This is a genomic window from Leclercia sp. CFBP8987, assembly GCF_034044995.2.
GTDB lineage: Bacteria > Pseudomonadota > Gammaproteobacteria > Enterobacterales > Enterobacteriaceae > Enterobacter > Enterobacter tamurae.
The window spans coordinates 4,637,726-4,695,103 of record NZ_CM188255.1; the positions used below are offsets into that span (position 1 = coordinate 4,637,726).

At 57.0% G+C, this 57,378-nt stretch carries 53 protein-coding genes and 4 tRNA genes (1 of these 57 running past the window's edge); 16 read left to right on the forward strand and 41 right to left on the reverse strand.

Going from position 1 to position 57,378, the window contains the following annotated elements:
* Window positions 1–24: 24 nt before the first annotated feature.
* The 8 genes from tatC to udp form a co-directional block, all read right to left on the reverse strand.
* Window positions 25–786 carry a Sec-independent protein translocase subunit TatC gene (tatC, locus tag SOM40_RS22350; protein WP_106995904.1) on the reverse strand — a complete coding sequence of 254 codons (762 nt, stop codon included), beginning with the start codon at window positions 784–786 and terminating at the stop codon, window positions 25–27.
* 2 nt (window positions 787–788) lie between these two features.
* Window positions 789–1,316, reverse strand: coding sequence for a Sec-independent protein translocase protein TatB (gene tatB, locus SOM40_RS22355; RefSeq protein ID WP_225759989.1), 528 nt, complete (start codon window positions 1,314–1,316; stop codon window positions 789–791).
* 3 nt (window positions 1,317–1,319) lie between these two features.
* Window positions 1,320–1,574 (reverse strand): Sec-independent protein translocase subunit TatA, encoded by a 255-nt coding sequence (tatA, locus tag SOM40_RS22360; RefSeq protein ID WP_250586527.1) that lies wholly within the window; start codon window positions 1,572–1,574, stop codon window positions 1,320–1,322.
* Window positions 1,575–1,650: 76 nt separating this feature from the next.
* Window positions 1,651–3,291, reverse strand: coding sequence for a ubiquinone biosynthesis regulatory protein kinase UbiB (gene ubiB, locus SOM40_RS22365; protein ID WP_106995906.1), 1,641 nt, complete (start codon window positions 3,289–3,291; stop codon window positions 1,651–1,653).
* Window positions 3,288–3,893, reverse strand: a complete 606-nt coding sequence (gene ubiJ / locus SOM40_RS22370) for a ubiquinone biosynthesis protein UbiJ (RefSeq protein ID WP_106995907.1) — start codon at window positions 3,891–3,893, stop codon at window positions 3,288–3,290. Before ubiJ ends, ubiB begins: the two co-directional genes overlap by 4 nt.
* 13 nt (window positions 3,894–3,906) lie before the next feature.
* Complete coding sequence (gene ubiE, locus SOM40_RS22375; protein WP_032615102.1) at window positions 3,907–4,662, reverse strand: bifunctional demethylmenaquinone methyltransferase/2-methoxy-6-polyprenyl-1,4-benzoquinol methylase UbiE; 756 nt, start codon at window positions 4,660–4,662, stop codon at window positions 3,907–3,909.
* 66 nt (window positions 4,663–4,728) lie between these two features.
* Window positions 4,729–6,177: a DNA recombination protein RmuC gene (gene rmuC, locus SOM40_RS22380; protein WP_320531139.1), complete on the reverse strand. Its 1,449-nt coding sequence runs from the start codon at window positions 6,175–6,177 to the stop codon at window positions 4,729–4,731.
* A 139-nt stretch (window positions 6,178–6,316) separates the two neighbouring features.
* Complete coding sequence (gene udp, locus SOM40_RS22385) at window positions 6,317–7,078, reverse strand: uridine phosphorylase (RefSeq protein WP_106995909.1); 762 nt, start codon at window positions 7,076–7,078, stop codon at window positions 6,317–6,319.
* Between the two features lie 251 nt (window positions 7,079–7,329).
* Between udp and SOM40_RS22390 the strand changes: the two genes are divergently transcribed.
* The 4 genes from SOM40_RS22390 (at window position 7,330) to SOM40_RS22405 (ending at window position 12,451) form a co-directional block, all read left to right on the forward strand.
* The gene (locus tag SOM40_RS22390) at window positions 7,330–8,136 is read left to right on the forward strand and encodes a dienelactone hydrolase family protein (RefSeq protein ID WP_106995910.1); all 807 of its coding nucleotides are present in this window, start codon (window positions 7,330–7,332) and stop codon (window positions 8,134–8,136) included.
* Window positions 8,137–8,316: 180 nt separating this feature from the next.
* A complete protein-coding gene (locus tag SOM40_RS22395; protein ID WP_320531138.1) occupies window positions 8,317–10,128 on the forward strand; it encodes a beta-glucoside-specific PTS transporter subunit IIABC in 1,812 nt (603 codons plus the stop codon).
* Window positions 10,128–11,591, forward strand: coding sequence for a glycoside hydrolase family 1 protein (locus SOM40_RS22400; RefSeq protein WP_320531137.1), 1,464 nt, complete (start codon window positions 10,128–10,130; stop codon window positions 11,589–11,591). Before SOM40_RS22395 ends, SOM40_RS22400 begins: the two co-directional genes overlap by 1 nt.
* Before the next feature lie 23 nt (window positions 11,592–11,614).
* Window positions 11,615–12,451, forward strand: coding sequence for a PRD domain-containing protein (locus SOM40_RS22405; RefSeq protein WP_320531136.1), 837 nt, complete (start codon window positions 11,615–11,617; stop codon window positions 12,449–12,451).
* A 48-nt stretch (window positions 12,452–12,499) separates the two neighbouring features.
* Here SOM40_RS22405 and metE read toward each other — a convergent pair whose 3' ends face one another.
* Complete coding sequence (gene metE, locus SOM40_RS22410) at window positions 12,500–14,761, reverse strand: 5-methyltetrahydropteroyltriglutamate--homocysteine S-methyltransferase (RefSeq protein WP_320531135.1); 2,262 nt, start codon at window positions 14,759–14,761, stop codon at window positions 12,500–12,502.
* A 117-nt stretch (window positions 14,762–14,878) separates the two neighbouring features.
* Between metE and metR the strand changes: the two genes are divergently transcribed.
* Entirely contained in the window at window positions 14,879–15,832 is a 954-nt protein-coding gene (gene metR / locus SOM40_RS22415; RefSeq protein ID WP_106995915.1) for an HTH-type transcriptional regulator MetR, read from the forward strand.
* On the opposite strand, the gene SOM40_RS22420 is transcribed toward metR, so the two are convergent.
* The 3 genes from SOM40_RS22420 to pldB all read right to left on the reverse strand — a co-directional run bounded on the left by SOM40_RS22420 (window position 15,720) and on the right by pldB (window position 18,523).
* Window positions 15,720–16,619, reverse strand: coding sequence for a carboxylate/amino acid/amine transporter (locus SOM40_RS22420; protein ID WP_106995916.1), 900 nt, complete (start codon window positions 16,617–16,619; stop codon window positions 15,720–15,722). The genes metR and SOM40_RS22420 overlap by 113 nt on opposite strands.
* Before the next feature lie 82 nt (window positions 16,620–16,701).
* Window positions 16,702–17,502, reverse strand: a complete 801-nt coding sequence (gene yigL, locus SOM40_RS22425) for a sugar/pyridoxal phosphate phosphatase YigL (RefSeq protein WP_106995917.1) — start codon at window positions 17,500–17,502, stop codon at window positions 16,702–16,704.
* Between the two features lie 25 nt (window positions 17,503–17,527).
* Window positions 17,528–18,523 (reverse strand): lysophospholipase L2, encoded by a 996-nt coding sequence (pldB, locus tag SOM40_RS22430; protein WP_106995918.1) that lies wholly within the window; start codon window positions 18,521–18,523, stop codon window positions 17,528–17,530.
* A gap of 109 nt (window positions 18,524–18,632) precedes the next feature.
* Between pldB and rhtB the strand changes: the two genes are divergently transcribed.
* On the forward strand, window positions 18,633–19,253 hold the full coding sequence (gene rhtB / locus SOM40_RS22435; protein ID WP_106995919.1) for a homoserine/homoserine lactone efflux protein: 621 nt from the start codon (window positions 18,633–18,635) through the stop codon (window positions 19,251–19,253).
* On the opposite strand, the gene rhtC is transcribed toward rhtB, so the two are convergent.
* From rhtC to pldA, 3 genes are all read right to left on the reverse strand, one after another.
* A complete protein-coding gene (gene rhtC, locus SOM40_RS22440; RefSeq protein ID WP_106995920.1) occupies window positions 19,250–19,870 on the reverse strand; it encodes a threonine export protein RhtC in 621 nt (206 codons plus the stop codon). The genes rhtB and rhtC overlap by 4 nt on opposite strands.
* A 61-nt stretch (window positions 19,871–19,931) precedes the next feature.
* Window positions 19,932–21,761 (reverse strand): ATP-dependent DNA helicase RecQ, encoded by a 1,830-nt coding sequence (recQ, locus tag SOM40_RS22445; RefSeq protein WP_225759982.1) that lies wholly within the window; start codon window positions 21,759–21,761, stop codon window positions 19,932–19,934.
* Between the two features lie 91 nt (window positions 21,762–21,852).
* Window positions 21,853–22,713 (reverse strand): phospholipase A, encoded by an 861-nt coding sequence (gene pldA / locus SOM40_RS22450; protein WP_320531134.1) that lies wholly within the window; start codon window positions 22,711–22,713, stop codon window positions 21,853–21,855.
* Between the two features lie 158 nt (window positions 22,714–22,871).
* On the opposite strand from pldA, the gene yigI reads away from it, so the two are divergent.
* Window positions 22,872–23,339 (forward strand): acyl-CoA thioesterase YigI, encoded by a 468-nt coding sequence (gene yigI / locus SOM40_RS22455; protein WP_106995923.1) that lies wholly within the window; start codon window positions 22,872–22,874, stop codon window positions 23,337–23,339.
* Between the two features lie 51 nt (window positions 23,340–23,390).
* Window positions 23,391–24,287, forward strand: a complete 897-nt coding sequence (rarD, locus tag SOM40_RS22460) for an EamA family transporter RarD (protein ID WP_320531133.1) — start codon at window positions 23,391–23,393, stop codon at window positions 24,285–24,287.
* Window positions 24,288–24,329: 42 nt separating this feature from the next.
* Here rarD and corA read toward each other — a convergent pair whose 3' ends face one another.
* The 8 genes from corA to lptM form a co-directional block, all read right to left on the reverse strand.
* Window positions 24,330–25,280, reverse strand: coding sequence for a magnesium/cobalt transporter CorA (gene corA / locus SOM40_RS22465; protein WP_262660733.1), 951 nt, complete (start codon window positions 25,278–25,280; stop codon window positions 24,330–24,332).
* 148 nt (window positions 25,281–25,428) lie between these two features.
* Complete coding sequence (gene ysgD, locus SOM40_RS22470; RefSeq protein WP_391488956.1) at window positions 25,429–25,536, reverse strand: YsgD/CorL family protein; 108 nt, start codon at window positions 25,534–25,536, stop codon at window positions 25,429–25,431.
* Window positions 25,537–25,634: 98 nt separating this feature from the next.
* Window positions 25,635–27,797 (reverse strand): DNA helicase II, encoded by a 2,163-nt coding sequence (gene uvrD, locus SOM40_RS22475; RefSeq protein ID WP_106995926.1) that lies wholly within the window; start codon window positions 27,795–27,797, stop codon window positions 25,635–25,637.
* A gap of 78 nt (window positions 27,798–27,875) precedes the next feature.
* Complete coding sequence (yigB, locus tag SOM40_RS22480; protein WP_106995927.1) at window positions 27,876–28,592, reverse strand: 5-amino-6-(5-phospho-D-ribitylamino)uracil phosphatase YigB; 717 nt, start codon at window positions 28,590–28,592, stop codon at window positions 27,876–27,878.
* A complete protein-coding gene (gene xerC, locus SOM40_RS22485) occupies window positions 28,592–29,494 on the reverse strand; it encodes a tyrosine recombinase XerC (RefSeq protein ID WP_320531132.1) in 903 nt (300 codons plus the stop codon). Before xerC ends, yigB begins: the two co-directional genes overlap by 1 nt.
* A complete protein-coding gene (locus tag SOM40_RS22490) occupies window positions 29,491–30,198 on the reverse strand; it encodes a DUF484 domain-containing protein (RefSeq protein WP_106995929.1) in 708 nt (235 codons plus the stop codon). The genes xerC and SOM40_RS22490 overlap by 4 nt, the downstream gene beginning before the upstream one ends.
* The gene (gene dapF, locus SOM40_RS22495) at window positions 30,195–31,019 is read right to left on the reverse strand and encodes a diaminopimelate epimerase (protein ID WP_106995930.1); all 825 of its coding nucleotides are present in this window, start codon (window positions 31,017–31,019) and stop codon (window positions 30,195–30,197) included. Before dapF ends, SOM40_RS22490 begins: the two co-directional genes overlap by 4 nt.
* A 32-nt stretch (window positions 31,020–31,051) precedes the next feature.
* Window positions 31,052–31,255, reverse strand: a complete 204-nt coding sequence (lptM, locus tag SOM40_RS22500; RefSeq protein WP_106995931.1) for an LPS translocon maturation chaperone LptM — start codon at window positions 31,253–31,255, stop codon at window positions 31,052–31,054.
* Between the two features lie 139 nt (window positions 31,256–31,394).
* On the opposite strand from lptM, the gene cyaY reads away from it, so the two are divergent.
* Entirely contained in the window at window positions 31,395–31,715 is a 321-nt protein-coding gene (gene cyaY, locus SOM40_RS22505; protein ID WP_320531131.1) for an iron donor protein CyaY, read from the forward strand.
* An 89-nt stretch (window positions 31,716–31,804) separates the two neighbouring features.
* Here cyaY and cyaA read toward each other — a convergent pair whose 3' ends face one another.
* On the reverse strand, window positions 31,805–34,345 hold the full coding sequence (gene cyaA / locus SOM40_RS22510; protein WP_106995933.1) for a class I adenylate cyclase: 2,541 nt from the start codon (window positions 34,343–34,345) through the stop codon (window positions 31,805–31,807).
* A gap of 344 nt (window positions 34,346–34,689) precedes the next feature.
* Here cyaA and hemC point away from each other — a divergent pair, with 344 nt between their 5' ends.
* The 5 genes from hemC to SOM40_RS22535 all read left to right on the forward strand — a co-directional run bounded on the left by hemC (window position 34,690) and on the right by SOM40_RS22535 (window position 40,129).
* Window positions 34,690–35,631, forward strand: a complete 942-nt coding sequence (gene hemC / locus SOM40_RS22515) for a hydroxymethylbilane synthase (protein ID WP_106995934.1) — start codon at window positions 34,690–34,692, stop codon at window positions 35,629–35,631.
* On the forward strand, window positions 35,628–36,368 hold the full coding sequence (gene hemD / locus SOM40_RS22520) for a uroporphyrinogen-III synthase (RefSeq protein WP_320531130.1): 741 nt from the start codon (window positions 35,628–35,630) through the stop codon (window positions 36,366–36,368). Before hemC ends, hemD begins: the two co-directional genes overlap by 4 nt.
* 21 nt (window positions 36,369–36,389) lie before the next feature.
* Window positions 36,390–37,562 carry a uroporphyrinogen-III C-methyltransferase gene (hemX, locus tag SOM40_RS22525; protein WP_312999426.1) on the forward strand — a complete coding sequence of 391 codons (1,173 nt, stop codon included), beginning with the start codon at window positions 36,390–36,392 and terminating at the stop codon, window positions 37,560–37,562.
* A gap of 2 nt (window positions 37,563–37,564) precedes the next feature.
* A complete protein-coding gene (gene hemY / locus SOM40_RS22530) occupies window positions 37,565–38,764 on the forward strand; it encodes a protoheme IX biogenesis protein HemY (RefSeq protein WP_106995937.1) in 1,200 nt (399 codons plus the stop codon).
* A 159-nt stretch (window positions 38,765–38,923) separates the two neighbouring features.
* Window positions 38,924–40,129 (forward strand): MFS transporter, encoded by a 1,206-nt coding sequence (locus tag SOM40_RS22535; protein ID WP_106995938.1) that lies wholly within the window; start codon window positions 38,924–38,926, stop codon window positions 40,127–40,129.
* Window positions 40,130–40,631: 502 nt separating this feature from the next.
* On the opposite strand, the gene SOM40_RS22540 is transcribed toward SOM40_RS22535, so the two are convergent.
* The 17 genes from SOM40_RS22540 to trxA all read right to left on the reverse strand — a co-directional run bounded on the left by SOM40_RS22540 (window position 40,632) and on the right by trxA (window position 55,853).
* Window positions 40,632–40,708 (reverse strand) — tRNA-Pro (locus tag SOM40_RS22540).
* Between the two features lie 44 nt (window positions 40,709–40,752).
* A tRNA-Leu gene (locus tag SOM40_RS22545) sits at window positions 40,753–40,838 on the reverse strand.
* Window positions 40,839–40,859: 21 nt separating this feature from the next.
* Window positions 40,860–40,935 (reverse strand) — tRNA-His (locus SOM40_RS22550).
* A gap of 68 nt (window positions 40,936–41,003) precedes the next feature.
* Window positions 41,004–41,080, reverse strand: a tRNA-Arg gene (locus tag SOM40_RS22555).
* 105 nt (window positions 41,081–41,185) lie between these two features.
* The gene (gene thrP / locus SOM40_RS22560; protein WP_106995939.1) at window positions 41,186–42,568 is read right to left on the reverse strand and encodes a bifunctional threonine/serine APC transporter ThrP; all 1,383 of its coding nucleotides are present in this window, start codon (window positions 42,566–42,568) and stop codon (window positions 41,186–41,188) included.
* A 267-nt stretch (window positions 42,569–42,835) separates the two neighbouring features.
* Window positions 42,836–43,576: a lipopolysaccharide N-acetylmannosaminouronosyltransferase gene (gene wecG, locus SOM40_RS22565; protein ID WP_261645417.1), complete on the reverse strand. Its 741-nt coding sequence runs from the start codon at window positions 43,574–43,576 to the stop codon at window positions 42,836–42,838.
* A 12-nt stretch (window positions 43,577–43,588) separates the two neighbouring features.
* On the reverse strand, window positions 43,589–44,941 hold the full coding sequence (gene wzyE / locus SOM40_RS22570) for an ECA oligosaccharide polymerase (protein ID WP_312191072.1): 1,353 nt from the start codon (window positions 44,939–44,941) through the stop codon (window positions 43,589–43,591).
* Entirely contained in the window at window positions 44,938–46,017 is a 1,080-nt protein-coding gene (locus SOM40_RS22575; RefSeq protein WP_320531129.1) for a TDP-N-acetylfucosamine:lipid II N-acetylfucosaminyltransferase, read from the reverse strand. The genes wzyE and SOM40_RS22575 overlap by 4 nt, the downstream gene beginning before the upstream one ends.
* Complete coding sequence (wzxE, locus tag SOM40_RS22580) at window positions 46,014–47,264, reverse strand: lipid III flippase WzxE (RefSeq protein WP_262671343.1); 1,251 nt, start codon at window positions 47,262–47,264, stop codon at window positions 46,014–46,016. The genes SOM40_RS22575 and wzxE overlap by 4 nt, the downstream gene beginning before the upstream one ends.
* A 1-nt stretch (window position 47,265) precedes the next feature.
* Window positions 47,266–48,396, reverse strand: coding sequence for a dTDP-4-amino-4,6-dideoxygalactose transaminase (gene rffA, locus SOM40_RS22585; RefSeq protein ID WP_166184746.1), 1,131 nt, complete (start codon window positions 48,394–48,396; stop codon window positions 47,266–47,268).
* Window positions 48,397–48,400: 4 nt separating this feature from the next.
* Window positions 48,401–49,075, reverse strand: coding sequence for a dTDP-4-amino-4,6-dideoxy-D-galactose acyltransferase (gene rffC / locus SOM40_RS22590; RefSeq protein ID WP_370635179.1), 675 nt, complete (start codon window positions 49,073–49,075; stop codon window positions 48,401–48,403).
* The gene (gene wecC, locus SOM40_RS22595) at window positions 49,075–50,337 is read right to left on the reverse strand and encodes a UDP-N-acetyl-D-mannosamine dehydrogenase (protein WP_320531128.1); all 1,263 of its coding nucleotides are present in this window, start codon (window positions 50,335–50,337) and stop codon (window positions 49,075–49,077) included. The genes rffC and wecC overlap by 1 nt, the downstream gene beginning before the upstream one ends.
* On the reverse strand, window positions 50,334–51,464 hold the full coding sequence (wecB, locus tag SOM40_RS22600; protein ID WP_225759972.1) for a non-hydrolyzing UDP-N-acetylglucosamine 2-epimerase: 1,131 nt from the start codon (window positions 51,462–51,464) through the stop codon (window positions 50,334–50,336). Before wecB ends, wecC begins: the two co-directional genes overlap by 4 nt.
* A 57-nt stretch (window positions 51,465–51,521) precedes the next feature.
* Window positions 51,522–52,568 carry an ECA polysaccharide chain length modulation protein gene (gene wzzE / locus SOM40_RS22605; protein WP_106995948.1) on the reverse strand — a complete coding sequence of 349 codons (1,047 nt, stop codon included), beginning with the start codon at window positions 52,566–52,568 and terminating at the stop codon, window positions 51,522–51,524.
* A gap of 12 nt (window positions 52,569–52,580) precedes the next feature.
* Entirely contained in the window at window positions 52,581–53,684 is a 1,104-nt protein-coding gene (wecA, locus tag SOM40_RS22610) for a UDP-N-acetylglucosamine--undecaprenyl-phosphate N-acetylglucosaminephosphotransferase (protein WP_106995949.1), read from the reverse strand.
* A 240-nt stretch (window positions 53,685–53,924) separates the two neighbouring features.
* Window positions 53,925–55,184, reverse strand: a complete 1,260-nt coding sequence (gene rho / locus SOM40_RS22615; protein WP_052285527.1) for a transcription termination factor Rho — start codon at window positions 55,182–55,184, stop codon at window positions 53,925–53,927.
* A 339-nt stretch (window positions 55,185–55,523) separates the two neighbouring features.
* Window positions 55,524–55,853 carry a thioredoxin TrxA gene (gene trxA, locus SOM40_RS22620; protein WP_006179218.1) on the reverse strand — a complete coding sequence of 110 codons (330 nt, stop codon included), beginning with the start codon at window positions 55,851–55,853 and terminating at the stop codon, window positions 55,524–55,526.
* 144 nt (window positions 55,854–55,997) lie between these two features.
* Between trxA and rhlB the strand changes: the two genes are divergently transcribed.
* Window positions 55,998–57,263, forward strand: a complete 1,266-nt coding sequence (rhlB, locus tag SOM40_RS22625; RefSeq protein WP_225759971.1) for an ATP-dependent RNA helicase RhlB — start codon at window positions 55,998–56,000, stop codon at window positions 57,261–57,263.
* Window positions 57,264–57,268: 5 nt separating this feature from the next.
* Window positions 57,269–57,378, forward strand: partial view of a guanosine-5'-triphosphate,3'-diphosphate diphosphatase gene (gppA, locus tag SOM40_RS22630; protein ID WP_261645413.1) — the 5' end (the start) only. Its footprint extends 1,375 nt past the window's final position; only the first 110 of its 1,485 coding nucleotides appear in the window; it begins with the start codon at window positions 57,269–57,271; the stop codon falls past the right edge of the window.

Sequence of the window (57,378 nt, forward strand, 5' to 3'; positions counted from 1 at the left end):
AACCGCCCTGGCGGGCGGTTGGGGTTACTCTTCTGTCCCTTCGGACTCTTCGTCGTGATCTTCACGTCGCTTGCCGGTATAGAAGCGCGCAAAGAAGACACCGACTTCAAACAGGCAATACATCGGGATCGCCAGCAGGGTTTGCGAGAAGACATCCGGCGGCGTTAACAGCATGCCCACAACAAACGCGCCCACCAGAATGTATGGCCGTTTTTTGCGTAAGTCATCCGGAGTTGTGATCCCCATCCAGCAGAGCAGCACGATGGCAACCGGTACCTCAAATGCCACGCCGAAGGCCATAAACAGCGCCATCACGAAGCTCAGATAACTGGCAATATCGGTGGAAACCTGCACCCCTACCGGCGCGGTATTTGCCAGGAAGCCAAAGGCCAGCGGGAAGACCACAAAGTAGGCAAAGGCCATGCCGATATAAAATAGCAGCGAGCTGGAAACCAGCAGCGGGATCACCAGGCGACGTTCATGCTTATACAGCGCGGGGGCAATAAAGGCCCAGACCTGGTAAAGGATCACCGGCGCTGAGGCAATCAGCGAGACCCAGAAAGTCAGCTTGATCGGCGTGAAGAAGGGCGATGCCACGTCGGTGGCGATCATGGTTGCCCCGAGCGGCATCTGTTTAATCAGGGGGGCAGAGACCACCTGATAGATGTCGTTGGCAAAATAGACCAGGCATAAAAAAATGAGCAAAACCGCAATAATGCAGTTCAGCAGGCGTTTACGCAGCTCGATCAGGTGCGTAATCAGCGGTTGAGTTTCATCTACTGCCATGTTTACGCTTTATCACTCGACGAGGGGGACGCGGCAGCCGCAGGTGCAGGCTTTTTGTCTGCGGGCGCTGGCGTCGTTTCTTGTTTGGGGATCACCGGCTCGGCTGGCGCCTGTTCGGGCGCGGTAGCCTGATGCTCAGCAGTGGCAGGCGTCACGCCTTCATGCTGCGCTTCGTTATCTTTGACCAGCGGGTTGCGAATGGTATTGGCTTCGTCGCTCGCTTTTTCCGGATCGTTGACGCTGTAGGAGCGCTTCATGGATTCCGCCGCTTCACGCAGTTCGTCCATCGAGGCTTTCAGTTCCGGCGTCAGGTTATCCAGGCTCGCCTTTTCAACTTTTTTCAGGCTGTCCTGAAACTCCTGCAGCTTAAGCTCTTGCGCCAGCTCATTTTGCACCGTTGTCGCCAGCGATCGTAGCGCACGCACCCAGCCAGCAACCGTTTTTACCGCCACAGGCAGACGTTGTGGCCCCAGGACAATGAGGCCAATCACGAAGACCAGCAGCAGTTCACTAAAACCGATATCGAACACGAATTACACCTGCTCGTTATCGTGGCGTTTAGCATTTTCCTTTTTGGCGTCGTCTTGTTTATCAGCGATGGATTTAGCAGTGAAATCCGCATCCTGGCTGGATTTATCCTGCTTCTCGTCATCATCTTTGATCGCTTTCTTGAAGCCTTTGATGGACGCACCGAGATCGGAACCGATAGAACCGAGCTTTTTGGTACCAAACAGCAGCACGACAATGACGGCAATAATCACTAATTGCCAGATACTGATACCACCCATACATCTTCCCCAGTTAGCGATGATTAATTAAACAGGCCGCATTATACGTTATGCGACCCTGCTAGTGCGACGCAATTCAGCGCGTTCTGCGCCATCCGGCTATCCAGACAACCACGCCACCCGCCATCAACCAGGCAGGCATAAGCTCCCACTCAGGACGATTGATCAGCAGCAGCGTGCCGCTTAACAACAGTGTTGCTCCAATGCCAAACAGATACCGGGACTGTCCCTGACGCACATGGTTGGTTTGCAACTCGCGGGCAATTTTATCCACGCTGTGTTGCAAGTTTTTGCTCTGACGCAAACTGTCGTACACCAGTTCCGGAATTTCGGGCATTTTTTCAATCCAGAACGGGGCTTTCTCTTTCAGGGAGCGCACCAGCGCGGGAAGACCCACCTGGTCTTTGATCCACGACTCAAGGAAAGGTTTTGCCGTTTTCCATAAGTCTAACTGAGGATAGAGCTGTCTCCCCACTCCTTCAACGTAAAGTAATGTTTTCTGGAGTAAAACTAACTGAGGCTGCACTTCCATATTGAAGCGACGGGCGGTATTGAACAGGTTCAGCAGCACATGGCCGAACGAGATCTCCGCCAGCGGCTTCTCGAAGATGGGCTCACAGACCGTACGAATGGCGAACTCAAACTCTTCAACGTTGGTATCCAGCGGAACCCAGCCGGAATCAACGTGCAGCTCGGCCACTTTGCGGTAATCGCGGTTAAAAAAGGCGATAAAGTTCTCGGCCAGATAGCGCTTATCTTCTTTGTTCAGCGAGCCGACGATACCGCAGTCGATGCCGATATACTGTGGATCTTCGGGATGCTCGTAGCTGACAAAAATATTGCCCGGGTGCATGTCGGCGTGGAAGAAGCTGTCGCGGAACACCTGGGTGAAGAAGACCTGCACGCCACGCTCGGCCAGCAGCTTCATGTTAGTGCCCTGCTTTTCCAGGGTGGCGACATCCGAGACCGGGATCCCGTAGATGCGCTCCATCACCATCATGTCCTGGCTGCAGTAGTCGGAATAGACTTCCGGCACATACAGCATCGGGCTGTTTTCAAAGTTGCGGCGCAGCTGGATGGCGTTCGCCGATTCACGCAGCAGGTTCAGCTCATCAATCAGCGTTTTTTCATACTCACGCACCACTTCCATCGGACGCAGACGGCGTCCATCCGGCAGCAGACGTGGCACCCAGCGGGCCAGGCGGTAGATGAGTTTCATGTCGGCTCGGATGATCGGCAGAATATCCGGGCGGATCACCTTAATGACCACCTCTTTGCCGTTCTCTTTCAGCCGTGCGGTGTGAACCTGAGCAATGGAGGCCGAGGCCAGCGGCTGGATGTCAAAATCATCGAACCAGGTCTCAACCGGGAGATCGCCCATCGCTTTTTCAATCTGCTGCTTTGCCAGCTTACCGTCGAACGGAGCGACTTTATCCTGCAGCAGTGCCAGCTGATCGGCGATCGCGGGCGGGAACAGGTCACGTCGGGTGGAGAGCATCTGGCCGAACTTGATCCAGACCGGGCCCAGCTCCTGAAGCGCCAAACGCAGTCGCTCACCGAGCAGCTTGTCCTGATGGCGATTAGGCATCCAGAATAGCGTTCGCCGCCAGAGGCGCAGCGGCATAGTGAGGCGCATTCGGGGGATTAGCTCGTCGAGCCCATAGCTCAAAAAGGTGCGGATGATAAAGTAGAGGCGCCGAATTTCACCAGGCGTCATTTGCCCTCCAGTTTTTCAAGCCGTTTTGTCAGTGCATCAACCGCACGCTCAACCGCGGCGGTCTCTTCTGCGAACCATGCTGCTTCCAGTGGACCTGGTGCCATACGCCACTCCTCGGTAAGCACCTCCCCGGCGTAACGCTGCTGGCGCTGAAAACCCTTCTTCAGGAACGAGGCGCCGCCGCGCAGTACTTTACTGATCCCTTCAGCGGCAATATCGCCAGTCCAGGGAGCCAGCAATTCTGCCGGGTCGAACTCGGCCAGATCGGCCAGTGAGACAAAGTTTTGTACCACCTGGATATCGCCTTCGACCTCCAGCTCGCCGCTGCGGATCAGGGCCGTGAGTTGCTGGCGATCGCGCAGTTTGGGCAGCGTGCTCATATGGGTGATGACGGAGCAGTCGGCCTCGCCTTCCCACTCACCGAGCACGTCGAGCTGACGCTCGCTGAATACCAGCACCAGCGGGGTCGAAAACTCTTTTAATACCACCCGCAGCACTTTGCCGTTCAGACGCTGACGCGCCGTTTTCAGCGCAGGAGACCGGTACAGAAAGGTATTGAGTACGTTTTCCACACCGGCTGTGATCAAGGGTTTAAACGGCATTCGCCACCTCCACTCAGAACTTATAACCGCGATGCAGCGCGACAACGCCTGCCGTCATGTTGAAGTAATCAACATTGTCAAAGCCTGCATCCTGCATCATGGCTTTTAAGGTGTCCTGATTCGGGTGCATACGGATCGATTCGGCCAGGTAGCGATAGCTGTCAGCGTCGTTGGCAACCATCTCGCCAATGCGTGGCAGGATGTGGAATGAATAGGCGTCGTAAGCTTTGCTCAGCGGCTCAATAATCGGTTTGGAGAACTCCAGCACCAGCAGACGTCCACCCGGTTTCAGCACACGGTACATGGAACGCAGCGCTTTCTCTTTGTCGGTGACGTTACGCAGACCGAAAGAGATGGTGATGCAGTCAAAAGTGTTATCCGGGAAAGGCAGCGCTTCAGCGTTCGCCTGGACATATTCAACGTTGCCGACCACGCCAATATTGCGCAGTTTTTCACGCCCCATTTTCAGCATGGAGTCGTTGATATCAGCCAGCACAACGCGGCCCGTTTCGCCCACCAGACGCGAGAATTTCGCTGTCAGGTCGCCGGTGCCGCCAGCCAAATCCAGCACGGTTTGTCCACGACGTACGCCGCTACAATCAATAGTGAAGCGCTTCCACAAGCGATGAATGCCGAATGACATCAGGTCATTCATTACATCGTACTTCGCCGCCACGGAATGGAATACGTGGGCCACCATATCAGCTTTCTGCGCTTTAGCGACAGTCTGAAAGCCAAAGTGCGTTGTGTCTTGTGAATCTTCAACCATCTCAGAGCCTGCTTATCAGTCAAATGTTTGAGAAGTGTAACAGATTGGGCGCATTTGCCCTACGATTCAACCACCCCGGGAATAACGCTCCAGGGGGTCTGCCGACGCCTGGGCGCCTGCTAAGGTATTGTTTGTATTTTGAACGGGAACCTCACTGCGCAGCCGATATTCTTCATCTTGCGAGGTGGCCTGCTCGACCAATTCCGGATTAATCTCGCGTTTTACTTCCACGCCAAGGTCGCGGAACGATTCGGCCTGAGCCAGCAGGTTGCCGCGCCCGGAGGCCAGCTTTTTCATCGCCTGGCGGTAGTTATCCTGGGCGCGTTCCAGGCTCTGCCCGACCGAGGTCATATCATCGACGAACAGACGCATTTTGTCGTACAGGCGGCTGGCACGATCGGCAATCTGCTGGGCATTACGGCTCTGATGCTCGTAGCGCCACAAATTCGCAATGGTGCGTAGCGCCACCAGTAGCGTGGTAGGGCTGACCAGCATAATGTTGTTTTTCAGCGCCTCGGAGATCAGCTCCGGCTGGCGATCCAGCGCCAGTAAGAAGGCCGGCTCAACCGGGATAAACATTAGCACATAGTCAAGCGAACGCAGGCCCGGCAGCTGCTGATAATCTTTACGCCCCAGCAGACGAATATGGTTACGCACCGAGGCGATATGCTCCTGCAACGCCGCCTCGCGGGTGTAGTCGTCTTCGGCATTGAAGTAGCGCTCATAGGCCACGAGGGTCATTTTGGCGTCGATGACCACGTCCTTCTCCTGCGGCAGACGGACAATGACGTCGGGCTGCATTCGCGCGCGGTTTTCGGTTTCAATGCTGACCTGGGTTTGATATTCGTGACCCTCGCGCAGGCCAGAGGCCTCCAGCACGCGGGTCAGAACCACTTCGCCCCAGTTGCCCTGGGTTTTATTGTCGCCTTTCAGCGCTTTAGTGAGGTTGATGGCCTCCTGCGCCATCTGGGCATTCAGCTGCTGGAGGTTACGGATTTCATGGGCCAGCGTATGGCGTTCCCGCGCCTCCTGACCAAAGCTGTCCTGCACCTGGCGGCGAAAGCCGTCCAGCTGTTCACGCAGGGGCGACAGCAGGCCGCTCAGGCTCTGGCGGTTTTGTTCATCGACCCGGCGGTTGCTCTGCTCAAAGATGCGGTTGGCGAGGTTTTCGAACTGCTCACTCAGGCGCTGTTCGCTGTTCATCATCTGGCGGATTTTGTCTTCCGCATGCAGTTGGGTGGATTCCAGCCGGGTGGTCACTTCGCGCAGGTCGGCTTCCAGCGAGGTGTTGATATCCCGCAGATTGCGCAGCTCGTTGTTGAGCAGCTCGCATTCGTCACGCCAGTGCCTGCTCTGGGCGATGTTCTGTCTTAATGCACTGAGATCGGCCACCATCTCTTCACGTTCGGCAAGCTGATCGGCTTTTTGCTGCGCATGCTGATAGCTGGCGAACAACCAGCCCACACCTACGCTGACCAGCGCAATAACGACATAAAAAAGGATGGAAATATCCACGACGCCCCCTGCATCAAGGTATGACCCGCACAAAATAGAATTGTGCTGTATAAACGTCCAGTTTGAAAAGGGTTTTCTGCGAGGCGCTACGCAAAGAAAAAGGCCGAACAGGTCGGCCTTTGGCATAGAAAAGGGGAAATTACAGCAGGCGGCGGGCCGCTTCTACCACGATTTTCACCGCGTGGCTTTCGGTCTGCTTCATGGTCTCGGCGTTCGGGATCTCTTGCTGGGTACGGTTAACGATCACACCCGCAACCATACCGGCACGCAGACCCTGGCTTGCGCACATGGTCAGCAGCGTGGCGGATTCCATTTCATAGTTCATCACGCCCATAGACTGCCACTCTTCCATCGAGCCTTTGAAACGGTTCACTACGCGACCAGAGAAGGTGTCGTAGCGCTCCTGGCCCGGGTAGAAGGTATCAGAGGAGGCGGTCACGCCAACGTGAGTCGTCGCGCCAACGGATTTCGCGGCTTCCACCAGCGCGGTGGTGCATTCGAAATCGGCTACTGCCGGGAACTCCATTGGGGCAAAGTGCAGGCTCGCACCGTCCAGACGAACGGACGCGGTGGTGACCAGTACGTCGCCAACGTTGATATGCGGCTGGATCGCACCGGTAGTCCCGATACGCAGGAAAGTACGGATGCCCAGCTGCGCCAGCTCTTCAACGGCAATCGAGGTAGACGGGCCACCGATACCGGTAGAGCACACGATCACCGCTTTGCCATCCAGCTCTGCCCGCCAGGTCGTGAATTCGCGATGGGCTGCCAGCTTAACCGGCTTATCCATCAGCGCGGCGATCTTTTCCACACGCTCAGGGTCGCCAGGGACGATAGCGAGCGTAGCCCCTTGTAAATCGTTTTTAGTGAGGCCGAGATGAAAAACATCAGACTTAGACATAGAAAACTCCTCTGTGGGTCAGTTTGTCAGCAGAAGCAAAGCGGTACTTTACCGAAGGAACCGGCTTTTTTTCGTGACGGGCATCACCATGAATAAAATTGATTGCAGTTAATTACCATGAAATAGTGATTAACATCACATTAACGAGTTATATCGTTATCTGTTGCACAAAAGATAGCCTGTTTCGGGCACTGTGGATTGTTAACCTGCGGACTATATTTACTTTTGCGCTAATTGGTACGGAGAATGCCATGACTGGAAAATCTGGATTTGCACCTGCTGCTGACCTGCAAGCCTCAACCGTTGTCACTACCCCCGACGAAGCCATTACTGCCGGGGAGACCTCCATTCCGACCCAGGGCGATAACATGCCCGCCTGGCATGCCCGGCCCAAAAATGCGCAAGGGGCATTGCCGATCGTCATTGTGATTCAGGAAATTTTCGGCGTGCATGAGCACATTCGCGATATCTGCCGCCGTCTGGCGCTGGAAGGCTATCTGGCCGTGGCACCTGAGCTCTACTTCCGTCAGGGCGATCCGAACGATTACAACGATATTCCTACTCTGTTCAGCAATCTGGTGAGTAAAGTGCCGGACGCGCAGGTGCTGGCAGATCTCGACCACGTCGCCAACTGGGCGGCGCGTAATGGCGGCGATCCCCACCGTCTGCTGGCGACCGGCTTCTGCTGGGGCGGGCGTATCAGCTGGCTGTATGCCGCGCACAACCCGCAGCTGAAAGCCGCCGTGGCATGGTATGGCAAGCTGGTGGGTGAAAAGACGCTGAATTCACCGAAGCATCCGGTCGATATTGCGACCGATTTGAGTGCGCCGGTCCTGGGGCTGTATGGCGCCGAGGATACCGGGATCCCGCTGGATACGGTAGAGACCATGCGCCATGCCCTACGCGCGGCAAACGCAACGGCAGAGATTGTGGTTTACCCGGGAGCCGGGCACGCCTTCAATGCCGATTATCGCCCGAGCTATCACGCGGAATCAGCCAAAGATGGCTGGCAGCGGATGCTGACGTGGTTCCAGCAGTACGGCGCTAAAAAAGGTTAAGCGGCTCACATTTCGCTACGCAAAGTGACATGACTGTTTGACTTTTAAACACAATCTGGACGATATAAAACCCACAGGCGTGTAACTACGATCCGTAGGCAAGACCTGAACCCCCTCTCCGTTTTCGAGCGGAGAGGGGGTTCAGGTCTTTTTTTTTGCTCTGGAGACAGGGGCCAGAACATGAACCACTTGCAAACAGCGCTGGAGATCATCGCCCTGGTCGGCGGTGCTGAGAATATCGAACATATCGAACACTGCTCCACCCGCTTGCGGCTGAGCCTGTATGACAACGGTAAGGTCAACGAAGCGGCGCTGGCAAAGGTCGACGGCGTACTGGGCGTGCGCGTGAACGTGCAGTGCCAGGTGATTATTGGTCACGACGTGGTGCAGGTCTTTGAGGCGGTGCGCTCGCTGGTGGGTTCACCTCAGGCGGACAGACAACATGCGCCTGCCAGAATCAGCCGTGGCGCGCAGATTGTTGATTTCGTGATCAGCGTTTTTCAGCCGCTGGTACCTGCTATTGCCGGTGGCGGCGTTCTGAAATCGTTGCTGCTGTTGCTGGACGTCATGGGCTGGCTCAGCCGCGACAGCTCGACATACAAAGTCCTGGATAATATCGGTTCTGCGCCGCTCTACTTTCTGCCCATCCTGGTGGCAATCACCACGGCGATGAAGCTCAAGGTGAACGTGCTGGTTGCCGTCTCGGCAGTTTCCGTGATGGTGCTGCCAGCGATGACCAAACAGCTGGCCGACGGGACGGTGTTTATGTCGTTCGATCTGCGCAACGTGGCCTACGCCTCGCAGGTCTTCCCCGCCATTCTGTGCGTGCTCTTTTACGCCCAGACGGAGAAGCTGTTCAACCGCTATTCCCCTGGCGCGCTACGCATTTTCCTCTCGCCGATGCTCTCTCTGCTGGTGACGGTCCCCGTCACGCTGCTGATCCTGGGGCCGCTGGGTTACGAGCTGGGTGCCGGCCTGGCAACGGTGATTTTGTGGCTCTACGGCAAGCTGGGTTTTGTCGCCACCGCGCTGCTGGCCGCCGCCCTGCCCTTTATGGTCGCCGCCGGGATGCACAAGCCGATGCTGCCTTACGCCGTGGCCTCCATGAGCCAGTTTGGGCGAGAAATGCTCTATCTGCCCGCGTCGCTGGCGCACAATATTGCCGAGTCCGGCGCCTGTCTGGCGATTGCGCTTAAAAGCAAAGATAAAGTACTGAAATCCACCGCCTTCTCCGCCGGGATCTCGGCTCTGTTCGGCATTACCGAACCGGCGTTGTATGGCGTCACCCTGCTGAACAAAAAAGCGCTCTACAGCGTGATCCTCGGCAGTATTGTCGGCGGGGCCTTTATCGGCTGGATGGCGATTCAGGCCTTTGCCCTCGTCGGCCCTGGCCTGGCCAGCATCTCAATGTTTGTCTCTCCGGATAACTCCATGAATATCGTCTGGGCCTTCGCCGGGGCGGGGTTATCCTTTGCCGTGGCCTTTATCAGTGCCTTCGTGCTGTGGCGCGATAAAGCGGTTGAAAGCACCGACGCGCTGAGCTTTACCCGCCCGGTTGAGGGACAGATCATCCCGCTTGAAAAGGTTAACGATGACGTCTTCTCCCGCAAAATCATGGGCGACGGGATTGCGATTATTCCTTCCCAGGGCGTGCTGCGAGCCCCGGCGGATGGAACCATTGTGAACGTGTTTGACAGCGGCCATGCGCTGAGCCTGCTCACCGACGCGGGCGTCGAGCTGATTTTCCATATCGGCATCGACACCATCAGGCTGCAGGGCGAAGGCTTCTCCCCACGGGTAGTAGAGGGCCAGCACGTGAAGAGCGGCGACACGCTGATTGAATTTTCACTCGATACCATTGCTGCCGCCGGGCTCGATCCGGTGGTGATGATGGTGGTCACTAACGGCGAACGCTTTTCGCTGACACCAGGTAATACCGACGATAAGAATCCAGACCCGCATATCATCATGACGCTTAAGGAGTCCGTGTAATGGAGAAATCCCTCCCGTTTCCGCAAGGTTTTTTATGGGGTGGCGCTATAGCCGCCAATCAGGCCGAAGGGGCATGGAATGTGGATGGCAAAGGGCCGTCCGTTGCTGACGCCATCACCTGGAAGCCCAACCTGTCCCTGAAGGATTACAGCGGCCATATGGCGCTGTCCGACGAGAACATTCGCGACGCGTTTGAAGGTAAAAATGACGCGCTCTACCCGAAACGTCGCGGCATCGATTTTTATCATCACTATAAGGACGATATCGCCCTGTTTGCTGAGATGGGCTATACCGTGCTGCGGGTATCGATCGCCTGGTCACGTATCTTCCCGACCGGTGAAGACGCCGCGCCAAACGAGGCGGGTCTGCAGTTTTATGAAGAGATGTTCCGCGAGCTGCGTCGCCATAACATCGAGCCGCTGGTGACCCTCTCCCACTACGAAATGCCGCTGGCCCTGAGCGAAAAATATAACGGCTGGGTGCACCGCAACGTGGTGGATGCCTTCGTGCGCTTCAGCAACGTCTGTTTCGACCGCTACAAAGATCTGGTCCGCTACTGGCTGACGTTTAATGAGATCGACAGTATCCATCGTCATCCGTTTACCACGGCGGGCATCCGGGAAGAGAAAAGCGCGCCGGGCAAAGCCCAGCAGGATATCTACCAGGGGCTGCATCACCAGTTTGTCGCCTCGGCGCTGGTGACGCGCGACTGCCACACCAAAATCCCGGGCAGCCAGGTCGGGTGCATGCTGACCAAACTCACTACCTACCCCCACAGCTGCCGTCCGGAAGATGTGGAAGCAACGCTGAAGAAGAATCTGGAGAACTACTTCTACGCCGATGTGCAGGTATTTGGCGAATATCCACCGCTGATCCTGCGCGATCTGGCCCGTCGGGACATCCAGATCGCGATGCAGGCCGACGATCAGCGCATTTTAAAGGATCATACTGTCGACTTCGTCTCCTTTAGCTACTACATGTCGATGACCGAATCGACCCAGCCAGACGTCGAGCGCATCCCGGGAAATACGGTTCTCGGCGTGAAAAACCCGTACCTGCCGGCCTCCGAATGGGGCTGGCAGATTGACCCCATCGGGCTGAAAATCTCTCTGCTGGAGCTGTACGACCGCTACCAGAAGCCACTGTTTATCGTGGAGAACGGCCTCGGCGCGAAGGATGTGGTGGAAAACGGCGAGATCCACGACAGCTACCGCATCGACTATTTCCGCGCCCACTTCGAGCAAACTTTGGCAGCTATAAATGAAGGGGTGGATGTGATGGGATTTACCACCTGGGGATGCATCGACATTATCAGTGCGGGCACATCGCAAATGTCCAAGCGCTACGGCTTTATCTATGTCGATCAGGATGATGAAGGCAACGGCACGCTGAAACGCCTGAAAAAAGACTCCTTCTGGTGGTACAAAAAGGTGATTGCCAGCAATGGCGCAGACATGAGCTAACCGGCCATGCCGCAGGAATAACCGTGATAACGATAAAAAAGTCGCTTAATAACAGCATGCTGCTGGTCGACAACGACCAGCGGGAGATGATTCTGTTCGGCAAGGGGATCGGCTTTGGCGCGAAGCCCGGCACTCACATCGACCTGGCGCAGGTGGAGAAGGTCTTCCTGCCCCTGAGCGATCTCAAATCCCGCCATTTTTTATCCCTGACGGACACCATTCCTGCGGCGTTCTTCGATATTAGCCATGAAATTCTTATCCTCGCGCGCAGTCTGTGCGGGGATAAGCTCAATTCCGTATTGCTCTTTACCCTTGCAGAGCATCTGCACTTTGCAGTGGAGCGCAGCCGGAGCGGGCAGACGATCCTCAATAAGCTGAGCTGGGAAGTGAAGCGCTACTACCACCTGGAGTACAGCGTGGGGTTGCAGGCGCGCGCCCGGGTCAATGAGAAGTTTGACGTCGAGCTACCTGAAGACGAGGCGGTAAATATCGCATTTCATCTGATCAACGCCAGCAGCCAGGAGGACGACAGCACCGCCCACCAGCAGGTTGAACTGGTCAACCGCATCGCCGATATCGTGCGCTACAAGCTGGGCAAGACTATCGATACGCAGTCGGTGAACTACATGCGCTTTATCACCCATCTGCGTTATTTTGCCGAGCGGGTACTGGCCGGGAAAATCGCACTCAGTGAGACCGAAGATTTTTATCAGGAGCTGATGCGCCACCGCCCGGACGCAATGACCGTCTCCTGGGCGATCCGCGACTACGTGCAGGATAAATATCAGCTCACCCTACCGAAGGATGAGCTGACGTGGTTGAGCATTCATATTAGTCGATTGATGGACGGGCAGGCGTAAATTGCCCGGTGGCGCTAACGCTTACCGGGCCTACGTTTCGAGTAACAATCAACCCTGTCGCAAATTCTGCGCCGCCTTCACCATATTCGCCAGCGCGGCGCGGGTCTCCGGCCAGCCGCGGGTTTTGAGACCGCAGTCCGGGTTCACCCACAGGCGTTCTGCCGGGATTCGCTGGGCCGCTTTCTGCAGCAGAGCTTCAATCCACTCCACGCTCGGGACGTTCGGGGAGTGAATGTCGTACACCCCCGGCCCGATTTCGTTCGGGTAGTCGAACTCTTCAAACGACTCCAGCAGTTCCATGTCGGAACGTGACGTCTCGATGGTGATCACGTCGGCATCCAGCGCCGCGATGGAATCCATAATGTCGTTAAACTCGCAGTAACACATATGGGTGTGGATCTGGGTATCGTCCTTCGCCACAGCGGCGTTGATACGGAAAGCTTCCACGCCCCACGTCAGGTAGGCATCCCAGTCGCTGCGACGCAGGGGCAGGCCTTCACGCAGGGCTGGTTCGTCGATCTGGATGATGCCAATGCCCGCCGCTTCCAGATCCGCCACTTCATCCCGCAGCGCCAGGGCAATCTGCTTCGCAATGGTTTCACGGGTCACGTCTTCACGTGGGAAGGACCAGCAGAGGATGGTCACCGGACCAGTCAGCATGCCTTTAACCGGCTTGTCAGTCAGGGACTGGGCGTACTTCGCCCACTCCACGGTGATCGCTTCCGGACGGCTGACGTCACCGATCACCACCGGCGGCTTCACGCAGCGGGAGCCGTAGCTCTGCACCCAGCCGTTCTGGGTAAAGACGAACCCGTCCAGGTGCTCGCCGAAGTACTCCACCATGTCGTTACGCTCGGCTTCACCGTGGACCAGCACGTCGAGACCTAAACGCTCCTGCTCCACAATCGCCTGTTTGATATGTTCAGCGATGCCGGTGCGGTAGTTATTTGCGTCCAGGTTGCCCTTTTTGAAGTCCAGACGCAGGCCGCGGATCTCGGTAGTCTGCGGGAAAGAGCCGATAGTGGTGGTCGGCCAGGCAGGCAGGTTAAAGCGCGCACGCTGGGCTTCGGCCCGAACCTCATAGGCGCTTTGACGCTGGCTGTCCCGGGCGGTAATGGCCGCCAGACGTTTTTCCACCGCCGGGTTGTGGACGCGGGCCGAGTGACGACGGGCCTGGATCGGGGTACTCCATTCGGTAATCGCCGCCGTGTCGCCACTATTCAGCGCATCGCGCAGCAGGGCCAGCTCTTCACATTTTTGCAGGGCAAAGGCAAACCAGCTCTTCACTTCCGCATCCAGCCGGGTTTCAACGCTCAGGTCGATGGGGCTGTGCAGCAGGGAGCAGGATGAGGCCACCCACAGCTCGCGTTTTCCGACAATGTCTTTGATCTGTCCATATTTCTCAGTGAGATCGGCGCGCCAGACGTTACGCCCGTTCACCAGCCCGGCAGAGAGCAGCCAGTCGGACGGCAGGTGTTTGTGCAGTTCCGCCACCTCATCGTTGCCGTGGACCAGGTCCACGTGCAGGCCCTGCACTGGCAGCGCGGTGATGGTGTCGAGGTTCGGCGTGACGCCTTCGAAATAGGTGGTCAGCAGCAGCTTCACCTGGCCCGCGAGGGCGCCATACGCCGGTTTGAAAGCCTCCAGCCACGCCTGCGGCAGCTCCAGCACCAGCGCTGGTTCGTCGATCTGCACCCACTCAACGCCGCGTTTTGCCAGCTCGCCCAGCACCTGCTGGTACACCGGCAGGATCTCATTCAGCAGGCTCAGACGGTCAAACTGCTCGCCCTTCACTTTGCCCAGCCACAGATAGGTGACCGGGCCCAGCAGGACAGGTTTAATCTTATGGCCCAGCGCCTGCGCTTCGTCCACCTCATCCAGCAGCTGGGTCCAGGTCAGTTTGAACTGCTGGCCTTTGACGAACTCCGGCACCATGTAGTGATAGTTAGTGTTAAACCATTTGGTCATTTCCGCTGCTGCCGCGGGCTCACCGGTCGGCGCGCGACCACGGCCAATGCGGAACAGGGTGTCGATATCCACCGATCCATCGCTGTTCTGATGACGAGCCGGTACGTTGCCAAGCAGCAGGCTGGTGGTCAGAACATGGTCGTACCAGGCGAAATCGCCTACCGGGAGCAGATCCACACCCGCCTGCTTCTGCTGATCCCAGTGACGGGCGCGCAGTTCGCGCCCCACCGCCAGCAGTTCGTCACGCGTGGCATTGCCCGCCCAGTAGTTCTCTTGTGCTTTTTTCAGTTCGCGACGAAGGCCGACGCGTGGAAAACCGAGGGTGTGGTTGCGAATTGTCATGATGTGCCCCTTGTGGAATTTTCAGGATTTAGCCGTCCAGATGTTTACACTTCCATATTGTAAAGGTACTGTATATTCCTCAAGCGCAAATTGCTCATGGCGAAGTGAAGGACTTTCATGATCGAGATAAAACACCTGAAAACGCTACAAGCGTTGCGAAACTGCGGTTCTCTCGCGGCGGCGGCAGCCACGCTGCACCAGACGCAATCCGCCCTTTCTCACCAGTTCAGCGATCTGGAACAACGCCTTGGCTTCCGTCTGTTTGTGCGTAAGAGTCAGCCGCTGCGCTTTACGCCGCAGGGGGAGATCCTGTTGCAGCTGGCCAATCAGGTGCTGCCGCAGATCGCCAGTGCGCTGCAGGCCTGCCATGAGCCGCAGCAGAGTAAACTGCGCATCGCCATTGAATGTCACAGCTGTATTCAGTGGCTGACCCCCGCGCTTGAGAACTTCCGTCAGAAGTGGCCGCAGGTGGAGATGGACTTTAACTCCGGCGTGACTTTTGACCCGCAGCCGTCCCTCATACAGGGCGAGCTGGATCTGGTGATGACCTCGGACATTCTGCCTCGCAGCGGTCTGCACTATTCCCCGATGTTTGATTTTGAAGTGCGTCTGGTGCTGGCCCCGGATCATCCTCTGGCCGCGAAAACGCGCATCACGCCGGAAGATCTGGCGACGGAAACGCTGCTGATCTACCCGGTTCAGCGCAGTCGTCTGGATATCTGGCGTCACTTCCTGCAACCGGCAGGCATCAGCCCGCAGCTGAAAAGCGTGGATAACACCCTGCTGTTGATTCAGATGGTAGCGGCCAGAATGGGCATCGCGGCGCTGCCGCACTGGGTGGTGGAGAGTTTTGAACGCCAGGGTCTGGTGGTGACCAAGACCCTGGGCGAGGGATTGTGGAGCCGGCTGTACTCTGCTGTGCGTGATGGCGAGCAGCGTCAACCGGTTACCGAGGCCTTTATTCGCTCAGCGCGGAACCACGCCTGCGACCATCTGCCGTTTGTGCGGAGCGCGGAGCGACCCAACGGCGATGTACCCACAGTGAAGCCAGGATCACCGTCCCCCCAATAATGAAGCTCGGCCAGTGCGGTTGTTCCTGCCAGATGGCGAGGTTCACCAGCAGGCCCGCAGGGACGTGGACGTTGTTCATGATCCCCAGCGTTCCGGCGTCCACCTGCGTGGCGCCGTAGTTCCACATGAAGTAACCCAGCCCGGATGCCACTACCCCCAGCCAGATCAGCACGCTCCACTGCAGCGTGGTGGTCGGCAGCTTCTGCGGATTTCCCAGCATGAACCACGCTGCTACCGCCACGATCGCCGCCCCCATATAGAACCAGGCAAAGGCGTTGTGCTGCGGCATCGGGCGGGTTTCCATCAGGCGTTTATAGCCCACCATGCCGATCGCAAAGCTGATATTGGCGAGCTGGACGAACATCAGACCGGTCCAGAAGTGATCGCTCACTTTGTCGTAGCGAATTATTGCCGCACCCGCCACCGCCAGCGCCGCGCTCAGCAGGTAGCCCCAGCGCAAGCGGCGCTTGCTCAGCAGATCGTAAATCAGGGTGATATAGAGCGGCGTCAGGACGGTAAAGAGCAGGAATTCCGATACCGACAGGTAGACGTACGCCCGGAAGCTGAACAGGTACATGATGCCAAGCTGCATCGCCCCCACCAGCATATAGAGCAGAATGGTTTTCAGCGTTTGCCCGCGCGTACGCAGGAATGGCAGAAACACCAGCGCTGCCAGCCCGACGCGCATCAGCACCGAGAAGTAACTGTCGACCTGCCCGGCAAGGTATTCGCCGATCAGGCTAAAGGAGAAGGCCCACAGGATAGTGGTGATGGTGAGTAGCGCCACAATGCTTGTCTCTCTGAAAGATGGACAGGCATTGTAGCGAACTCTTCAGTTGACAACTGAACGTTAAATAACCAAATGAAGATTATTCAAGGAACAGCTTCCGCAGGTATTTTGGCACCGCGTTGTCACCGTTGGTACCGATCACTTCCAGCTCCGGGTGCAGGTCTTTCAGGCGCTGGTGGGCGTTTTCCATAATGCAGCCTTTACCCGCCATGGAGAGCATTTCGGCGTCGTTCATGCCGTCACCAAAGGCGATGCAGTCCTGCAGGTTAAAGCCCAGACGTTTAGCCACTGCTTCGAGAGCATGGCCCTTGGAGACGCCGCCAGCCATCACTTCCAGGCAGGTGAGCGTGGAGAAGCTGACGTTAACCCGGTCGCCCCAGCGCGCATTGATCGCCTGCTCCAGCGGCAGCAGCGCTTCATGGCTGTCGGTGGTGAAGAACACTTTGCTGATGCCTTCCGGCTCCAGCAGGCCCGGTTCATACAGCGAGTAGTTGAAGACCGCCTCTTTGAAGAAACGCATCTCGTCAGGACGGTGGCGGTTCATAAACCATTCATCATCGCGATAGACGTTGGTGATGATATCCGGGTTGTTATGCATGATCGCGAACAGATCGGTGGCGATGTCGCGATCGAGGTTGTGAGTGAAGATCAGATTCCCGTCCAGATCGTGCACGCGGGCACCGTTGGAGGTGATCATGTAGGATTTGATCTCCAGATTATCGCGGATCTGCCCCACATCAACGTGGTGGCGGCCGGTGGCGAAGACAAAATTCACACCACGGGCAGTCAGGAGTTTTAAGGTCTCTTTCGCGTAAGGCGATAAAGTGTGGTCGGGAGAAAGCAGCGTGCCATCTAAATCAGACGCGACAACCTGGTACATAGGAAAATTTAACCTCTGGTGAATATCAGTTATGCCTGCCGAAAAAGTCGACGATGGCGTGGAGTGCGACTGAGCGCATGGCGTCCTTTTCGAAAAGGATCTCATGGTACGCGCCGTTTATGACCAGCGGTTGACCCCCTTCGCAAGGGTGACCGGCTGCGGCTCGCAGTTCACAAAAGCGGGTGTGCATGCGGTTATCCACGACCCGCTCCTCTTCTGCCTGAAGGATAAGCGTGGGTGTGTCGTCCTGACTGGCGCCCGCCAGGGCCTCTTCCCCTGCCAGAATGCCTTCACGCACCCAGTGGTAGGTTGGCCCCCCGACGCGTAAACGCGGTTCATCAGCATAAAAGCGCAGGTTGCGGCGATAACGCTGCCGACTGTGGGTTAACACGTTAATGGCAAAGGGCAGCGCGCGCCAGCGGCCGGTGCCGATGGCATAGCCTTCACGAATGCGCTGATGGCCCTCAGCCCAGTCGAGAATATGGCGTACCATCCAGTCCGGGAAACGCATGACAATACCAAACATCGGCGCGCTCAGGGCAATGGCATCACACTGGTGCTGCGGGTGGCGCTGTAAAAACAGCGTGGCGATTGCGCCGCCCATCGAGTGCGCCAGGATAAACCGTTTTCGCCACGGTCCGGGCTGCACTTCCTGCTGCCAGAAGGCGGCAAAATCGTCGACGTAATCGCTGAACTGACCCACATGGCCGCGGTGCGTGTCGGACAACATCCGCCCGGAACGCCCCTGACCGCGGTGGTCGATAATCAGCACGTCATAACCCAGCCGGAAAAGATCGTATGCCAGCTCGGCATACTTAACGTAACTTTCAATCCGGCCAGGGCAGATCACAATCACCGAATCGTGGGTCTCGGCCCGAAAACGAACAAAGCGTACAGGAACATCATCGACGCCTGTGAACCCGCCTTCCTCGCGCTGGCGCCAGAAATCAGTTAGCGGCCCCATAGAGAAAGCAGCAAAAGCCTTTTCTCGCGTTTCCCAGTCCTTATTCTGCTCAAACATCGGGTTTACGCCCCTGTAAGCCAAGGAATATCGTTTTTTCGTGACAGGTCGTAAAATGACGCAACATTAGCGTATTGTGGCATAAAAATAGACGATTCGGGAGCTTCAAATGACCTTCGAGTGGTGGTTCGCTTACCTGCTGACATCCATTATCCTCAGCCTTTCGCCGGGCTCCGGGGCCATCAATACCATGACCACCGCCATGAACCACGGCTATCGCGGCGCGGCCGCATCCATTGCCGGATTGCAGACCGGGCTGGGTATTCACATCGTGCTGGTGGGTATAGGGCTCGGCACGCTCTTCTCCCGCTCGGTGCTGGCCTTTGAGGTGCTGAAATGGGCCGGTGCGGCCTACCTTATCTGGCTGGGCATCCAGCAGTGGCGCGCCGCGGGTGCACTGGATCTGAATACGCTTGCTCAAACCCAGAGCCGGGGTCGCCTGTTTAAGCGCGCGGTGTTTGTGAACCTGACCAACCCGAAAAGCATCGTCTTTCTGGCGGCCCTGTTTCCACAGTTTATCGTGCCGCATCAGCCGCAGATTATGCAGTACGTGGTGCTCGGCGTGACCACCATTGTGGTCGATATTATTGTGATGATTGGCTATGCGACGCTGGCCACGCGGATTGCGACATGGATTAAAGGGCCTCGTCAGATGAAGGCCCTGAATAAAGTGTTCGGTTCGCTGTTTATGCTGGTCGGTGCGCTGCTGGCATCAGCCAGGCACGCTTAACGGGACAGGATCAGGTGAATACCGAAGCCGGCGAATAACGCGCCGGCAACGCCGTCAATCCACTTCGCCAGACGTTGATAACCGCGACGCATCGACGGAAGCGCAAACAGGCTCGCCACCACCGTAAACCAGGCGAAGGTTTCCAGTACGATCAGCAGGAAAATGCCCCAGCGTGCTCCGGCCCCGACCTCTTCACCGACGAACAGTGAGAATACCGAGCCGAAATAGATAATCGCTTTTGGATTGGCAAGATTGGTCAGCAGCCCTTTCACAAAGCTACGGCCGCCAGCCGCCAGCTCCATTTTTGGCTCAGACGCCCCGGAGTCATCTTTCTTAAACGCCCCGCGCAGCATCTGATAGCCCATCCAGCACAGATACAGACCGCCGCCGACCATGATGATGTTGTGCAGCCAGGCCATTTTATCGAGGATCAGGTTCAGGCCCAGCAGCGCCAGCGCTGCCCAGACCATGACGCCAAGGGTAATGCCCAGCACGCCCATCATCGCCTCTTTACGGGAGCGACTCACCGCCGTTTGGGAGACAAAGAAAAAGTCAGGGCCAGGGCTCATCAGCGCCACGATGTGCACCAGCGCCACGGTCAGAAACAGGGTTAACATAATTAACTCGCGGGGAAATAGTTCAGGGAGTCATCATCCTGGCACTTTTTTGCCGGGCTGACTACTCCTCATCATCGCCATCCGTATGGGAACGAATCAGCGCCATAAACTCTTTACCAAAACGCTCGAGTTTACGCGTGCCAACGCCGTTGACGCTGAGCATTTCGCTGGCGCTGAGCGGCATCTGCTCGGCCATCTCAATCAGAGTCGCATCGTTAAATACCACATACGGTGGGATATTCTCTTCGTCCGCGATAGCTTTGCGCAGCTTACGCAGCTTGGCGAACAGTTTGCGATCGTAGTTGCCGCCGTAGGATTTCTGCATCACCCGCGGCTTGAGCGCCACCACGCGCGGCACGGCCAGCTGCAGTTCCACGACGCCGCGCAGTACCGGGCGGGCCGCTTCGGTGAGCTGCAGCGCGGAGTGCTGGGCGATGTTCTGGGTGGCAAAGCCAAGGTGAATCAGCTGACGGATGACGCTGACCCAGTGCTCATGGCTCTGATCGCGACCAATCCCGTAGACCGGCAGCTTGTCATGGCCCATCTCGCGGATACGCTGGTTATTGGCGCCGCGCAGCACTTCCACCACATAGCCCATGCCGAAGCGTTGATTGACGCGGCCAATGGTGGAGAGCGCCTTACGCGCGTCCATCAGCCCGTCATACTGCTTCGGTGGATCGAGGCAGATATCGCAGTTGCCGCACGGCTCCTGACGTCCTTCGCCAAAATAGTTAAGCAGCACCAGACGGCGGCAGGTTTGCGCTTCGGCAAAGGCCCCCATCGCGTTGAGCTTATGGCGTTCAATATCCTGCAGCGCCCCCTGCGGTTTCTCTTCCAGACAGCGACGCAGCCAGGCCATATCGGCCGGATCGTAAAACAGCATCGCTTCCGCAGGCAGGCCGTCACGTCCGGCGCGGCCCGTCTCCTGATAGTAGGATTCGATATTGCGCGGGATGTCGAAATGCACTACAAAGCGCACGTTCGGCTTGTTGATGCCCATCCCAAAGGCGACGGTTGCCACCACGATTTGCAGGTCATCGCGCTGGAATTTCTCCTGCACGTCGGCGCGAATGTGGTTCTCAAGCCCGGCATGATAGGCCGCGGCGCTGAAGCCCCGGCTCTGCAGACGCGCGGCGGTGTCTTCCACTTTCGCCCGGCTGTTGCAGTAGATGATGCCCGACTTACCGCGCTGCTCCTGGACATAGCGCAGCAGCTGATCCAGCGGCTTGAATTTTTCCATCAGCATGTAGCGGATATTCGGGCGGTCGAAGCTGCTGACCTGAATCAGCGGATCGTTAAGCCCCAGCAGGCGCACAATGTCCTGTCGGGTGGTGTCGTCGGCGGTAGCGGTGAGCGCCATAAACGGCAGCTCTGGGAAACGCTGGCGCAGATGACCGAGGGCCGCGTACTCCGGACGGAAATCATGGCCCCACTGGGAGATACAGTGCGCTTCGTCCACCGCCAGCAGCACCGGGTTCCAGTGCGCCAGATGCTCAAGGAAGTTATCCAGCATCAGGCGTTCCGGGGCGATATACAGCAGACGTACCTGTCCGGTACGGCACCCGGCCATCACGTCCTGCTGCTGCTCGCGGGTTTGGGTGGAGTTGATGCAGGCCGCCGCTACGCCGTTCGCCAGCAGCTGGTCGACCTGATCTTTCATCAGCGAGATCAGCGGTGATACCACCACCGTCAGGCCGTTCATCACCAGCGCGGGAACCTGATAGCACAGCGATTTCCCGCCGCCGGTCGGCATCACCACCAGACAGTCACGGCCCGCAAGGGCGGTGTTAATGATGGTTTCCTGGCCCGGGCGGAACTGCTGGTAGCCAAAGGTTTCGTGCAAAACCTGTTTAGCCAGCAACTCCTGATTTACGACTTCCGCCTGCACCACATCAACCCCATTTGCCTGAAATAAAAACAGGCGCTATTTTCAGCGCCTGCGAGAGAAACTTCAACGTTTAAGACAAAAACATTCGAGGAGGCTAGAAAAGATCGTTCAGCATCACGCCTATGCCGACGCGGGTCTGGTTGAAGTTATAGTCGATCAGCGATTCGCCATAGCCGCTATACACCTGAGTATACAGACGAACATGTTTGGTCAGCGGGTAGCTGACGCCCATCTCCGCGCCGCCGTAGCCGGTATTCCAGTTGTACTGGCCCTTCACGCTAAGGACCGCTTCACCCAGCTGATAGCCCACCCGCAGCTGATAGTAGCCCATGTATTTGGTGATATCCGGGTTATCGTCGGTATTGCCCACCACATACCAGGGTTTGACCTCCACCAGCCAGTTGTTGTTTTGCGCCATCAGGCGGGTGTAGAGGCGGTTCCAGCTGCGCGACGTTGGGTCGGAGCGGCCATTCGACATGTGGTTATAGCCAAACTCTACGTCCCTCAGCGTCCAGCCCGCCAGCGAGTAATCGGTGGCGAAACCGAGGAACAGCTGTGGCTCATAATTGGTTTCACGGAACGGCGATGATTCGTCGCTGTTCGACAGCTGCCACCAGGATTTTTGCGTGTAGGAGCCACCCAAAATCGAATTCGGCCCCAGAATGCCGCGCCACAGCGGGAAGGCGAGGCTCAGCTGAAACTTCACCTCATCTTTTTGCGAATCGTCGGCCCAGTCATAGGTGCGGATCGCCTCTTTATTGAGATCGCTGGTGGCAGTGTAGATGAGGTAGTTGCTGTCATAGGGATAGAGCGTAAAGGGATTATCGTGCTCTTCCAAAAGGTTAGCGATGATGCTGCCACGTACGGCAGGCACCTCCTGAGTTACCGCTTCCTGTGCGAATGCCACAGAGGGCAGCGTAACCGCCGCCAGGAATCCGGCCTGATAAATGCGCATCGGTGATGCTCTCCTGCTAAAGAGTTTTAATGAAGAATTATTTTGATCCCTTTTAACATATTTCAGTAATAGCCGCTTCACCTGCGCTCTGAATCTGGAAATTCACATTAATGAGGCATAAAATCAACAGCCTTATAACACTAAGGATGTGACGTGCTATGTCTGCCACGCTAACTGCCGACCAGGCCCTGAAGCTTGTCGGCGAGATCTTCGTCTACCATATGCCGTTCAACCGTGCGCTGGGGCTTGAGCTGGAGCGCTACGAGAAAGATTTTGCCCAACTGAGCTTTAACAACCAGCCGATGATGGTCGGTAACTGGGCGCAAAGCATTCTTCACGGCGGGGTGATCGCCTCTGCCCTCGACGTTGCCGCCGGGCTGGTTTGCGTCGGCAGCACCCTGACCCGCCACGACACCATCAACGAAGACGAGCTGCGCCAGCGCCTGTCGCGGATGGGCACCATCGATCTGCGCGTCGATTATCTGCGCCCCGGTCGCGGGAACCGCTTTACCGCCAGCAGCAGCCTGCTGCGGGCGGGCAATAAAGTCGCGGTCGCACGCGTGGAGCTGCATAACGAAGAGCAGGTTTATATCGCCAGCGCAACCGCCACTTATATGGTGGGTTGAGAGGGTAAAATCGGGTAAAATTGCGTTACTTTTTTGTAACGGATTTTCCTGATGGATGCTAAACAGACGCGGCAGGGCGTTTTACTCGCGCTTGCCGCCTATTTTATTTGGGGCATTGCGCCCGCCTACTTCAAACTGATTCACTACGTTCCCGCTGACGAAATTCTTACCCACCGCGTGATCTGGTCGTTTTTCTTTATGGTGGCGCTGATGAGCGTAAGCCGTCAGTGGTCAGGGGTAAAAACCCTCCTGAAAACGCCGAAGAAAATTTTCCTGCTGGCCCTGTCTGCGGTATTGATTGGCGGCAACTGGCTGCTGTTTATCTGGTCGGTCAACAACCATCACATGCTGGAGGCGAGCCTCGGCTACTTCATTAATCCGCTGGTGAATATCGTGCTGGGGATGCTGTTCCTTGGCGAGCGCTTCCGCCGGATGCAGTGGCTGGCGGTGATCCTCGCCCTCTGTGGCGTGCTGGTTCAGCTGTGGACCTTTGGCTCGTTGCCGGTGATCGCCCTGGGGCTGGCGTTCAGCTTCGCCTTCTATGGCCTGGTGCGCAAGAAAATCGCCGTGGAAGCACAAACCGGGATGCTGTTTGAAACCCTGTGGCTGCTGCCAGTGGCCGCGATTTACCTGTTCGGCATTGCCGACAGCAGCACCAGCCATATGGGCAGTAATCCGTGGACGCTGAACGCGATGCTGATGGCGGCCGGTGTCGTCACCACCATCCCACTGCTGTGCTTTACCGGTGCGGCAACGCGTCTGCGCCTGTCGACGCTGGGCTTCTTCCAGTACATCGGCCCGACGCTGATGTTCCTGCTGGCGGTGCTATTCTACGGCGAAGTGCCGGGCGCAGATAAGATGGTGACCTTTACCTTTATCTGGGTGGCACTGGCGGTATTTGTGGCGGATGCGATTTATACCCAGCGCAGGACGCGCAAAGGGTTGTAGAACGAAGTAGGCCCGGTAAGCGTAGCGCCACCGGGCATAACATCACAGCCAGTTACGGCGCTTAAAGTAGAGATACGGCGCGAGACCGGCGAGCACCATAAAGACAATCGCCCCCGGATAACCAAAGCTCCATTTCAGCTCCGGCATAAACTCAAAGTTCATCCCGTAGCTGGAAGCCACCAGCGTTGGCGGCAGGAACACCACCGATACCACCGAGAAGATCTTGATAATGCGGTTCTGCTCGATGTTGATAAAGCCCATCGCCGCCTGCATCAGGAAGTTGACCTTCTGGAACAGGGATTCATTGTGCGGCAGCAGGGATTCGATATCGCGCAGGATCTCACGCGCCTGCTCCAGCTGACCGCCCGGCAGACGCGCCTTGCGCACCAGGAAGTTCAGCGCGCGCTGGGTATCCATCAGACACAGGCGCACCTTCCAGCCGATATCTTCCAGCTCCGCCAGGGTCGAGAGCGCTTCGTCGTACTCATCGCCCTGATGGCCTTCCATGATGACCCGGCTCAACTTTTCCAGATCGCTGTAGATGTTCTCAATCTCATCCGCCAGCTGTTCAATTTTGGTTTCAAACAGGTCAAGCAGCAGCTCATAGGCGTTGCCGTCCACCATCGCCTGGCTACGGGCGCGCATACGGTAGAGACGGAACGCGGGCAGTTCACGCTCACGCAGGGTAAACAGGCGACCATCGCGGATGGTAAATGCGACGGTGGAGTTACCGGCGTGATCTTCCGCATCTTCGAAGAAGAAAAAGGAGTGGATGTGCAGACCGTCTTCGTCTTCGAAGAAACGGGCCGATGCCTCGATGTCTTCCAGTTCCGGGCGGGTGGCCAGGCTTTGTCCGAGCTCAGATTGTACGCGCAGGCGTTCGTCGTCGTCCGGCTCGACCAGATCCACCCAAACGGCGTCAATGAGGGGTTGTGACTCTTCAGCTTCAAGCCGAATCAGTCGGTTCTTTTCCAGTTGAAATGCGCTCAGCATGACCGGGACTCCCAATGCAAAAAATATCGGACAGTTCGGTGGGCACACAGAAACAAATTGGGTTTCAGACCATTAAACAGCCTGACTCAGCGCGACGGGAATAACTGTCGCTGACAACCACTAAGGGCATCAGCGTGAGGAGATAGCCTTAGGAGTTGTTCCTGGATGACAGGGAATTGAGCCAGCATCTACTGGGTGTGTCCAAGGCGAATGTCCTCTTAGCGTAATCGTGCGCGCATGTTACGCCAGCAGTCACAGCGGCGTCAACACGCAACGAAACGCTGAAGAACTTTAAATGCCCTTCAGCGTTTAAGCCTGGCAGCTAATTAAAAAATAGTGATATTTTTCGGAAAGTTACACTGCTTCGAGCCGGGCGTAAGCGGCCACCAGCCATTTGATCCCCTGCCCCTGGAATGCCACCTGCAGACGGCTGTGTTCCCCGCTGCCTTCCAGATTTACAATCGTGCCTTCTCCGAATTTGGCGTGGCGGACACGCTGGCCGAGTTTGAATCCGCTGTCGTTTTCTGAGATCGGTGCCCCCAGGCGCTGATGGCTCACCGGACGGCTGATGCTGGCCCGCAGACGGACCTCTTCCACGCACTCTTCCGGCAGTTCGCCAACAAAACGTGACGGGCGGTGATACACCTCTTTGCCGTACAGACGACGGGTTTCGGCATAGGTCAGGGTCAGCTTTTGCATCGCGCGGGTCACGCCGACGTAGGCCAGGCGACGCTCCTCTTCCAGACGACCGCCTTCATCCAGCGACATCTGGCTCGGGAACATCCCCTCCTCCATGCCGACGATAAACACCTGCGGGAACTCCAGCCCTTTGGCCGAGTGCAGGGTCATCAGCTGAACCGCGTCCTGCCAGGTGTCGGCCTGCCCTTCGCCCGCTTCCAGCGCGGCATGGGACAGGAACGCCTGCAGCGGCATCAGATCTTCTTCTTCGTCGTTGTAGCTGAACTGGCGCGTAGCCGTCACCAGCTCCTCTAAGTTCTCGATACGGGTCTGGCCCTTCTCGCCCTTCTCCTGCTCGTACATCATGCGCAGGCCGGAGTCTTTGATCACCCGGTCGGTCTGAACGTGCAGCGGCATATCAGCGGTTTCCTGGGCCAGGGCTTCAATCAGCTCAAGGAAGCGTTGCAGGGCGCTGGCCGCACGACCGGCGAGGGCCTTCTCCTGCAGCAGCTCGCGACACGCCTGCCACAGGGTCAGCTGGCGATCGCGGGAGGTCTGACGCACCACGTCGAGAGTGCGATCGCCGATGCCGCGGGTCGGGGTGTTGACCACGCGCTCAAAGGCCGCGTCATCGTTACGGTTGGCAATCAGGCGCAGATACGACAGCGCATCTTTGATTTCCTGTCGTTCGAAGAAGCGCATCCCGCCATAAATGCGGTACGGCATGCTGGCCTGCAGCAGCGCCTCTTCCAGCACGCGCGATTGGGCGTTGCTGCGATAGAGAATGGCGCACTTCTCCAGCGCACCGCCGTTGTCCTGCCAGGTTTTGATCCGGTTCACCACGAAGCGGGCTTCATCCAGCTCGTTAAAGGCGCAGTAAAGCGAGATCGGCTCGCCGTCGATGCCCTCGGTCCACAGCTTTTTACCCAGACGACCGTTGTTATTTTCAATCAGGGCGTTAGCCGCGCTCAGGATGTTGTTGGTGGAGCGGTAATTCTGTTCCAGGCGAATGGTTTCTGCGCCAGGGAAGTCCTTGAGGAAGCGCTGGATGTTCTCCACCTGCGCGCCACGCCAGCCGTAGATCGACTGGTCGTCGTCGCCAACGATCATCACCTTGCTGGAGTCGCCCGCCAGCATGCGGATCCACGCGTACTGAATGTTGTTGGTATCCTGGAATTCGTCCACCAGGATGTTGGTAAAGCGCTCGCGGTAGTGCTGCAGGATATGCGGCTTGTTGAGCCACAGCTCATGGGCGCGCAGCAGCAGCTCGGCGAAATCCACCAGCCCGGCGCGATCGCAGGCCTCCTGATAGGCCTGATAGACTTTCTGCCAGGTCTGCTCAATCGGGTTGCCAAAGCTCTGGATATGGTGCGGGCGCAGCCCTTCGTCTTTCTGGCTGTTGATGTACCACATCGCCTGACGCGGCGGCCACTGCTTCTCGTCGAGGTTCATGGCTTTGATCAGACGCTTCAACAGGCGCAGCTGATCTTCGCTGTCGAGGATCTGAAAGTCCTGCGGCAGGTTAGCATCCAGATGGTGCGCGCGTAGCAGACGGTGCGCCAGCCCGTGGAAGGTCCCGACCCACATGCCGCCCTGGCTGGTGCCCATCAACTGGGCGATACGGTGGCGCATCTCCGCCGCCGCTTTGTTGGTGAAGGTGACCGCCATAATCGAGTACGGCGAGCAGTTCTCGACGCTCTGCAGCCAGGCGATGCGGTGTACCAGCACGCGTGTCTTACCACTGCCCGCCCCTGCCAGCACCAGCATATTGGTGCGCGTCGCGGCAACCGCGTCACGCTGTTTGTCATTAAGGCTGTCGAGCAGGTAAGAAACGTCCATTGGGCACCGCCGCAAAGAGGTAATCCGGCGGCCAGTAGCCGCCGGATACACTGTTAATTTATACAGAACTACTGGTGATTATATCAGCGTGGTGAGGGATGCCAACCGTGAAATTTCGATGTGCGGCAGCAGGCGGCTGTCGGCGGTCTGCATCAGATCGGCCTTTTCCGGCTTGATCCAGCAGGCCTGCATCCCGCAGCGGATCGCCCCTGCGACGTCGGTGGTCAGGTCATCGCCCACATGAAGAATTTCGCCCAGCGGCAGGCCGAGCTTCTCCGCCGCCAGATGATACATATCGTTGAACGGCTTGGAGCGCCCGTGCGGGCCTGCGCGCAGCACAAACTCGAAGTAGTCACCCAGGCCGAACAGCTCTGGCTGGGCGTTGCCGTTGGTGATAGCCACCAGCGGCCACTTCTCTGCCAGTTTCGCCAGGGTATCGTGGGTCTCCTGCGGGACGTCGATGCGACTGCGCCACTGGGCAAAGTGCGCCATCGAGGCTTCCGCGCCCAGGGCGGCTTCGGCGGCGCTCAGGCCGGCATTGAGCATCGCTTGCTCCACGGCACGGCGACGCCATTCGGTGACATCGTGATAGATTTCTGGCTCGGTTTGCCGTAACGCCTGGCGCAGACGATGGAACTCTTTATTTTCCAGCGTTTTTAACGCCGGGTGGTAATTTTGCACAAACGTCAGCGCTTCCTGCTCGGTTCGCAGGATCACCTCGCGGTTGTCGTAAAGGGTGTCATCGAGGTCGAACGTCAGTGCTGAGATGTGGCCTAATGGACGATAAAAACGCATTATTTCCCCCGTTTGGCGCGTGGATGCGCCGCGTCGTACACCGAGGCAAGGTGTTGAAAATCAAGATGGGTATAGATTTGGGTGGTGGACAAATTGGCGTGGCCCAGCAACTCCTGCACCCCACGCAAATCACCGCTGGACTCCAGCATATGGGTGGCGAATGAGTGGCGCAGTTTATGCGGATGAACATGGCTGTTCAGCCCCTGCTTGATCCCCCACTCGGCAAAGCGTTTCTGCACGTTACGCGCCGAGATGCGCTTCCCGAGCTTCGAGAGAAACAGCGCATTGTCTTCGGTGCCAAACAGCCCGCGCAGATCGAGCCAGTGCTCTATCCACGCCACGGCGTTGCGGCCAATGGGCAGGCGGCGCTCTTTACTGCCTTTGCCCATCACCCATACTTCACCGGTGTCCAGATCGAGGTGTTTGATATCGAGGTTCACCAGCTCGGAAAGACGTAACCCCGCGCCGTACATCACCTCCAGCATCGCCCGATCGCGTACCGCCAGCGGATCGTTAAGATCGATATCCAGCAGGCGGTTCACGTCATCGACGTCGATATTTTTTGGCAGATGGCGCGGCGCTTTTGGCGCGGCAATGCCTTTGGCCGGGTTGGCGTTAAGCTCGCCCTGGCTTACCAGCCAGTCGAAGAAGCTGCGCAGGGCCGACAGACGCAGCGCGAGGCTGGCAGGACCAAGCCCTTTCCGGCGGCTGCGTACGGCAAAGGCGCGTACCGTGGCGGCATCACACTGCTGCCAGCTCTTGAGGCCGATCTCGTCAGCCAGCTGCATGATGGCATCAAGCTGACGCTGATAGTTGACCAGGGTGATCGGGCTGAGCTGGCGCTCAACGCTCAGATAGCGCAGAAAACGCGTGACGGCAGGGGCCAGCAGAGCATCGGTCATACGCGTTCAATCCAGCGCTCCAGCAGCTCGGGCAGCATCTGCGCGATCTCCTGTATCAGCTGTGTTCCTTGTCCCTGCTGATAGTGCTGCGGGTCGCGGCTGGTGAACAACATCACGCCGAGATCGCCATCGCGTCCCATCAGCGACATCGCCACTGAACCAATAGCTTTGGCCTCCGGCAGGACCACCAGCAGTTCCGGGCCATTCAGCGGCCCAAGATAGTGGTTCTCACATCCCATACGCTGAATGCGCACCGGCTCAAACGCCTGACGGTTTAACGCCAGATGGGTAAACCCGGAAGGTGCACCGATACGCCAGCGATCCGGGAACAGGCGCAGGGTTGCCCCGGCCAGCCCCAGCTCGCGTGCCCAGCGATGCAAACGAAGCAGAAATTCGTCCAGGCTGCTGGCCGAGGCCAGTCGTGACTGCAGGTGCAGCAGACGCTGGAACAGGCCCTCATTACTGGTAGCCTGCTCCATCAGCAGCGAGATGTTCTCTTCAAGATGGTTGATATGATTGCGCGAACGCGCCATATGCCATTCGACCAGCGAGACCGTCCCACGAATTGGATGCGGCACGCGCATCTCTTCAACGACGCGTGCATTGCGAATGAAAAACTCAGGATGGCGCAGCAGATAATCAACAACCGCCCGGTCGTCCATCTCCGTCAGCGTTTCCTGCAGTTCTTCTCCTGGTTGTTTCATAGATGGATAAACCCGTCGTAGACTTGTGTTGCCGGGCCCGTCATATACAGCGGCTGACCCGGGCCTTTCCAGGCGATATCAAGACGGCCGCCTGGTAAATCCACGCGCACCTCTTCCGCCAGTAAACCTTGTGCAATCCCCACCGCGACGGCCGCACAGGCACCGCTGCCGCACGCCTGCGTCTCGCCTGCCCCGCGTTCAAAGACGCGCAGACGGATGTGCTCGCGTGTGATGACCTGCATAAATCCAATATTGGCGCGCTCAGGGAAACGTTCATGGCTTTCCAGCACCGGACCGAGCGTCTCAACGGGCGCGGTCGCAACGTCATCAACCTGAATCACGCAGTGCGGGTTCCCCATGGAGACCACGCCGCATAAGACTGTCTGCTCCGCGACGCGCATGATATAGGTCTTTTCCGCTTTGTTGGCGCGGAACGGCACCTGCGACGGCTCGAAGTTCGGCTCGCCCATATTCACGCGCACCAGCTCGTCGTCGGTAACGCTCAGCACCATGCGTCCATTGGCGGTACTGACGCGGATATCGCGCTTGTTGGTCAGCCCCTTCAGCCGGACAAAGCGGGCAAAACAGCGCGCACCGTTGCCACACTGGGAGACTTCGCTGCCGTCAGCATTAAAGATGCGGTAGTGAAAATCGAGATCCGGATCGTAGGGCGGCTCAACCACCAGCAGCTGATCAAAGCCTACGCCGAGATGCCGATCGGCCAGACGGCGGATCAGCTCCGGAGAAAAGAAGACATTCTGCGTTACCGCGTCGACGACCATAAAATCATTGCCAAGGCCATGCATTTTAGAGAACTGCATCATTTACTCCATTGCGCGGTTCGCAACGCGCGTCAGTAATTCACCTGGCTTGGGCCGCCATTATCGCCGCGATCGTTACGATCTGGCATGGTGGTTTGTACGGGGCTTTGCGCTTTTTTGGTCGGTGGCGGCGCGGTTTTATCTGCCGGTGGGAAATAGAGCGGCCCTTTCAGACCACAGCCACTCAGGCTAAACAGTGCGAGGAGAACGGCAAGCGTTCCAAAAACGTTTTTCATTATCAGGTTGCCTGTAAGTTCATGCTTTCTGTTTTCTATCATCGCAGGAGAAGACACAAAAGCAAGAGTTTGCCGCTAACCTGCAACCGGAATTATTTAGCGTTATACTGCCGCCATCACGAAATACAGGAACAGAACCATGAATGACAGTGAATTCCATCGCCTTACCGATAACCTGTGGCAAACCATCGAAGAGCGTCTTGATGACTGGGATGGCGACAGCGACATCGATTGTGAAATCAACGGCGGCGTGCTGACCTTAAGCTTCGAAAACGGCAGCAAGATCATTATTAACCGTCAGGAACCGCTTCACCAGGTGTGGCTGGCCACTAAACAGGGCGGCTACCATTTCGATCTGAAGGGCGACGAGTGGATTTGCGATCGCAGCGGTGAAGCGTTCTGGGATCTGCTGGAGCAGGCCGCGACGGCGCAGTCAGGTGAGGAAGTGAGTTTCAGGTAGTTTTGTTGCCCGGTGGCGGCTACGCCTTACCGGGCCTACAAGGGCTCGAACCGTAGGCCGGATAAGCAAAGCGCATCCGGCTCAGCGGCTCAGGAGAAATACTGCTGCAACAGCGGTGTCGCATCCTGATTGGCCGGTGCGGCGGCAATCACCTGGGTGCGGAACGGGATCACCTGCGCACGACCATCAACCTTCACAATCTGGTAGAACTGCGGCAGGTTGAAGTTAATAAAGCTTGAGCCGTAGGTAAAGCGGTCATGCGAAGACGAGTAGAAGCGGCTGACGTCGCGCACCAGCTCCTCTTTGCTGCCTTCGCAGTGGTGATACACCTCGGCGCGGTTGGTTTCATCAAGAATGTAGATATTGAAACCGGCATCATCGCCCGACTCTTCAAAGAAGAACTGAATAATCCCTTCGCTGGCAAAGCCATCAACCACCTGCGGCAGTTTGACGTGGTTAGTCTCAACCTGTACCGACAGACCATGCAGTTTGTTGTGGGAAATAGCGCCATAAAACTCGATGGCGTTTTCCAGCTTCTGCACTGAAACGTTCAGACGCTCAAAGAACAGACCCCAGGTCTGCCCGGAGACGCGCAGCGCTTTAAAGCGCCCGGTTTCCTGGCGGGTGCTGGAGAGACGCAGATCGATACACTCGGAGACCAGCTGCTGTACGCGGGTACGGATCAGGCCGCGCAGATGCTGGCTGTAGCAGAAGACCTCAACGCTGTCCGGCGGAGCGGCATCCTGGTGCATCTTGCCGAGAATGGTTTTCAGCGCTTCGATCATCGCCTGCTCGCCGTTGAAGTGCAGCGTACGCACTTCGTTCCACGAGTTGCGGTAGAGCAGATCGACGCTGCCCACCAGGCAGTTTTGCTGCTCGCCAAAGCTGAACACATCCAGCTTACGGAAATCGAAATGCACCACCTGATTGCGGAACGCCGCCGTCGGGTCGTATTCCAGGTTGACGATAATCGCCAGATGGCGAATTTCGCACGGGCTGTAGAGCGCTTTCGGCGTCGGCGCAGGCAGGCGCAGCGGGAAGTGGTGCGACACATCCGCGACCATCTCCTGCAGTTTGGCGAGATCGACGATCTCGTTGCCCTTAATAAACAGGCGAGTACGTGACGTCAGCAGGCCATTAAACCAGGCCCAGGCTACCAGCTTGTTCAGATAGCGGTTATATTCCAGCGGCTGATGGCTGATGATCGAGTCCATGCTTGGCGCACGGTTGTACAGATACCACCCGGTGCGGTTCGCGCGGCCCGGCGGCACATAGATAAAGGTCAGGTTTGGTTCAGACAGGTCCGGCGAAATCTGCGGGTTCACCAGCGTCACTTTACCGGGCAGCGCTTCAAACGCGGCATACAGTTTACGGGTCAGAACACCGATATCCTGCGGGCTGGCGGAAACGCTGAGGTTGTTGCGACGGGCAAAGCGGATCAGGTTACGGTAGCTCTGCATCATGGCATCGAGCAGTTCGTTGTGTGCTTCACGCACCTGATCGATCTTCCAGTTAGCGCGGTTATCGAGCATCGACAGACGCTCTTCGTCCCATCCCCACTCTTTGACTAACTGACTGACCACTTCACGACGCCAGCCGACGCATGCACGTTCGCGGCTGAGCTTCTCACAGACTTTGAGGTAGAAACATCGACGGACCAGATCCAGACGGGTCGGATCGTCGATGGCTTTCAGGTATTCAGTGACGCGCTCGAGCATCATGCAGTAGGCATCCAGACCGAAAGAGACGATCTCGCCATCATGCAGACGCTGTTTAATGTCTTTCGCCAGCAGGCGCGGCGTCGGGTATTCCCACGAGTAGGCTTCAAGCAGCAGCGTTTTCAGCACCGCTTTGTACGGGGAATCGATACTTTTATACAGCTGCCACAGGCTCGCACCGAAATACTCTTCGGCAGACAGCGAACTCAGGCCGCCCAGATCCAGCCACTCGTTTGGCGTCAGGACCCCCTGGGCGTAGAGCTTCATGACGTAATCGTCGTAATGCTCTTCTTCGTCACACGGCACCATACTCCAGAGAATACGCTTCCCGGCCAGGCGCACCGCGGTACGGTAAAACTCATCCAGCAACAAGATGTGCTGCGTCGAGCCGCAGTCCTCACCACCCAGACTGCCGCTTTCATTATGGCGGAAACGGTTTTCATCAATCAGGAAGAAGCTCACTTCCACACCGAGCGAGGCCGCCCAGCTCTCAAGCAGGCTGCATTTACGCTGCAGCAGCTGACGCTCGTCGTTATCGAGCCAGGATTGATGGCAGACCCAGATATCCAGATCCGAGGAACAGCTTTGCCCTACCGAAGAGGTACTGCCCATGGTATAGACGCCGGTGATCGGCAGCTCCCCTTTCGGGGACTCCTGCGGCGGCATGCCACGGTAGAGCTCCAGCTCTTTCAGGTAGTGTTCTTGGGTTTCATCAGGCGTGAAAAGGCAGATGCCCTGGGGAACGTTACCGTCGAGGTAACCCGGCATCAGTGGGTGGTGATAGTGCAACAATGTCGGCAGAAGACTGTAAACCTGCTGGAAAGCAGGACCCATCGCAGCAAGCGCGCGATCGACACGCAGTTGGTTGATGGCATCCAGTCTCTGTTTCAGAGTCTCAATATAGAGGTACAAGACGTATCGCCTGATGTTCAGAAAGCACTAATCCTCATCAGGACCGAGGATTACGCGTTCACAGTATTTCGAAAGTAACCGTCGCCCTTTTTCGCCCTTATCTTTATGGTCTCGGAGACGAAAAAATGGTCTAAAACGTGATCAATTTAACACCTTGCCGTTTGACCGTAAAGAAAGATGCGCTACATACAAGTGTAGCACCGTTCTGTACGTGTAAATTCCTGAATACGGCAGCAGGCAACCTCTCTCGCTGCCCTGTCCTGAACCCCTCAACGTCCGTAAACCTGACACTCCCAGGACAACAATGTTAGGATGGTCAGTAGATGATTAAGACGGTAACAAGCATGTTAGACAATGTTTTAAGAATTGCCACACGCCAAAGCCCCCTCGCGCTATGGCAGGCACATTATGTGAAGCAGCGCCTCGAAGCCTGCCATGCGGGCCTGCGTGTTGAGCTGGTGCCGATGGTGACGCGCGGCGATGTTATTCTTGATACACCGCTGGCAAAAGTGGGCGGTAAAGGCCTGTTCGTCAAAGAACTGGAGCTGGCCCTGCTTGAGGATCGCGCCGATATCGCCGTCCACTCCATGAAGGACGTGCCGGTTGATTTCCCTGAGGGGCTGGGCCTGGTCACCATTTGCGAGCGCGACGATCCGCGCGATGCCTTTGTGTCAAACCACTACGACTCGCTGGAAGCCCTGCCCCAGGGCAGCATCGTTGGCACGTCAAGTTTACGCCGCCAGTGTCAGCTGGCCGAGTCGCGCCCGGATCTGGTGATCCGCTCGCTGCGCGGTAACGTCGGTACCCGTCTTGGCAAGCTGGATAACGGTGAGTACGACGCCATCATTCTGGCGGTTGCCGGTCTGAAACGCCTGGATCTGGAATCGCGCATTAAGGTGGCGTTGCCTCCGGAACAGTCGCTGCCGGCCGTGGGCCAGGGCGCGGTGGGCATTGAGTGCCGCCTCGACGATACCCGCACCCATGCGCTGCTGGCACCGCTCAATCACCATGAGACCGCGATCCGCGTCCAGGCCGAGCGCGCCATGAACACCCGCCTTGAAGGGGGATGTCAGGTGCCGATTGGCAGCTATGCTGAATTAATTGATGGCGAACTGTGGCTGCGTGCGCTGGTTGGCGCGCCGGACGGTTCGCAGATGGTGCGCGGCGAACGTCGTGGTCATCCCCAGGATGCAGAACAGCTGGGTATTTCCCTGGCAGAAGAGCTATTGAACAACGGCGCCCGTGAAATTCTTGCGGAAGTCTATAATGGAGAACCCCCGGCATGAGTATTCTCGTCACCCGCCCTTCTCCCGCAGGAGATCAGTTAGTGAGCCGTCTGCGCACACTGGGGCAGGTGGCGTGGAGTTTTCCGCTGATTGAGTTCTCTCCGGGCCGGGAGCTTCCCCTGCTCGCCGGGCATCTTGCCGCGCTGCAGGAGGGTGACATGCTGTTTGCCCTGTCACAGCATGCGGTGGAGTTTGCCCACGCCCGGCTGCAACAGGACGGCCAGCGCTGGCCGGATGCGCCACGCTATTTTGCCATCGGCAGAACCACCGCCCTGGCGCTGCATACCGAAAGTGGCAAAGACATTCGCTATCCGCTGGATCGGGAAATCAGCGAAGTGTTGCTACAATTACCTGAATTACAAACCGTTGTGGGGAAGCGCGCCCTGATTTTGCGCGGCAACGGAGGGCGAGAACTGCTGGGCGACACGCTGCGTGAGCGCGGAGCAGAAGTGACATTTTGTGAATGTTATCAACGTTGTAATAAACATTATGACGGTGCGGAAGAGGCGATGCGCTGGGAGTCTCGCGGCGTTACCACCCTGGTGGTGACCAGCGGCGAAATGTTGCAACACCTCTGGTCGCTGATCCCACAATGGTATCGTGAAAACTGGTTACTCCGCTGTCGGCTTCTGGTCGTCAGTGAGCGTCTGGCGAACCTCGCCCGGGAACTGGGCTGGCAAGATATTCGGATCGCTGATAACGCCGACAACGATGCGCTGCTGCGCGCATTACAATAACTCTCATAATGGGAAGCCATAATGACGGAACAAGAAAAATCCTCCGCCGTGGTTGAAGAGACCAGGGAGACTGTGGACACCACGCCACAGCCAGAAACGACAGAGAAAAAACATGGCAGCAATAAAACCAGTCTGGCGTTAAGCGCGATTGCTATCGCCATTGCGCTGGCCGCAGGCATCGGCCTGTATGGTCTGGTGAAAAAACAAGCCACCGACCAGACTGCCGCCCGCGATGCGCTGGTGACCCAGGTTACCGCCCTGCAACAGGCCCAGCAGACGCAGAAAGCCGAACTGGATGCGGTGATCAAGCAGCAGGCAGCCCAGCTCGCTGACGCCAACCGCCAGCAGGCGGAGCTGACGAAGCAGCTGGATGAGATGCAGCAGAAAGTGGCAACCATTTCCGGCACCGACGCTAAAACCTGGCTGTTGGCGCAGGCTGATTTCCTGGTCAAACTGGCCGGACGCAAGCTGTGGAGCGATCAGGATGTCACCACCGCCGCCGCGCTGCTGAAAAGCGCCGACGCCAGCCTGGGCGACATGAACGACCCAAGCCTGATCACCGCCCGCCGCGCGCTTACTCAGGATATCGCCAGCCTGGGGACCGTTTCGCAGGTGGACTACGACGGCATTATTCTGAAAGTGAATCAGCTGTCGAACCAGATCGATAACCTGCGTCTGGCAGACAATAACGACGACGATTCCCCTATGGACTCCGACAGTAGCGAACTTTCCAGCTCGCTGAGCGAGTGGCGCATCAACCTGCAGAAAAGCTGGCAGAACTTTATGGACAGCTTCATCACCGTCCGCCGTCGCGATGAGACCACCGTGCCGCTGTTAGCCCCGAATCAGGATGTCTATCTGCGCGAAAACCTGCGCTCGCGTCTGCTGGTGGCCGCCCAGGCGGTACCTCGCCATCAGGAAGAGACATATAAGCAGGCGCTGGATAACGTTTCGACCTGGGTGCGTGCGTACTACGATACTGACGATGCCACCACCACGGCCTTCCTCGAAGATGTGGACAAGCTGAGCCAACAGAACATCACCATGAACGTACCGGATAAGCTGGAAAGCCAGCCGATTCTGGAGAAGCTGATGCAGACGCGCGTGCGCAACCTGCTGGCACAGCCGGGCGTGGCCGCAGAGCAAGCTCCCGCTTCCGCTCCGGCCCCTGACAGCGCGCCACAAGGAGAGTAATTATGTTGAAAGTCTTATTACTCTTCGCACTGTTGCTCGCCGGGATCGTGCTTGGTCCTATGCTGGCGGGTCATCAGGGTTACGTGCTGATCCAGACCGATAACTACAATATCGAAACCAGCGTCACCGGGCTGGTGATCATTCTGATCCTGGTAATGGTGGCGTTTCTGGCGATCGAGTGGATCCTGCGCCGCATCTTCCGTACCGGAGCCCATACCCGCAGCTGGTTTGTCGGCCGCAAGCGCCGTCGCGCCCGCAAGCAGACCGAACAGGCGCTGCTCAAGCTGGCCGAAGGCGACTATCAGCAGGTTGAGAAGCTGATGTCGAAGAACGCCGACCATGCAGAGCAACCGGTGGTCAACTACCTGCTGGCGGCCGAAGCGGCCCAGCAGCGCGGCGACGAAGTACGCGCCAATCAGCATCTGGAGCGCGCCTCCGAACTGGCCGAAAACGATCCGATCCCGGTGGAGATCACCCGGGTGCGTCTGCAGCTGGCGCGTAACGAAAACCATGCCGCCCGACACGGCGTCGATCGTCTGCTGGAGATCGCCCCGCGTCATCCGGAGGTTCTGCGTCTGGCTGAGCAGGCCTATATCCGCACCGGCGCCTGGGGCTCGCTGCTGGACATCATCCCGTCGATGGCAAAAGCAGACGTGGGTGACGATGAGCAGCGCGACGACCTGCAACGTCAGGCCTGGATTGGTCTGATGGACCAGGCCCGCGCCGATCAGGGCAGCGATGGCCTGAAGGCCTGGTGGAAAAATCAGAGCCGCAAAACGCGTCAGCAGGTGCCGCTGCAGGTAGCTATGGCAGAGCACCTGATTGAGTGTGACGATCACGATACCGCGCAGAGCATCATTCTTGATGGTCTGAAGCGCCAGTATGACGATCGGCTGGTGATGGTGATCCCGCGTCTGAAAACCAATAACCCGGAACAGATCGAGAAGATGCTCCGCCAGCAGATCAAAACCGTGGGCGATCGTCCACTACTGTGGAGCACCCTGGGTCAGTCCCTGGCCAGACATGGCGAATGGAAAGAGGCCAGCCTCGCCTTCCGCGCCGCGTTAAAACAGCGCCCGGATGCGTTCGACTACGCCTGGCTGGCGGATACCCTGGACAAGCTGCATCTGCCAGAGGAAGCCGCCACGATGCGTCGCGATGGCCTGCTGCTGACATTGCAGAACAATCCCCCGCAGCAGTAATTGCACAGGAGGCCTGACGGCCTCCTTTTTTATTTGCTACATTCTTTGCATCATCTTCATGAGACCGCCTCCGCCAATGTAACGACCTCCTTTCATTAAACATTTTTCCTGCACACGCCTTTGCGGCGTGGACTCACTTGTTTTTGAAAGGATCGTTTCATGAACACGCTTTTATCTGCGCTTATTCGCGCGCTCCGCAGCCATCGCTGGCTGCGCCTGCTGGCCTGCGCTTTTCTGTTTACCTCTGTGGGGAATGGCTTAACCCAGGTGATGGTCTTTGGCCTGCTGCTGGACTGGCAGGCTCCCGCCTCTTTACTGACCCTGGCTTATCTGTTTGCCACGCTGCCGGGATTTCTTGGCAGCCTCGTCGGGGAGAAGCTCTGTATGCGCTTTTCGCCCATCCGTCTGCTGGTCCTGACCGAGTGGCTGGGTCTGCTGGCCCTGCTATTTCCCCTGCTGGGCATTCAGTTTCACAGTATGGTGGCGCTGCTGGCGGTGCAATCCACCGAGGCTTTTCTGGCAGGCATGAGCTGGCCTGCCCTGACTTTGCTATTCCGACGGGGATTATCCGAAGACGAGCTGCCTGCGGCGACATGTCTGGAGACGATGATCTTTGCTTCGCAGGTGCTGCTGGGGACCGGGCTGGGTATGGTGCTGTTTCATCATCTGCCCGCTCTGGCACTGCTGGGGATCGACGCGCTCACTTTTGTGGGCTCCTTGCTGATGCTGATCCTCACTGGCAGCGCCTTGCCTTCTCTGGCGCCTGAGCAGGCAGCGGAAACCGAAAGACCGGTGACGGTGCGCTGGCAAACGCTGGCCCCGCTGCAAAAACGCAGCCTGTTATTGCTCCCCGCGCTCGCCGCCGTGGGGTCGCCCGCCATGGCGCTGCTGCCTGCCCTGGCGCAACAGATTGAGCCGGATGATGCTGCCGGGCTGGCCCTGCCCCTTCTCTTTGCCCGCAGTATGGGGCAGCTGTGCGGCCCGCTGCTGCTGAAAAGAGAGAACCTGTCCCGCTACGCCAGACAAAACCGTCTCCTGCTGCTCTGCCTCGGAATTTTTTTATTCGCTTACGGGACGATCCCACTACTATCGGGAACGCAAGCGCTGGGGGTAGTGTTTATTGCCCATCTGGCCTCGAACATCGTTTTTGCGGTGGGTACCTTTAGCCTGTTGAGCAGCTTTCAGGCCAGCCAGGTCTCCTCCGCCAGCGGTAAAGCGTGGCGATGGCAAACCGTCAGCGCGTCACTCTTTACCTGCACCACGGCGCTGATTGCTGACGTGCTGGGGCCGCTGCAGGCGCTGTACGGCGTGTCGGGCTGTGCCTTGCTGATGGTGGTGGGGATCCTGACGCGCTACTGCAGATAAGGCATAAAAAAACGCCTGCTAAAAAGCAGGCGTTAAACAGGTCTGTTCGACAACTTGTGGTGCTTCACTCAACGTTATGTCCATGGTGTTTGATGAGGCCGAAGCGACATCTGTCGGTGGACGATAAGCACCGTAAATGGCTCTGCATCATTCCGGGGTTTATGAGGCACTAAGGCGAACATAAGAGATGGAATGAGCATCTACACGTATATTATTGCACGCAACGTGCCAACGTTGCACAGGGAAGTTGTCCGCTCTCCAACTTTTTAAGATAAAAGGAAATTATGTTATTCAGGCAGATTACGGGCGGCTGGATAAGGCGGGAGCGCGGGCAAAGTGTCTCCTGAAAACGACACCCCGGCACAGAAAGGGATATATTGCTATTTTTCATGAAGTTAAGTGTCACTTATTCACGACAGGCCGGAATATCGGTGTCGGCAATTAGCAACAGAAGGGAGGAATAGCAGAAAACAAAAAACCCCGCCGAAGCGGGGTTCAAAATTGGTCGGCGAGAGAGGATTCGAACCTCCGACCCACTGGTCCCAAACCAGTTGCGCTACCAAGCTGCGCTACTCGCCGTTGTACTGCTTTTTTGAATTTTTAGTTCAATTCATTAAAAGTCGTGGTGCGAGGGGGGGGACTCGAACCCCCACATCCTAAGGACACTAACACCTGAAGCTAGCGCGTCTACCAATTCCGCCACCTTCGCAATTCACAACTTTTCAAATAATGGGGTGGCTAATGGGACTCGAACCCACGACAACTGGAATCACAATCCAGGGCTCTACCAACTGAGCTATAGCCACCACAACTTTATTCTTTCACGCGGTTCTGCCTACTTCACAGACCACCGCAGCTCTAGCACCGGGTAAAATGGTGCGCCCGACAGGATTCGAACCTGAGACCTCTGCCTCCGGAGGGCAGCGCTCTATCCAGCTGAGCTACGGGCGCTTAGCGCCGTTGCGGGGCTGGATATTACGGAGGTCTCGCTCTGCTGTCTAGTGCTTTTTCAAAATAAATGCGCGTTTGATTACAGTTTGCGCACTTTGCCGCATATTACTGCGTTTTGCCGCTTTCGACGTGTCGTCCCAGGCCAAAAAGCTTATATCCCAGGCTCACGGCAGCGATAAATATCATCCCGACATACAGCGACATGCGAGTGTCTTCATTGAAATACATGCCAATCAGCACGCAGATCAGGAAGGCCATAGTCAGATAGTTCGCCCATGGGAACAGAATGGAGCGGAACGGATGGCTGGCGATCGCTTTTTTATGTGCCTGGCGGAAACGCAGCTGGCTAATCAGGATCACAAACCACGGCACCATTCCCGGCAGAACGCTGGCGCTGTACACGTAGACAAAGACGCGCTGCGGGTTCGGGATGATGTAGTTCAGGCATGATCCCACCAGCAGGATGGCAATTGAGATGGCCACTCCCGCCACCGGTACTCCCGCACGGGAGACTTTGCCTACCGCCGCCGGAAGCTGGCGATTTTTCGCCAGGGCATAAAGCATACGCCCGCAGCTGTACATGCCGCTGTTACAGCCGGACAGTGCCGCCGTCAGCACCACAAAGTTGATAATGCCTGCCGCCGCGGTAATACCGATTTTGGCGAAGGTCAGCACAAACGGGCTGCCGGTGGTGCCAATCTGGTTCCACGGGAAGATAGTGACGATGACGAAAATCGCGCCCACATAGAAGATCAGGATACGCCACAGCACTTTGCCTACCGCGCTGCGCAGAGTCACCTGCGGGTTTTTGGCTTCGCCAGCGGTGATGCCGATCAGCTCAACGCCCTGATAGGACGCCACCACGATGCACAGCGCCGTCAGGAAGCCCTTCCAGCCGCCAGCAAAGAAGCCGCCGTGCTCGGTCAGATTGCCAAAGCCAATTGCCTGCCCACCGTTGCCAAAGCCAAAGAAGATAACCCCTATCCCGATGACGATCATTACGATGATGGTAGTGACTTTGATCATCGCGAACCAGAATTCAATCTCACCGTACAGACGCACGGCCGCGAGGTTGGCCAGTGCAACCAGTCCCACGGCAATCAGCGCGGGTATCCATTGCGCCATCTCCGGGAACCAGAACTGCACATAGACCCCGATGGCGGTGATCTCCGATATCCCGACCGCCATCCACATAAACCAGTAGGACCAGGCCGTGAGATAGCCAAAGAACGGGCTCATGTAGCGATGAGCGTAGACGGCGAACGAACCGGCAACCGGCTCAAGGAACAGCATTTCCCCCATCGAGCGCATGATAAAGAAGACGAACAGCCCGGCGATGATATACGCCAGCAGGACCGACGGCCCCGCCCATTTCAGGGTACTGGCGGAGCCCATAAACAGGCCCACCCCAATCGTCCCGCCCAGGGCGATAAGTTCGATATGACGAGCTTCCAGCCCACGCTGAAGCTCCGGTTTTTTCTCTGCCATAAATCCTCGGTTGTGCTTGCGACTCTCCCGGCCTGAGCCGGTTATTGTTATAGGTACAGATGTGCTATCACGGGCTGTGCGATATGGACCGTTTATATTAACGGTTGATGCAAAAACAGCCTGATACGGTAGTGCGGGGAGGAATGGTTTCTTAAATTGGGCGAAATGGCAAACGATGCGTTAAAAAAATGAATGTATTGCACAGAAAAGCAGCAGATTTGCAGGCAGGTTGCAGCGCGACCAGCAGATCGCGCTGCAAATAAGAGATTAAAGCCGACCGGAGTAGTGCCAGCCGAGATAACGCAGCAGACGCAGCTGGCGGCTGATGCGGCTGGGCTGTGATAACAGGCGATACAGCCACTCCAGCCCCAGGTTCTGCCAGACCTTTGGTGCCCGCTTCACATGGCCGGTAAAGACGTCGTAGGTGCCGCCCACCCCCATGTACAGCGCGTCCGGGTAGACCTGACGGCAGTCGCGCATCAGGATCTCCTGACGCGGGGAGCCCATCGCCACGGTGACAATCTTCGCCCCACTGTCACGAATCCGGGCAAACAGCGCCTGCTGCTGCTCGGCGCTGAAGTAACCGTCCTGGCTGCCGACGATATTTACCTGCCATTGGGTCCGCAGCTTCTGCTCGGTTTGCGCCAGAATCTCCGGCTTGCCGCCGATGAGGAACACCGGCGTGCCGTCTGCGCCTGCTCTTGCCATCAGCGCTTCCCAAAGGTCGGCCCCTGCCACACGGGAGATGTTGGCATCCGGGTATTTCTTACGCACCGAGCGTACTACGCTTATCCCGTCAGCGTATTTAAACTCCGCCGCCTCAATGAGCTCCCGCACCTGAGCGTTGTCCTCAATGGTAAGCATTTTTTCTGCATTGATGGCCACCAGCGTGCCGGTTTTAATCCTGTCACCAGCGCAGAGATAGTCCAGCGCATGTTGCATATCACGCCAGCCGATCAGCTTCAGGCCCCGCAGGTCATACTGCGGCGCAGAGGTATTGTCAGTCATTATTATCCTTACTCAGACTCGCGAAAGCGCCCTGCCGTTTGCCGGTTCGCGCTTGTGCACTAACCCGGCGCTGTCGAACAGCCAGTACAGCAGCTTCGCCATCAGCAGACAGGCGCCAAAAACCACCATGAAAAAGACCACGCGGGAGACGAACGAATCCAGCCCTTCTCGCGCCAGCACGATCATATTGAAAATGGCACCGAAACAGAAACTATGCAAAATCGCTGCCTTATAGCGATTGGTCTCCTGATTGCCCAGCGTATAAAGCCAGTCGAACCATTTGATAATCAGCCCCACGGCGATTGCACCGGGCAGGATAAACCAGCCGCCGCCCATCACTACCAGCGAGCCGATCAGCGTCGGGGAAATCGCCAGCCCGGAGTGGTTGTTCAGCACTTCCCAGGTAAAGTAGTTGGCGGTGTTCAGGACCACGCCCGGCCTGTCCGGCCATAGCCAGGTGGGGATAAAGACATAAAAATCACGCACGATGGGCGCCAGCCCCTGGAAGTCGATTTTGTCGTAGTTTTGCAGCAGCAGGGCCAGATTCTCCCACGGCGAGAAGGTATCGCGGGTGAGGTACAGGAAGGTGTAAAACGCCTCATCGCCGCTGACGTCCATGCCATAGCGTTTCAGCGCCAGCCAGAACATGCCTACGATCCCCATTACACCTGCAGCGGCCAGCATCCACAGCGAGATCCAGCCGCGAATGATGCCGATAAACAGGAAGATGGCGAAGGCGATAATGATGTTGGCTCGCGTGCCGCCGACAATCATGTAGGTCAGCAGACCAAACGCCACGGTGCTGACGAGGAAAAACAGCCACGCCCGGGCATTCTGCCGCAGAAAATAGATCACCAGCATCGCCGGAATGAAGAAGTAGAAGAAGCGCTTGAGCGCCACCCCGGAGACTTCGCTGGAGAAAATCTGACTGTAGGAGTGCAGCTTAAACAGCAAAAAGCCGTTATGCATAAAGAAGATACCGACGGTGACCAGCGCAATCCCCATCAGCATCATCCATGTCAGATGGGTCTCGACCCGGTTCATGGTAAACAGAGGCCGTCGCTCAGCGCCAGAGCGGACGGGCTTCAGCCGCGTTTTATAGGCAACGTAGTACACCCCATAGAAGCAGGTGGCTGACAGCAGCGCCTGCATCAGGATCTCCGGTGGCACGACGGCCACATCGAAGCGGAACACCAGCATGCTGGTCAGCGGGAAGCCAAAATAAAAGGTCAGCAGAAACAGCAGCGAGAAAAAGACGTTGAAGTTAAAGCGCACCCGCCGGAACTCGAACCAGGTCAGGGTCGCGATAAACAGCGCGCTCAGAAGCCAGATGAGCAACAGGCCGCTAAATTGCAACTGGCTCATACTTTCTCCCCTGAGGCGATCCGCAGCGCCTGATGCCACGGCGTGAGGTAGTTCGGGCTGAAGAAGTCGATGGCGTTCTTGTCCACTTGCGCCAGCTGTCGCTGCGCTTCACGCACCACTCCTTCATTCAGGTCGTCGGTGGTGAACAGCACCGGAATGTGCTGCTCCGCCATATCCTGCCAGAACGGGTTGTCGCGGTTAAGCACGCACGGCACGCCCGCCTGGATCAGCAGACACAGCGTGCCAATCCCCTGCTGACGCGCGAAGATGAAGTAGCCCAGATCGCACTGGCGCAGCAAGGCGAGGTAGTCGTCAAAGGCCAGCTTATCGCTGAGGATCTGCAGATTCTCCGGGCTAAACAGCGCCAGCCCGCTCTGACGGACTTCATCGATGTACGCCGCGTTATTAGCAGGATAGCCCATGGGCACGATCACGTTGACCGTATCGCCAAACTGCTGATGCACCGCCTTCAGGGCCGCAATATGGTCGTTGCTGCGGTCTCCGGAGTTGCCCACCAGAATCGTCAGCTTGCCCTCGCGTTTCACGTCACTGGCTAAGCCGTTCAGGGCGGGATCCATGCGAGTCGGGAAATAGAGCATCTCACCGCGGACGTTCGGATGACGTTGGGCGAAATAGTTCAGATCGCCGCGGGTGGCAAAGATACAGCCCACGCGCCCCTGCGCCATGCGACGCAGCGGGTAGAAGAGACGGAACTTCCAGCCCTGGGAGACTTCATACAGGTCTGCGCCCCAGATATGCCAGTTAAACTGCGCGGGCTTGATGCCCCCGCTCAGCAGCGCCAGCCACAGGCCGGTATTGAACTGCCCGTGGAAAAAGAAACGCTGCTGGCGATCCGCTTTGGCTTTGGCGATCACCGCGTTGGCAAGCGACGCTTTGTCCGGCCAGAAAGTGAGATTCAGTGCCGGGCAGGCGGCGCTGAGGCCGGTATCCTTCCCCGCCACCATAAATTCGCGCGCATGCACGCTGCCGGGGGCCAGCTCATCATTAAAGAACCGCAGTACGGTCTGGTTATGGTGTGGGATATCCGATCCCAGGACGTGAATCAGTGCAGTCATGCGCGTTTATGCCAAAGTAAAAAGACGCCGCAACAGGCAGCAAAATAGACAATGTAGGTGGCCATATAGGCCTGAGCCGCACCCAGCGCGCCGTGCGCGGGGATCAGCCAGTGAGAGAACGCCGTCAGCAACGTGAACTGGCTGATTTCCGCCAGGATATAGAGCTTTAACGAGGCTTTAGCGATAACCAGATAGCCAAAAACGTAAGCGCCTACTTTCAGCACATCGCCCACCAGCTGCCAGGCGAACAAATCGCGCATCGCGGTAAACTTGTCGGAGAAGAGCAGCCAGATGGCGACATCACGCAGCAGCCAGACGGTAAAGCTGGCCGCCGCCACTGCCGGTAAGACGAAGCGCAGGGAGCGGAGTATCTCGCGGGTGATCTCCTGCCGGGCGGTAAGTCGCGACAGGGTTGGTAGCAGGTAGACGCTAAAGGAGGCAGTAATAAACTGCAGATAGGCATCCGAGATGCTGCTGACCCCTTGCCAGATCCCTACCTCATCCCAGCTGTAGTGCGCTGCCAGCAGGTTTCGCATCATCACATAGGCCACCGGCAGGGTGACGGAGGTGATAAGCGCCATCAGGGTAAATTTACCCAGTTGTCCTGCGAGGAGCTTGTCCCATTTCGGCTTGAGATAGTGCAGCGGAATCGTGCCTCTGCGCATCAGCATCACCGCCGCCGGGATCACCACCAGCGCCGGCACCAGCGCCAGCCCCAGCAGCGCGCCTTCGTAGCCGCCGAGACGATAGCAGGCGTAGTAGGCGACGACCCCAATCAGGCTACCAACAATCAGCGCCAGGGCATTGCCGGCGGCATCGCGGAAGCCCTTCATCAGCGCCAGCAGCAGGTTCGCCCAGGCGATGCCCATCTGCACTAACGCCACCAGCCGCACCAGGCCCTGATAACCCGTATGACCAAACAGCCCCTGGCTGATGGGCGCGGCCGCCAGTAAAAAGATCACCGCCAGCAGGGTGGAAAAGCCCAGCACCATCGCTGATGATGTCCCGACCACCATGCGTAATTGCGCCTTATCGTCATGATATTGCGCGACGTACTTGGTGACGCCGTTGAAGATCCCCGCCCCAGCCAGTACGCCCAGCACGGTAACCAGCTGACGGAAGTTACCCGCCTGCCCGACACCAGAAGGGCCAAATGAGACCGCCAGCAGTTTGACGACCAGCAGTCCTGTGCCGATCTTGACGAGTGTGGACGCGGCGGTCCACACCGATGCTTTCGCCAGAGACATATCAGCCGAAATAACTCAGAAGGGTATTAATGACCGTGCGCTGGTTGACCGCAGCGAGGTTATAGAACAGCGGCAAGCGGAGTAACCGCTCACTTTCTTTGGTAGTGAAGCGATCTTCACCCACGAACTGGCCAAAGGCTTCACCGGCCGGGCTGGAGTGCAGCGGAATGTAGTGGAACACCGCCAGGATCTCAGCCTCTTTCAGGTACGCGATCAGCTCGCTGCGATCGTCGTTATCCCGCAGCTTGATGTAGAACATATGCGCGTTATGCACGCAGTCCGCAGGGATAGTCGGCAGCTCGATACGGCCTTTGCGCGCCAGCGGGGCCAGCGCATCGTAATAGGTCTGCCACAGCGCCAGGCGCTGCTGGTTGATGCGGTCTGCCGCCTCCAGCTGGGCCCACAGATACGCGGCCTGCAGATCCGCCATCAGGTAACTGGAGCCGATATCGCGCCAGGTGTACTTATCCACCTGTCCACGGAAGAACTGGCTGCGGTTAGTGCCTTTCTCGCGGATGATCTCCGCGCGCTCCACCAGGGCGCGATCGTTAATCAGAGTAGCGCCGCCTTCACCGCCTGCGGTGTAGTTTTTGGTTTCGTGGAAGCTAAAGCAGCCGATATGCCCGATGGTACCCAGGGCGCGGCCTTTGTAGGTGGACATCACGCCCTGCGCAGCATCTTCCACCACATACAGGTTGTGCTTTTTGGCGATCGCCATGATGGTGTCCATCTCGCAGGCCACACCGGCATAGTGCACCGGCACGATGGCGCGGGTCTTGTCGGTGATTGCCGCTTCAATCAGCTTCTCGTCAATGTTCATGGTATCCGGGCGGACATCCACGAAGACGATTTTCGCCCCGCGCAGCACGAAGGCGTTGGCGGTGGAGACGAAGGTGTAGCTCGGCATAATCACTTCATCGCCAGCACCGATGTCCAGCAGCAGGGCTGCCATCTCCAGCGAGGCGGTGCAGGACGGGGTCAGCAGGACTTTCGCGCTCTGAAAGCGCTGCTCCATCCACTGCTGGCAACGACGCGTGTAGCCGCCATCACCACAGAGTTTGCCGCTGCCCATCGCAGACTGCATGTAATCAAGTTCAGTGCCCACCACAGGAGGCGCATTAAATGGGATCATCTTGTCACCTGTATAGCCAGTAAGCGGTGGTTTCGATGTTGCCGCCGCTGGCGATATAACGTTTAAGCGCGGCGGTGTTGCCCATCTGGGTCGCCACCCGCAAAGTAGAAAGCTGCTGTTGCTGAGCCCAGCACAGCGCCGCCTGCATTAACCGCTCCCCCATGCCGCGCCCGGCCAGCAGGCCAATACGCGCCTCGGTGTCATTCAGTTTACGCAGGGAGACAAACCCCTGGATGGCGCCATCCGGCGCACGGAACACCAGGCAGAGATGGTCGAAACTGCCTTTTACCGCATTTTCGATCCACTGGGCATAGAAGCGACCGCTGTCGTCCGGGGCGTACCACGGCGTGCGAAAGCGGCTCTGCGCAAACGCCTGAGCGGCTAGCTGGCGCAGCGCCGGGATATCCTGCTCCGTGGCGATCTCCGCTCCAGGACACGCATGCTGCGTCACCGCGATCGCGAGATCGACTTCACCTTCCACCAGCCTGAAGCCCTGCTGCTGGAGGGCATCCAGCCAGTCGGCCCGGGTGGCCGGAATTTTGACCTGCACACGTTGCCAGGCGGCTAAATCATCAGCCGCCAGCAAAGGGGCGTCATCAGCCAGGCGCACAATGGCCGTGGGCAGGGAGAAAAACTGACTTTCCCAGTCCAGCGGCTGTAATTCGCCACGCAGCTGCATCAGCGCCAGACACCTTTGGTATCAACGATAAATTCCTGACGCACGGCATCGCCCGAAATCGCTTTAAACTCGTTATGATCCACCAGCAGTACCAGCACATCGGCGGTGGCCAGCGCATCATCCACGCGCGTCAGGGTGCAGTGTCCAGCCAGCTTGTTCGGCAGCTCATGGATATTGGGTTCAACCACCTGGGTTTCACCGCTGTGCCAGTCGGCAATCATCTCCGCAATTTCCATCGCCGGGCTTTCACGCAGATCGTCAATGTTCGGCTTAAAGGCGAGACCAAAACAGGCGATGGTCACCTCGTTCGCCCGCTTGCCGCTCTGCGTCAGGTAATCTGCCACCGTGGCTTTCACCTGGTTCAGCACCCAGTGCGGTTTGCTGTCGTTCACTTCGCGGGCCGTACGGATCAGGCGCGCCTGCTGCGGGTTCTGCGCCACGATAAACCACGGGTCGACCGCGATACAGTGACCGCCTACGCCCGGGCCAGGTTGCAGGATATTGACGCGCGGATGGCGGTTCGCCAGACGAATCAATTCCCAGACGTTAATTCCCTGATCGGCGCAAATCAGCGACAGTTCATTGGCAAACGCGATGTTGACATCGCGGAAGCTGTTTTCTGTCAGCTTGCACATCTCGGCGGTGCGGGAGTTGGTCACCACGCACTCGCCTTCGAGGAAGATGTTATACAGCTCGCTGGCGCGGGCGGAACAGACCGGCGTCATGCCGCCTATCACGCGATCGTTTTTAATCAGTTCGACCATCACCTGCCCCGGCAGTACGCGCTCCGGGCAGTAGGCGACGTTAATATCAGCCTGCTCGCCCGCCTGCTGCGGGAAGGTCAGGTCCGGACGCGCCTCGGCCAGCCACTCGGCCATCTGCTCGGTGGCTCCCACCGGGGAGGTCGACTCCAGGATCACCAGGGCGCCTTTTTTCAGCACCGGGGCGATGGATTTGGCAGCTGCCTCGACATACACCATATCCGGCTCATGATCGCCTTTGAACGGCGTCGGCACGGCAATCAGATAGGCATCGGCGGTCACTGGCGTGGTGCTGGCCTTCAGGAATCCTCCCTCAACGGCCGTCTTTACCACCTTGTCGAGATCCGGCTCAACAATGTGAATTTCACCCCTGTTGATCGTCGCAACCGCATGCTGGTTGATATCCACACCCACAACCTGTTTTTGACGGGAGGCAAATGCCGCCGCCGTTGGCAGCCCAATGTAGCCAAGCCCAATGACAGAAATGGTCGTAAAACTCATAGCGATACCCGATTGTGTTTGAGTGCGTACAAAATACGGTCACAGGCCTGGCCATCACCATACGGATTATGGGCCCGGCTCATGGCCTGATACTCTTTATCGTCGTGCAGCAGGCGCGTCACCTCTTCCACGATGGCTCGTGAATCAGTACCCACCAGCCGCACCGTTCCGGCTTTGACCGCTTCCGGTCGCTCGGTGGTTTCACGCATCACCAGCACCGGTTTTCCGAGTGACGGAGCTTCTTCCTGAATACCGCCAGAATCCGTCAGGATCAGCCAGGCATGGTTCATCAGCCAGACGAAAGGCAGATAGTCCTGCGGCTCAATAAGAATGACGTTTTCAACGTGCCCCAGGATGCGGTTGACCGGCTCACTGACGTTAGGATTCAGGTGGACCGGATAGACAATCTGCACATCTTCATTTTGTGCTGCGATTTCTGCCAGCGCATGGCAGATTTGCTCGAAGCCCTGACCAAAGCTTTCCCGACGGTGTCCGGTGACCAGGATCATCTTTTTGCCAGTAGCCAGGAAAGGATACCGCTCCGCCAGTTCGCCACGCAGGGTGTCACTCGCCAGCACCCGATCGCGTACCCAGATCAGGGCGTCGATCACCGTGTTGCCGGTGACAAAGATATGCTGGTCGTTAACGTTCTCGCGCAGCAGGTTCTGCCGGGAGTTCTCCGTCGGCGCGAAGTGGTACATCGCCAGATGCCCGGTCAGAGTACGGTTCGCCTCTTCAGGCCAGGGGGAGGAGAGATCGCCGGTACGCAATCCGGCTTCGACATGCCCCACCGGAATACGCTGATAGAACGCCGCCAGACTGGTGGCGATGGTGGTGGTGGTATCTCCATGCACCAGCACGACATCAGGCTTAAACGACTCCAGAATAGGTTTTAACCCTTCCAGAATACGGCAGGTAATTTCAGTTAATCCTTGTCCCGGCTTCATAATATTGAGGTCGTAATCGGGAACAATAGAAAAGAGGTTAAGGACCTGATCCAGCATCTCCCGATGCTGTGCAGTAACGCAAACTTTCGCCTCAAAATAAGGGTCGCTTGCCAGCGCATGAACCAGGGGCGCCATCTTGATGGCTTCCGGCCTCGTACCAAAGACGGTTAGTACTTTCACATCGATTCTCTTCGATTAGGCGATGAAGGCCATAAGCCTTCATCGTAGATGGCGTTCTTAATTTTTGCGACGACGGGTTAATGCCACGCCAGCGCCAATTAAAGCACCCACAATCCCCCACATAATCATCAGGAATGCGCGACGTGGACTATCGCGTTTTACAGGTTCTTCAGGAGTTCGCAAATAACGATAGGTCTGAAAACGTGGGTCCAGTGTCGGACCTACGTTGAGGGTGGTCAGCATGGCGCGATTTTGGTCATAGTCGAGGTCAACATCCGGCCCCACGGCCTGCAGGTTTTCCAGACGCGCCTGCAGCATCGGGCGGCCCAGCAGGAACATTTCAGAGTCCGGCAGTTCGGCCGCCGGCACGTCGGTTTCGCTGCGGGAGATATTGCTCTTCTCAGCAATCTTCAGCGCCTGTTCAATATTATGTACCCGGCGATTGAAGATCGCTTTCGCTACCTCTTCCTGACGTTTGACCTGCGCTTTCATCTGTACGGTACGCGCCGCCCAGGCCCCTTTCAGCTCATCATTCAGATGGCTGGCCGCTCGCTGGCTGGCAAACGCGACGTACTGACGCAGCAGGTTGTTAGCGTCTGGCGCGGTTTCCGCAATCAGTTTGACGTTGTCATTGATGTTGCGCAGCGGGTCGCCCGCCATAAACTGAATATTGTTGATCAGCTCATCCAGCAGGGCGGCATCGGCCTTGCTGTTGCCCACCATCCGCTGTTTGAAATAGTCGGTCTGGTTCCAGAAATCACGACGAGTATCCCAGGAGGCGAGCTGCATGATAAACTCTTTGTAAGACTCATCCATCACCGAAGGTTGGTCGGCGGAGGTTGGATTCGCTTTTACATCCAGGTTACGCAAAAACTGTTGCTGGGAGTAGAAACCTCCGAGCATGTTCACCGTCGGGCGATCGGTAATCGCCGTCGCGCTCCACTCCTGTCTGGCGAAAAAGGTATAAGCCAGGGCGATAAGTGCAAAGCCCAGCGCCATACCTGCAATCCAAAACTTGCCCGCCCATAACACGCGGAACAAGCCACGAACATCCAGCTCATTCTCAGTTACCACTGATTTTGCTCCCGCCAACGGTTGAGTCATTACAGTCCCGATTTACTTGGTTAAAGTTGGGTTATTGCCATTATTTCGACGCATACGGCGCTTCACGCGTTTAATAAACCGCGCCACTTTCCATGCGCGTTTAATACAATAGCCGTACAGGAAAAATGCTAGCAAGAATAATACCAACATTACCCATTCAGGGATGAAATGTGCGTATTCTGCGGCAACACCGATCCCGGCCAGCAGAGCCGCGGCCAGGGTAATTAAGACAAATGCCTGACGCGAGGTGAAGCCGGCACGCATAATGAGATGGTGAATGTGTTGACGATCTGGCGAGAACGGACTCATCCCTTTACGCAGACGGCGATACATAATCGCCACCATATCCATCAGCGGAATAGCAATAATCCACAGCGCCGTCACCGGGCTGATCGGGTGGGTATTCCCTTGAGTGGTTTCCAGCAGGATCCAGATAACGGTAAAACCAATCAGCGTACTCCCGGCATCGCCCATAAAGACTTTGTAGCGACGGCCCAGCACACCCAGGTTAAGGAGGATATAAGGCAGAATGGCGGCAATCATTGCAAAGCACCACATCGACAGGCTGTACTGACCGTCGAACCACAGAATGATGCCGATTGCGGCGAACGAAACGCTGGAGAGACCACCCAGCAGGCCGTCAATGCCGTCCACCATGTTAAAGGCGTTAATCGCCGCCCACACGGCAAACAGTGTCAGGAAGTAGCCGAACGGCCCCAGCACCATCTCCCAGGTACCGAAGATATAGCCGAGGCTGCTGAGGTAGAGCTTCCCGACTACCATCATGATGACGCCGATAGCCGCCTGAACCGCGGCGCGGAACTTCACGCTAATATCGAATCTGTCGTCCAGCGCCCCCACCAGTACCAGCACACCGGCACAGGACAGATAGAGCGCCGCATGCGGGATATAGTAATCCGCAATACTGAAGGTGAAGCAGATGCCCGCATAAACAGAGATTCCGCCAACCAGCGGAATCAAGCCTTGATGGCGTTTACGATAATTGGGCTTATCCACCAGACCGACTCTCTTCGCCGCCTTACGGGCAAGAAATAGAAAGCAGGTGGTGAAAAGAAAAATACTGATTAGCTCAGTCACCGCGGTGAGTAGATTCACTATGGATACTCTCAACAAATGTTAATCCCGGAAGTATAACCTTGAAGGCTCGGCTCCAGAAGGAAAAAGCAGGCCTCACCCAAGTCCCTTTGTTTATTTTTCAAACAATTAATTTTCTACTTTGACGAACATTCCGATTTTCGCCATCCGCAGAATAATTCTACAGCGCACTGTAACAGCGTATAAGTCAGAAAAGAAAAACGCCACGTAAAAACGTGGCGTTCAGGCGCTTTATTTACTTTACGAGCGTTTCATCATATCGAAGAAATCGTCGTTAGTTTTGGTCATCGCCAGTTTGTTAATGAGGAACTCCATTGCGTCGATTTCACCCATTGGATGGATGATTTTGCGCAGGATCCACATTTTCTGCAGCTCTTCCTGAGTGGTGAGCAGCTCTTCTTTACGGGTACCGGAACGGTTGTAGTCAATAGCCGGGAAGACGCGTTTTTCCGCAATCTTACGAGAGAGGTGCAGTTCCATGTTGCCTGTACCTTTAAACTCTTCGTAGATAACCTCATCCATTTTGGAGCCGGTATCGACAAGCGCCGTAGCGATAATGGTCAGGCTACCGCCCTCTTCCACGTTTCGCGCCGCACCGAAGAAGCGTTTTGGACGATGCAGGGCGTTAGCGTCCACACCACCGGTCAACACTTTACCGGAAGCCGGCACCACGGTGTTATAGGCACGCGCCAGACGGGTAATGGAGTCAAGGAGGATGATAACGTCTTTCTTATGCTCAACCAGACGCTTCGCCTTCTCGATCACCATCTCCGCAACCTGAACGTGACGGGATGCCGGTTCGTCAAAGGTCGATGCAATAACTTCGCCTTTCACCAGACGCTGCATCTCGGTCACTTCTTCCGGACGTTCGTCAATCAGCAGCACCATCAGCACGCAGTCAGGATGATTGTAAGCAATGCTCTGCGCGATATTCTGCAGCAGCATGGTTTTACCCGCTTTTGGCGGTGCCACAATCAGACCACGCTGGCCACGACCAATCGGCGACGCCAGATCCAGAACGCGAGCGGTTAAGTCTTCGGTAGAACCGTTACCACGCTCCATGCGCAGGCGAGAGTTCGCGTGCAGCGGCGTTAAGTTCTCGAACAGGATCTTATTACGCGAGTTTTCTGGTTTGTCGTAGTTAACTTCGTTAACTTTCAACAGCGCAAAGTAGCGTTCACCCTCTTTAGGAGGACGAATCTTACCTGAAATGGTGTCACCAGTGCGGAGGTTGAAACGGCGGATTTGGCTGGGGGAAACGTAGATATCATCAGGACCGGCGAGGTAGGAGCTGTCTCCAGAGCGGAGGAATCCAAATCCGTCCTGCAATATCTCCAGCACACCGTCGCCAAAGATATCTTCGCCACTCTTTGCGTGCTGCTTCAGGATGGCAAAAATGATGTCCTGCTTGCGCATACGGGCCTGGTTTTCCAGTCCCATATTTTCGCCGAGAGTGATCAGCTCAGAAACCGGCGTATTCTTTAATTCGGTAAGATTCATAATGGTGTGGGTTCTTAAACTCGGGGTAATACTCGAACTTAATTTGTGAATGGTATGGCAGGGTCATCCATGCCTGTTTAGCGGCCATCAACTCATGTCTGTTCGCTGTCTGCTTACAGGGAAAGCACAGAACTGAAACGACGAGACGGATTGAGTGACAAGCCCGGAATCTATCCACTTCACGCACTGTTTACAAAGGAACAACGGGAAGTATCGGGTAAAACAAGATTCAAACAACAAGGTATGTTTAAAACGAAGTCATAGGTAACTTAGCACGACTCAAGCCGGGCGTCCAGAGATCCAAACAATTTAGAAACCCTGGACGCACAGACGAGAACCTTACGCCAGGTTGGCGTCAAGGAACTCTTTCAGCTGACCTTTGGACAGTGCGCCCACTTTGGTCGCTGCCACTTCACCGTTTTTGAACAGCAGCAGGGTTGGGATGCCGCGGATGCCGTACTTAGGCGCGGTGCCAGGGTTCTGGTCGATGTTCAGTTTCGCTACGGTCAGTTTGCCCTGATATTCGTCAGCGATCTCATCCAGAATCGGGGCGATCATTTTGCAAGGACCACACCATTCAGCCCAGAAATCGACGAGGATCAGCCCGTCAGCTTTAAGTACGTCCGTGTCAAAACTGTCGTCAGTCAGGTGAATAATTTTATCGCTCATATATAACTCCACAGGAATAAGCCTGGTGCGTTGATCTCGCTTCCATCAACGACCTGTTGATGTAGCATTAACCAACTAAAGGTTGACTTTATTTCACCGGATACGCTTTCGTAAAGCAATAGATAGCTGATATTCTACCACACTATGAGCAAAACACATTTAACAGAACAGAAGTTTACCGACTTCGCCCTGCACCCAAAAGTCATCGAAGCCCTTGAAAATAAAGGGTTTCATAACTGCACGCCTATTCAGGCTCTCGCCCTCCCGCTAACGCTGGCAGGCCGCGATGTTGCAGGGCAGGCGCAAACCGGTACCGGCAAAACGATGGCGTTTTTAACGTCAACGTTTCATTATTTACTTTCTCACCCGGCAATTGCTGACCGCAAAGTTAACCAGCCGCGCGCGCTGATCATGGCCCCGACGCGAGAACTGGCGGTACAGATCCACGCTGACGCAGAACCGCTGGCACAGACCACCGGCCTGAAACTCGGCCTGGCCTACGGCGGTGACGGTTACGACAAACAGCTGAAAGTGCTGGAAAGCGGCGTCGATATTTTGATCGGCACCACCGGCCGTCTGATCGATTACGCCAAACAGAACCACATTAACCTCGGTGCTATCCAGGTTGTGGTACTGGATGAAGCCGATCGCATGTACGATCTGGGCTTCATTAAAGATATCCGCTGGCTGTTCCGCCGCATGCCTGTCGCTAACCAGCGCCTGAACATGCTGTTCTCGGCAACGCTGTCGTATCGCGTGCGTGAACTGGCGTTCGAACAGATGAACAACGCAGAATACGTTGAAGTGGAACCGGAACAGAAAACCGGCCACCGTATTAAAGAAGAGCTCTTCTACCCGTCGAACGAAGAGAAAATGCGTTTACTGCAAACGCTGATCGAAGAAGAGTGGCCAGATCGCGCCATTGTATTCGCCAACACCAAACACCGTTGTGAAGATATCTGGGGCCATCTGGCTGCGGATGGACACCGTGTAGGTCTGTTGACCGGCGACGTCGCGCAGAAAAAACGCCTGCGCATTCTTGAAGATTTCACCCGTGGCGACCTGGATATTCTGGTAGCAACGGACGTCGCCGCACGCGGTCTGCACATCCCGGCGGTCACCCACGTCTTCAACTACGACCTGCCGGATGACTGCGAAGATTACGTTCACCGTATCGGCCGTACCGGTCGTGCGGGCGCCAGCGGTCACTCTATCAGCCTTGCCTGTGAAGAGTACGCCCTGAACCTGCCGGCAATTGAGACCTACATCGGTCACTCGATTCCGCAGAGTAAATACAACCCGGATGCGCTGTTAAGCGAACTGCCACCAGCGAAGCGCCTGACCCGCGCCCGTTCCGGCAATGGCCCGCGCCGTAACAGCGCCCCGCGTAACCGTCGTCGTTCAGGTTAAAAAATATGCTCCGGTCCACCTCGCTCTATGCAGCTATTGATTTAGGTTCGAATAGTTTTCATATGCTGGTTGTACGCGAGGTGGCGGGAAGTATACAGACGCTGACGCGTATTAA

What these genes read in the sequence shown, in the direction of transcription:
- thrP (WP_106995939.1), bottom strand. Translation starts at nt 42,568, where the DNA reads ATGGCAGAGAAAAAACCGGAGCTTCAGCGTGGGCTGGAAGCTCGTCAT.
- ubiB (WP_106995906.1), bottom strand. Translation starts at nt 3,291, where the DNA reads ATGACGCCTGGTGAAATTCGGCGCCTCTACTTTATCATCCGCACCTTT.
- dapF (WP_106995930.1), bottom strand. Translation starts at nt 31,019, where the DNA reads ATGCAGTTCTCTAAAATGCATGGCCTTGGCAATGATTTTATGGTCGTC.
- metR (WP_106995915.1), top strand. Translation starts at nt 14,879, where the DNA reads ATGATCGAGATAAAACACCTGAAAACGCTACAAGCGTTGCGAAACTGC.
- yigI (WP_106995923.1), top strand. Translation starts at nt 22,872, where the DNA reads ATGTCTGCCACGCTAACTGCCGACCAGGCCCTGAAGCTTGTCGGCGAG.
- rhtC (WP_106995920.1), bottom strand. Translation starts at nt 19,870, where the DNA reads ATGTTAACCCTGTTTCTGACCGTGGCGCTGGTGCACATCGTGGCGCTG.
- rffC (WP_370635179.1), bottom strand. Translation starts at nt 49,075, where the DNA reads ATGCAGCTGCGTGGCGAATTACAGCCGCTGGACTGGGAAAGTCAGTTT.
- pldA (WP_320531134.1), bottom strand. Translation starts at nt 22,713, where the DNA reads ATGCGCATTTATCAGGCCGGATTCCTGGCGGCGGTTACGCTGCCCTCT.
- metE (WP_320531135.1), bottom strand. Translation starts at nt 14,761, where the DNA reads ATGACAATTCGCAACCACACCCTCGGTTTTCCACGCGTCGGCCTTCGT.
- SOM40_RS22390 (WP_106995910.1), top strand. Translation starts at nt 7,330, where the DNA reads ATGACTGGAAAATCTGGATTTGCACCTGCTGCTGACCTGCAAGCCTCA.
- xerC (WP_320531132.1), bottom strand. Translation starts at nt 29,494, where the DNA reads ATGACCGATGCTCTGCTGGCCCCTGCCGTCACGCGTTTTCTGCGCTAT.
- lptM (WP_106995931.1), bottom strand. Translation starts at nt 31,255, where the DNA reads ATGAAAAACGTTTTTGGAACGCTTGCCGTTCTCCTCGCACTGTTTAGC.
- yigB (WP_106995927.1), bottom strand. Translation starts at nt 28,592, where the DNA reads ATGCGTTTTTATCGTCCATTAGGCCACATCTCAGCACTGACGTTCGAC.
- rhtB (WP_106995919.1), top strand. Translation starts at nt 18,633, where the DNA reads ATGACCTTCGAGTGGTGGTTCGCTTACCTGCTGACATCCATTATCCTC.
- hemX (WP_312999426.1), top strand. Translation starts at nt 36,390, where the DNA reads ATGACGGAACAAGAAAAATCCTCCGCCGTGGTTGAAGAGACCAGGGAG.
- trxA (WP_006179218.1), bottom strand. Translation starts at nt 55,853, where the DNA reads ATGAGCGATAAAATTATTCACCTGACTGACGACAGTTTTGACACGGAC.
- hemC (WP_106995934.1), top strand. Translation starts at nt 34,690, where the DNA reads ATGTTAGACAATGTTTTAAGAATTGCCACACGCCAAAGCCCCCTCGCG.
- rhlB (WP_225759971.1), top strand. Translation starts at nt 55,998, where the DNA reads ATGAGCAAAACACATTTAACAGAACAGAAGTTTACCGACTTCGCCCTG.
- yigL (WP_106995917.1), bottom strand. Translation starts at nt 17,502, where the DNA reads ATGTACCAGGTTGTCGCGTCTGATTTAGATGGCACGCTGCTTTCTCCC.
- udp (WP_106995909.1), bottom strand. Translation starts at nt 7,078, where the DNA reads ATGTCTAAGTCTGATGTTTTTCATCTCGGCCTCACTAAAAACGATTTA.
- wecC (WP_320531128.1), bottom strand. Translation starts at nt 50,337, where the DNA reads ATGAGTTTTACGACCATTTCTGTCATTGGGCTTGGCTACATTGGGCTG.
- ubiE (WP_032615102.1), bottom strand. Translation starts at nt 4,662, where the DNA reads ATGGTTGAAGATTCACAAGACACAACGCACTTTGGCTTTCAGACTGTC.
- wzxE (WP_262671343.1), bottom strand. Translation starts at nt 47,264, where the DNA reads ATGTCTCTGGCGAAAGCATCGGTGTGGACCGCCGCGTCCACACTCGTC.
- hemD (WP_320531130.1), top strand. Translation starts at nt 35,628, where the DNA reads ATGAGTATTCTCGTCACCCGCCCTTCTCCCGCAGGAGATCAGTTAGTG.
- uvrD (WP_106995926.1), bottom strand. Translation starts at nt 27,797, where the DNA reads ATGGACGTTTCTTACCTGCTCGACAGCCTTAATGACAAACAGCGTGAC.
- SOM40_RS22490 (WP_106995929.1), bottom strand. Translation starts at nt 30,198, where the DNA reads ATGAAACAACCAGGAGAAGAACTGCAGGAAACGCTGACGGAGATGGAC.
- wzzE (WP_106995948.1), bottom strand. Translation starts at nt 52,568, where the DNA reads ATGACTCAACCGTTGGCGGGAGCAAAATCAGTGGTAACTGAGAATGAG.
- corA (WP_262660733.1), bottom strand. Translation starts at nt 25,280, where the DNA reads ATGCTGAGCGCATTTCAACTGGAAAAGAACCGACTGATTCGGCTTGAA.
- rffA (WP_166184746.1), bottom strand. Translation starts at nt 48,396, where the DNA reads ATGATCCCATTTAATGCGCCTCCTGTGGTGGGCACTGAACTTGATTAC.
- SOM40_RS22535 (WP_106995938.1), top strand. Translation starts at nt 38,924, where the DNA reads ATGAACACGCTTTTATCTGCGCTTATTCGCGCGCTCCGCAGCCATCGC.
- tatA (WP_250586527.1), bottom strand. Translation starts at nt 1,574, where the DNA reads ATGGGTGGTATCAGTATCTGGCAATTAGTGATTATTGCCGTCATTGTC.
- rho (WP_052285527.1), bottom strand. Translation starts at nt 55,184, where the DNA reads ATGAATCTTACCGAATTAAAGAATACGCCGGTTTCTGAGCTGATCACT.
- SOM40_RS22400 (WP_320531137.1), top strand. Translation starts at nt 10,128, where the DNA reads ATGGAGAAATCCCTCCCGTTTCCGCAAGGTTTTTTATGGGGTGGCGCT.
- cyaY (WP_320531131.1), top strand. Translation starts at nt 31,395, where the DNA reads ATGAATGACAGTGAATTCCATCGCCTTACCGATAACCTGTGGCAAACC.
- rarD (WP_320531133.1), top strand. Translation starts at nt 23,391, where the DNA reads ATGGATGCTAAACAGACGCGGCAGGGCGTTTTACTCGCGCTTGCCGCC.
- hemY (WP_106995937.1), top strand. Translation starts at nt 37,565, where the DNA reads ATGTTGAAAGTCTTATTACTCTTCGCACTGTTGCTCGCCGGGATCGTG.
- tatC (WP_106995904.1), bottom strand. Translation starts at nt 786, where the DNA reads ATGGCAGTAGATGAAACTCAACCGCTGATTACGCACCTGATCGAGCTG.
- SOM40_RS22575 (WP_320531129.1), bottom strand. Translation starts at nt 46,017, where the DNA reads ATGACTGCACTGATTCACGTCCTGGGATCGGATATCCCACACCATAAC.
- pldB (WP_106995918.1), bottom strand. Translation starts at nt 18,523, where the DNA reads ATGTTTGAGCAGAATAAGGACTGGGAAACGCGAGAAAAGGCTTTTGCT.
- ubiJ (WP_106995907.1), bottom strand. Translation starts at nt 3,893, where the DNA reads ATGCCGTTTAAACCCTTGATCACAGCCGGTGTGGAAAACGTACTCAAT.
- wzyE (WP_312191072.1), bottom strand. Translation starts at nt 44,941, where the DNA reads ATGAGCCAGTTGCAATTTAGCGGCCTGTTGCTCATCTGGCTTCTGAGC.
- SOM40_RS22395 (WP_320531138.1), top strand. Translation starts at nt 8,317, where the DNA reads ATGAACCACTTGCAAACAGCGCTGGAGATCATCGCCCTGGTCGGCGGT.
- wecG (WP_261645417.1), bottom strand. Translation starts at nt 43,576, where the DNA reads ATGACTGACAATACCTCTGCGCCGCAGTATGACCTGCGGGGCCTGAAG.